Source organism: Candidatus Competibacter phosphatis (assembly GCF_012939995.1).
Classification (GTDB): Bacteria; Pseudomonadota; Gammaproteobacteria; order Competibacterales; family Competibacteraceae; genus Competibacter; species Competibacter phosphatis.
The window spans coordinates 1-47,089 of record NZ_SPMZ01000038.1 but is presented as its reverse complement, the minus strand read 5'-3'; the positions used below and the strand labels follow the sequence as shown (position 1 = coordinate 47,089).

Sequence of the window (47,089 nt, the reverse complement as noted above, 5' to 3'; positions counted from 1 at the left end):
GGCTCGCAATGCCGATCCTCGGCCGGTGAACTGGCGCTTCACCACCGCAGATGCACGCATCAAACTCAAACGCCTCTATCCGTCAATCCAGGTCGGGTGAGGTACTAGTGCTCCTTCGGCGGTTTCGTTCGGATAGGAGGTGGTCAGGTAGATAAATCGGCCGCTGCCGCGATGTTGTTCCAGCTTACCCACGCGTTGCTTGAGATTCATGCCGCGCTCCGCACCCGCGTAAGGATGTTGCAATCCGTTCGTGCCGCGTCCAATTCGACCGGCGATAACCCGTGCAACCGGTTTGCCAAATCCAACAAGCCGGGGTTGGAGCGGCAATCTCTTTCGACCAGCACCCAAGGTGCGGTTGCCAACCAACGCCCCAGCCGGACCGCCAACGGGTCGGAATCGTCGCGGGAACCGTGGTGATGCTCCAACTTTGCGATGCGCGTTACGAGGCTCGCGCCTGCTTGCCCTCCAGCGCCGCCACTCGCTTTTCGAGTTCGTCCAGTTCCACCAATTTCGCCAGATTTCCCAAGCCTTGCAGAATGGCGACGGCTTGATTGGCCGGTAGTTGCCCAGACGCCAGCGCCACCAGCACCGCCCGACCTTGTTCGGCCAGACCGCCACCGACCGGCAGGTTCAACGGGGCGGCTGCATCCACCGGGCGCAGCGCCGGCACGGTGCGTTCCAGAATCAGCTTGATGGCGCCGGTATCGCCGGCCTTGGCTTGCGCGACCAGTGCTTCCAGCACGTCAGGCAATTCCTTCGTCAGCGCCGCACGCAGCTTCTCGACCTTGCCGGTGCCCGGCTTGCGTCCGCTGGGATTGCCAGACTGACCTTGTGTCCAAGGCATTGCTAAACCTCTGCTTTTGCAATCTTGATGTGGTGGTCAGGACCGGCGATAGGTGCCTCTATGCCCATCAATACCGGCACAACCATTGATAGTTTTATTCTATTCCTCCAGCTAAGATACCGGAATGATTCAAGCCGTTGCTTGACACGATTCTTGGATTAGTCGGAACGCCCGAACTTTCATATCAAGACTCAGTTGCTGCCACCGTTGCCAATGGGTCATCGCGGTCCGGCTCGTCCATACCCTGAACTAACGCCAGATTGCGGGGATTGCCCAGTTCGTAGCGTTGGCCCACTGGAAAAAGATCGCCGTCCAAGCTGATCGGAATCCGGTCGCGAAAGGCGTGGATCACCGTGTCGAACATGGATTGTTCGAATTTGACGCTGACGTGGCGCGGTCGGTTGTCGATCAGCAGTCGTAGGGTGGCGCGACCGTCGAACTGGTCGGGTTCGCGATCTAGGCGGATCACCCAGGCAGTCAGCGCACAATCCAGGCGCGGTTCGTTGCGCCGGAACTCGCGGGCGGCTTCTCCAAGTAAGCGACCTGTTTCCCGGCTGAAGAAACGCCGGAAATTGGGGCGTCCTGCTGGCCGGACGCGCGCCCAACTGAGTTCAAGCCGAATGCCATGGCACTGTTGTGCCAGCCGCGCCACAGCTTCACAGAGGTTGGCGCTAATCCCTTGAGACACTCGGGTTTCGAATGCCGCGAAATCGTCGCTGGCGGCAGCGGCGTTGGCAGCCTGTTCCAGGGCGTCGAGAGCTTCGACTAGGCGATGGGTCACTTGCCGGGGAAAAGGCTCATCTTCCAACAGGGATTGTTGGGCATGACGGCGCAAGACTGGGGCCACCGGCGAGAGCAGAGTGATGACGTAGCTGCCGGTTTCAGACGGGCCGAGCCGGACCGTTTCCAGATATTGAACAGCTTCGGTCACTTTACCGGCGTGATAGGACGGCCGGGGTTGGACTGCCGCGCAAGCTGCCGCTAGTAGTAAATTTTCAGCCTCCTGATGCAGCAGGACGCCCTCTTGAATGGCAATCGTGCCGTCGGTCGCAGCGTGGGGAGCCGCCACGCGCAGCACGTCGGCGCCGGCGGCGAGCAAGTCGCGATAGATGAGCAGTTCGGAGCGACCCTCGACTTGCGCCAGGGTGTGCAACGCTTCGGCCATGCGCTCGGGGTAATCGGCCACGTCTTCCCTGCTCGGCAGCAAGATCTCCCAAGTGCGGTGGGCGGCGTCCTGTTGGGTGTGGACGGTGGCCTTGTTGCCGATCCGGCCAGCTTCAGTCCACTGCTGGCCGGCCAGGTAGGCGCGGACATCCAGGTGGGAAAGGTGCCGGAAGAGGGCTGGATCGCGGATTTGCACATTCATAACGCTTCCCCTCGTTCCGTTCGCGTCATCAGGGTGTGGAGCGCTTCACTGTCGAATCGCTGCTGGCGTGGCAGGTGGACGGTCACGGTGGTGGTATTTTCGGTATCGGGCTGACCCGCCAGCGACAGCCAGTAGCCGCAGTGGCGCAGGCAAAGTTGCTCTTCGGAATGATGGAGCCAGTTTTCTGGCTGCTCGGGTATCAGAACCACAATCAGCAGACGGGGAACGATCACGTCGGCTCGTAGATCGTCATAGTTCTTGATAGACAGCGGAAAAGCCAGGTGGTGATCCTGGAGCAGTTCCCGCGAACTGGCCTTGGCTTGGAACTCAATGCGGGGGCGTCGCCCGGCTTGTCCGATCAAAATGCCGTCCACGCTGTCGTCATCCACCACCGGTTCGCAAACTTGGTAACCGGCGCGAGCCGCGACGGCGCCGATATACGCCAACGAGAAACGGGCTTTGCGTTGGTTGATTTCCATGCGTGCTCCGATGCTGGCTACGATGCTGAGCCCGAACAAGTTGATGTTGTGATTTTGTCAGCGATTTGCCGCTGCACGTTGCGGCCTTGCTCGTCCGCTGCCACCGCCATCAGAAACAGGCAACGCCCACCCGATGAAATTTCCCACTGCCGGCCGACCTGGGCTTTCTCGCGGGAATCGTCGTTGGTTTTGTAGGGTTCGCCCTTGTATTCGACCGCCAGTATCCGTCCGTCGGCGAGTTCGGCCACGAAGTCCGGGTAAAAGTAATCGGTCGCCGTCGGCAGCCAGAACGAAAACCGCTCCTCTCGTTCCACATTGCGCACCCAAAGCTTGACTTGAGGATGGGCATCCAATGCCTGAGCGCACACAAACTCCTCGGAACGTTGGCCACTGGCGGTTTTCTCCCGCAAGTCGTGAATCATCGGATAGTAATGTTTGGCGAACCGGTAACGGCCGCTGTAGTACGGTGGGCGGGCAGGATAGCGGTGCGGGTGAAAGGTGAAGGCGTAGCGGAAACCCTCGTCGAGCCGCCCCGTGCTCATCCCCGGCAAGGCGGCTTGGAATCCCTTGGCGATGGCGATCTTCCGTAGGTGGTCGATTTCGCGGCGGATCGCTTCCGCCAGTTGCACCTTGGCGCGTAATAGCGCCGTGAGCGTGAATCCCCGGTCGCGCTGGAGATGGCCGACCAGGTTCACCAGATATTTGCGCAACTGCGCCGGGAGAATATTGCCCTCGGGTGGGTGCACTTCCCATTCCAGCCAGCGCACCAAATCCGGTTCCGTGGCGTTAGTGGATACCTCGTTTAAGTGCAGTTGCCGGCTGTCGGCGTAGCGCAGCAACACTTTTTCGCCGTCCATGTCGATCTCGAAGGCGTTGACCGTTTCCTGAACGTCGAAACCCGCCAGTTGCACCGGTTGGGCGAGCAAGTCGAACTCGCCCAATTCCATGAGCGTTTCCCGTTCCACCGGCTGCAATTCCCCGTCCCATTCGAGGCAGAGTTGCGGCAGCGGCGCGAACGGTTCGCCTCGGGCAGCGGGCGCGCGTAGCGCTGCTTGCCGGGCGTGGTGTTGTTCGATTTGTTCCTTGACCGCTGACTGATGCTGGCCGGTATAGGCCGAAAGCAGGTAATCCTCCACCGCTTCCGAAACCTCGCCGCGCACGATCACCGTCGCGCCGCCACTGGTCGGGTGGATTTCGATGACCGCTTGCAACTCGGTGGGCACGGGCAACGCCGGGACGGTGGGCACCGACAGCACGCAATCCGGTAGAAGGGGCCGGGTTTCGGCGGCAGCTTCATCGGGGAACAGGCTAGCGGAACCGGGGGTTACCGCTCCCGCCGCTTCGTATTTCTCGAAGCCCATGTTATGAACCATACGGTCGGTCAACTGGTTGGCCGCTTCGGAAAAACTCGTCGCGATGACGTGGGCGTAGGCGCGGTTCAGTTCCGGCGTGGCGCGGGCGCGGGCGTAGGGCATCCGCAACACTCGACCCAGCAGTTGTTCCACGTCCTTGGCCGAGCGCGACTCCTGCAAGGAGCACAGCACGTAGGCAAAGGAACAGTCCCAGCCTTCCTTGAGGGCTTCCACCGTGATGATGTAGCGGATGCGGCAGGCCGGATCGAACAGGTTGGCGCCGTCCAGTTCCTTTTGCGTGCCGGTCGCCACCGCGATTTCGTTCCGATCCAGTCCCGCGCCGTCCGGGCTGGTCAAATGCTTCAGCAAGACCTCCACCGTGACCTCGCCGCCCTTGGCTTGGGCCTGAAACAGCAATATCGGGCGGATGTAGTCCGTTTCCCGCTGGGCCAGCGTTTCCAGCCGCTGGCGGGTCAGAATGGCGTCGCGCACCGCGTCGCGCCAACCGGTCGGATGTTCGGCCAACACGATGGGCAGCTTGATCATGTCCTCGGTCTTCAACGCCTGGGCCGATACGGAATACAACACGTTGCTATTGCCGACCGGCGTGGCCGTCAGTTCGATCACGCAGGCGGGATTGAGGCGCTGAAGGGTTTTGAAGCTGGTATCGGTCTGGTTGTTGTGCGCCTCGTCCACGATGACGATGGGGTGGGTTAGGTGCAGGAAATTGGCGAGCGATGCCTTGACCTTGCCAAGATCGACGGCGGTCAGGTACGGCTGGCTTTCCAAATCGGCGGGTTTGACCGTGTCGAGATTGGCGGCTTGCTGGGGGGTCAACCCCTGAAAATGCGGTTCCAGTTGCTCATCGTAGGCGTAGACGGTGCGGTGCGTTTTCTTTTTGTCCCGCACGCGGAACGCCTGAATGGTCGCCACCAGCACAATGGTCTGCCGTCCTACGTCGTAGGGATTCACCGTGGCGAGTTGATCCAATTCGAGCACGCGCGCCGGTTGTGGAAGATCGTGTTCCAGCGCCTGGCGGTAGGGATGGCCGGCGGTGTTCAGCGCCGCTACGGTTTGGGTACGGATGGTGTCCGAAGGTGTCAACCACAGGACCACCGGCGCGTCGGTGTCGCGATAGGTCTTGCCAACTCGTGCCACGGCATGGGCAGCCAGTAGCGTTTTGCCGCCGCCGGTGGGCAGACGCAGGCAAACGCAGGGGATTTCATCGCCGAAGGCGTCCTTTCGATAGGGAAGTTGTTTGCCGGTGGGCGTGACCGACGGGGCGCATTCCCGCCAAGCCGTTTCGATTCCGACCACGCGCGCCCGTCTTAAAAAGCCTTCGAGAGCTTTCAAGGCTTTTTCTTGGTAATCCTTGAGAGCAAACATCAGCGTACCCGCACGTCGTAGGGAATTTGCTTGAATTCGATGTCTTCGGCGACAAGTCGCGCCGTGCCCAAGCGGGTCATTTCGCCGTAGATCACCTTGCGGCCAGAATGCGGATGCAGCGTCAGCAGTTGGGCCAGCACGGCGCCGGTCAGGACATTGCCGCCTTCCGGGCGGCGGTCGCCGAGAATGCCGTTGTAGAGCAGGTAATAGGCTTTGCCGGCATGTTCGCCGAGAAAGGGCGAATCGAAAGTCTGGTTCGCGGCCTGCCCAGTCTCGAAGTGCCAAAGATAGGCGGCCAGCGCGGCGAAGCGCACTGCCGGGTTGATGCCGCCATCGGCCAGAAACACCGGCTCGTCCAGCGTGTAGTAGCGAAACCCGCCGCCGCCTTGCCAGCCGACAGTTTGCGAAATGCCGCCCTGTTCCCCGGCAATCACTTTTTCCAAACGCGGGATGCAATGGGTTTCAGCGTGTTCGCCCATCTCGATGCCGATGTAGCGGCGGCCCATTTTGTGGGCTACGGCGGCAGTCGTGCCGGAACCAAGAAAGGAATCAAGTATCAAATCGCCTTTATTGGAACCGACCTCAAGAATCTTAGAAATTAGCCTTTCGGGTTTTGGCGTTAAAAAATCATCAGACAATGATGACGTTCCCAAGACTTCCCGCGCCTCTTTTCTGGCTGCATCCGTATGCCCTGCAAACTCATGCATCCAAAGTGTCTGTGGGACAACACCATCATTTTTAAGAAGGTGTTTGTACCTTTTGTAGGAAGGGGTTTTCCCTTTCCCATCCTTTCCCCAATAAATGAAGCCTTCAGCAACATGCCGTAAATGTTCTTCTTTAGAGTAAGCCCAAACTCTCGTTCTTGATGGCCATATTTCTTTACCTGTATTTGGTTGAATAATTTCGTAGTAAAGGTTTGGCCTTTCTTCAGCCGTCTTGCTGCATGTGTAGTTATCAGGTCTAAAAATTCCTCGTTCATCTTCAAAGCGGTATTGACGATCTTTTTTCATCTGTACGAGGTATCAGTTTGCGTTGCCAAACATTGCTTTTCCTAAACACAAGTATGTGGTCGTGCATTGGGGCAATACTTTTATGATCGTTGGCGACGGCATATTTTTTTCTGCCAAATTATATTCGCTACAAAATTACCTCTCCCAAAAACTTCATCCATGACAACCTTGAGATAATGCCCCTCGTTATCATCAATCGAAACCCAAATACTCCCCTCCTCGGCAAGTAACTCACGTAACAGCACGAGGCGCGGATACATCAGTGACAGCCATTGAGAATGTTCCAGCTTGTCATCGTAATGCTCGAACGCGGATTGAGTGTTGTAAGGCGGGTCGATGTAAATGCACTTGACCCGGCTCCGATAAAACGGCAGCAGCGCCTTCAGGGCCAGCAGGTTATCGCCCCGGATCAGCAGATTGTCGGCGCTGGCGTCCCCGTAGCCACGTTCGAAATGCAGCAGGTGATAAGGCACATCGGCGGTTTGGGCAATGGCCCGGGATTTGTTCGTCCATTCGAGATGGGGCATGGCGGGTGCGGGCAAGTTTCCAGTACGGTTCGAGCATTGTAGCTTGGATGGGAGGGGTTCCCAGCATTCCCTTTGAGCGGATCACGCCGCTCCGGCGGTCCTGCTACCTCCCAGGCGCGCTATACTGGAATTATCACCCCAATAGCAGGAACAACATGATCGGCACGGGACTTTACACCATTGGTGAAGTCGCCACCTTTACCCATATTCCGGCACCGCAGGTTGGTCGCTGGTTGCGCGGGTATCGGTCTGGCCACCGGACCTACCCGCCGCTGTGGTCGTCCGAACTGAGCGACAGCCCCTTGCCGCAGGCGTTCGGGTTCCACGATCTGCTGGAAGTGCGGGTGGTCCATGCCTTTCGCCGTCATGGCGTCAGCCTGCCCACGATTCGTAAAGCGTGCCAGCACGCCCGCGAGTATTTCGAACGGCCCTATCCCTTCACCTGTCAGCGGTTTTTGACCGATGGCCGCGCCGTGTTCGCGGAAATCCTGGAGCAGGATGGCGAGGCCGAAGATGCCAGGCTGCTGGACATGGCGCGGAAGCAGTACGTCTTCGAGAAGGTAGTACGCCCTTCGCTATACGCCGGTATCGAGTACGACACCTCTGGCAGCGCGCAACGCTGGTTTCCGGTGGACCGCAAGCAACGTATCGTGCTGGACCCCGCGCGCAACTTCGGCAAGCCGATTTTGACCGCATCCGGCGTACCGACGGAAGCGCTGTTCGCGGCCTATCGGGTGGAACAGGATAGTCGCCGGGTAGCGGCGATCTATGAGGTCCCGGTCGCCGATGTCGACGCGGCGATCCGTTACGAACAGCACCTGAACGAACAACGGTTGGCGGCTTGAAGTGTCTGGTCGATAACAACCTGCCGCCCGCGCTGGCCAAGGCGCTGGACGCGCTGTCGGCTAGCCAGTTTCCTGACTTGGAACAGGTCATCGCCTTGCGAGAAAATCCACCTACCCCCGAATCAATGTACCGATACCGGCGTCGGTGAACAGTTCCACCAGTACCGCATGCTCGATCCGGCCGTCGATGATATGCGCCGCCTTGACCCCGCCACGCACCGCTTCCAGCGCGCAGCCGATCTTCGGCAACATGCCGCCGTGGATGGTGCCGTCGTCGATCAGCGCCTGTACCTGCCGGGCGTCCAGGCCGGTCAGCAGTTTGCCTTCCTTCAGTACGCCGGTGGTATCGGTGAGCAGGATCAGTTTCTCGGCGTGCAGCACCTCGGCCATCTTGCCGGCGACCAGGTCGGCGTTGATGTTGTAGGACTGTCCATCCGGACCGACCCCGATCGGTGCGATCACCGGGATAAAATTGCCTTTGGCCAGCGTCTCGACGATGGATTTATCGATGCTGGCGACTTCGCCGACATGGCCGATGTCGACGATTTCCGGCGCTTCCAGATCGGGGCTCTTGCGGGTGATGGTCAGTTTACGAGCGTGAATCAGGTCGCCATCCTTGCCGGTCAGGCCCACCGCGCAACCACCGTGGCGATTGATGTTGTTGACGATTTCCTTGTTGACCAGTCCGCCCAGCACCATTTCCACCACATCCATGGTCTCGCTGTCGGTGACCCGCATTCCATCCACGAAGCGACTTTCCTTGCCGATGCGCTTGAGCAGTTCGCTGATCTGCGGGCCGCCGCCGTGCACCACCACCGGGTTGAAGCCGACCAACTTCATCAGCACGATGTCGCGAGCGAAGCTGTTTTTTCAGATGCTCGTTTTCCATGGCGTGGCCGCCGTACTTGATCACGAAGGTTTTGCCGGCGAAACGGCGGATGTAGGGCAGCGATTCGGTGAGAACGTGAGCCACTTGGGTGGCGGCCTGGGCATCTAAAGCCATGCGAAGATCAACCTCTGGAAACGATGGGAAACGGAGAAATCAGAAGGGTAGGGCCAAATCGGCTTGCAAGGCCAGCAGTTGCCGGCGGAACCGATCCTGAATGTCGGCCATGGCGATTGAGTCGTCCGCCTCGAAGCGCAGCGTCAGACTGGGCGTGGTGTTGGAGGCGCGCACCAGCCCCCAGCCGTGCGGGAATTCCACCCGCAGTCCGTCCAGGGTAATGATTCGCGCGTCCGGGCCGAAATCGGCTTGGGCCGCCAGTCGGGCCATGAACGCGAACGGCTCGCCTTCGGCCATGTCCAGCCGCAGATCCGGGGTATTCAGGCCGGTCGGGTAAGCGGCGAAGAATTCGGCGCTGGACACCGGCTGTTGGACTAGCAACCGTAGCAACCGGGCGGCGGCGTAGAACGCGTCGTCGAAGCCGAACCAATCATCGGCATGAACGAAGTGGCCGGCCAGTTCGCCACCCAGCAGCGCACCGGTTTCGCGCATCTTGGCCTTGATCAGCGAATGACCGGTCTTCCACAGGATCGCTTGGCCGCCAAGACGCTCGATCAGCCGGGTCAGGTGCAAGGAAGATTTGATATCGTAGACGATGGCCGCGCCGGGATGATGGGTCAGCACGTCCTCGGCCAGCGGCATCAACACATGATCCGGCCAGACGATCTCGCCGGCGTTGGTGACGACCCCCAGCCGGTCGGCGTCGCCGTCGAAGGCCAGGCCCAGATCGGCGCCGTGCGCCCGCACTGCGGTTTGCAGGTCGATCAGATTCTCCGGCACGCTGGGGTCGGGGTGGTGGTGCGGAAAGCGTCCATCCACCTCGCAGTACAGTTCCACCACTTCGCAACCGAGCGCGCGCAGCAGGGGCGGAGCGGTATAACTGGCGACTGCGTTACCGCAATCCACCACCACCTTGAGAGGTTTGGGCAGGCGCAGCGTGTCGCTGATCCGCCGGATGTAAGCGGCGCGAATGTCGGCGGACCCTTCGCGGCCATGGCCGTGACGCAGGTCGCCGGTTTCGATGCGGTGGCGCAGGTCGCGGATCACCTCGCCGTGCAGAGCGATCCTGTCGATGACGATTTTCAGACCGTTATACGGTGCTGGATTGTGGCTGCCGGTGACCATGACTCCGGCGTGGCTGGTGTCGAGGGTGTGGGTGGCATAGTACAGCAGCGGGGTCGAGACCATGCCCAGATCCAGCACATCCAGCCCAGCGGCGCGGATGCCGACCTTGAGCGCCTCGCACAGCACGGGGCTGGACAGCCGCCCGTCGCGACCGACGATCACCTGGGTTTCGCCGCGCTCGGCGGCGAGGCTGCCCACCGCCTGGCCGATGAGTCGCACCCCGTCGGGAGTCAGATCGCGGCCCACCACGCCACGGATGTCGTACTCCCGGAAGATGGTTTGGATCATGCGCGAGGATCAATGCCGCCCGGAATGGCCGAAACCGCCGGCGCCGCGCGTGCTGGGCGTGAATTCGGGGACGATGGCGAATTCGGCTCGCACCACCGGCACGATAATCAGTTGGGCGATGCGTTCGCCGATGTCGATGGTGAACGGGGCGTGGCCTCGATTCCAGCACGAGACCAACAGCTCGCCCTGATAATCGCTGTCGATCAGGCCGACCAGGTTGCCCAGCACGATACCGTGCTTGTGGCCGAGACCGGAACGCGGCAGCACCATCGCCGCCAGGCCGGGGTCGGCGATGTGCATGGCTAGGCCGGTGGGAATCAAATGGGTTTCGCTCGGATGGACCGTCAGCGGTTCCGTTAGGCAAGCGCGCAGATCCAATCCCGCCGAACCGGCGGTGGCGTAGGCGGGTAGAGGAATCTCCCGACCCAAACGGGGATCGAGGATTTTCAGTTCGATGTCGCGATGGCTCACAGTCAGACACTCCAGGGCTGTTGCCAAGCTAGCAGCTTAGCGCTCCCCTTTCCAGCAGCGATAACGCGCCGCGATCAGCGTGACCAGTTGTTGCCCCAGCAGAGTCTTCTCAGCCAGCGGCAACACCCGTTCCCCGCCTTCCCACAGCACATGTAATTCGTTCTGTTCGCTCCCGAAGCCGCTGCCTGCCACGCCGACCCGATTTGCGGCAATCAGGTCCAGATTCTTGCGACGGCGCTTGTCCTCGGCGTAGTGCAGCACGTCGTGAGTTTCGGCGGCGAAGCCAACCGTGAACGGCCGGTGCGAACGCAATGCGGCCACCTCCGCCAGAATATCGGGATTGCGCACCAGTTCCAGAGACAGCGTGTCATGGGTTTTCTTGATTTTCTGCTCCGCCGGGCTGGCGGCGCGATAATCGGCGACGGCGGCGGTGGCGATGAAAATGTCCGCTCGTTGGGCTCGCGCCATGACCGCCTCGTGCATTTCGATCGCACTATCCACGTCGATTCGTTCGACACTGGGCGGGGTTTTGAGATTGACCGGACCGCTGACCAGGATTACCCGCGCGCCCGCCATCGCCGCTGCCCCAGCTACGGCAAAACCCATTTTCCCGCTGCTGTGGTTGCTGATGAAGCGCACCGGATCGAGCGCCTCGCGGGTCGGGCCGGCGGTGATCAACACGGTCAGTCCTTGCAGGTCATGGGACGCGAGCGGCGCAGTCACCGGATTCGCGATGGACGGTTCCGGGTGGATTTCGGCCATGCCCTCCCGAGCACCGAGCAGTTCGACGACGTGACCACACAATTCCACCGCCTCCAACATCCGCCCGGCACCGATTTCACCACAAGCCTGTTCGCCGACTCCCGGTCCCCAGATGTGTACGCCGCGCCGCGCCAGCAGCCGGCAGTTGTCCTGGGTCGCGACGTTTTGCCACATCAGTCGGTTCATCGCCGGCGCCACCGCAATTGGCTGGTCGGTGGCCAGACACAGCGTGCTGAGCAAATCGTTGGCCATGCCGTGGGCCAGTCGGGCGAGGAAGTCGGCGGTGGCCGGCGCGATGAGAATCAGATCGGCCCAGCGCGCCAGTTCGATATGGCCCATGCCAGCTTCGGCGTGGGTGTCGAGCAAGTCGACCCGAACCGGCTGGCCGGATACCGCCTGAAAGGTCAGCGGGGCGACGAAAGCAGTGGCGGCGGGCGTCATGGCGACCTGTACCTCGGCACCCGCCTCGCGCAGCCGGCGGGTTAGGTCGGCGCTCTTGTAGGCGGCGATACCGCCGGTGACGCCCAGCAGAATGCGTTTCTTGGCCAGAGGTTGCAGCATGGCGAAACTCCGCGCGATGGGGGAAATCGCGGCAAGCTTAGCGCAGCTTGAACAGGTACAGAAGCAGGAGAGAGCAGGGTTGCTCAGACAAGCGGAGATAAAAAGGGCGTCCAACCACGCAACGTGCGACGATACATGGTTGGACGCCATAGTCCGCGACGGCGGCCCCCGTTAGCCGCCTGGAACCCGCGCTGGTGTCGAACCTGAAGAGGCCGACGAGCGCGAATCCACGACTATAGGGTTAGCAAACCGATTGCCAACTTTTATATCTTATTGTTTATAAAGTATAATAAATTATTCAATAATCCGGAAACGCGATTTTTTGGCCGGCATGAAAGGATAAGCCCGCTTCATGGCGGTGCTTTTGACGGGACGCGCGCCCGATTTCAGGGCAATACGCCGTTTTCGCGACGCAATCGGTGGCCATCAAGAAAGTGTCACAGTTTCTTGATTTGTTCGAATCGAGTGGCCATGCTTGGCGTTATCAATCGAAAAAAGAGTGTGCGGCGATGTCCATTCGCGATTGGCCCGACGAGGAGCGTCCACGGGAGAAGCTGCTGCGACGTGGAGCTGCCGCCTTGTCCGATGCCGAACTGCTGGCGATTTTTCTACGGATCGGCATACCGGGCCGCAGCGCGGTGGATCTGGCGCGGGACATGCTCAAGCAGCATGAAAGCTTGCGTAAGTTGTTGGAATTGGATCAGACGGGGTTCTGCGCGACGCCGGGGCTGGGACCGGCCAAGTACGTGCAGTTGCAGGCGGTGTTGGAACTGGCGCGGCGTTATCTGGAGGAGACCTTGCAGCGTGGCGATGCCATCCAGGGCGTGACCGACACCCGTCGGTATCTGCTGGCCCGCATGCGCCACCACCCGCACGAGGTGTTCGCCTGCCTGTTCCTGGATAACAAGAACCGGGTCATTCAATACGAGGAATTGTTTTTCGGCACCATCGACAGTTCCGCCGTACATCCTCGGCAGGTGGTGAAACGGGCATTGCACCATAACGCGGCGGCGGCGATCGTGGCACACAATCATCCATCCGGGATCGCCGAGCCCAGCCGTGCCGACGAAATGATCACCGTGCGCCTGAAGGAAGCGCTGGCCCTGGTCGATGTCCGTCTGCTCGATCACATCGTGATTGGCGACGGACAGATGGTCTCACTGGCCGAGCGGGGAGTGCTCTAGCAACTGGTCGCTTGGATGGCGCCGGCCGCTCTGTTCGCGTCGGGCGGGTCAGAAACCACGTGCTTCCCGGATGCGGTCGTAGGCGGCGGTCAATTCGCGGGTTTTTTCGGTGGCGCGCGCCAGCTCGGCCAGCGAGGCGTTGCGGCCCGCCAGTTTGTCGGGGTGATGCTGTTTGAGCAGGCGGCGGTAGGCCAGTTTGATCGCGTCGGGGCTGGCTTCGCGTTGTAGCCCCAGCACGGCATAGGCTTGGGTCAGCGAGCCGACGGCGGTGGTGGGACGCCGGTCGTGGGTTTGCCGGTGATCGTGCGTTTTGCCGCCGCCGTCCTGGTTCTGCCGCTGTGCCCAGCGCTGGGCGCGGAACAGGGCATGCAGCGCCTCGAACTGCAAGCGGTGAACGCCCAAGCGGTCGGTGATGTACAGCAGCCGGGCATGGGTGTGCGGGTGCAGATCGTCGTCGGCATAAGCAACGTTCAGCAACAGTTCCAGCAGTGGTTGCAGAAACGCTGGACGGCCGCGGCAGGCGCGCTGGAACGCTTTTAACATCGCATCCAAGTCGAAGTCGGGTTGTTTGCCGGCGGTAAAATCGTTGATGGCGGCCTGACGCTGGCCGGCGTTGAGCCGCAGGCGATCCATGATGGCGCGGGCCGTGGCGATTTCCCGATCCGAAACCCGGCCGTCCGCCTTGGCGATGTGACCCATGAGCTGGAACGCGGTCGAGTGGAAAGTGTCCTGGATGTGTTCCTGAGAGTTACCGCGTTCGGGGGGGACGGTTGCGCGCTTGCCCTGCGATTGAGCCTGATCGAAATTATGGCCGACCGCCGCGCCTAGCAGCGCGCCCACCGGCCCGCCCATCATGAAGCCGAATGTTCCACCGAATAATTTGCCAAACACCTTGAACTCAAATGCCTCTTCGAATGCGCGGGGTTGAGATGGCACGGGTTGCAGTGAGATTCCCGTGCCTACATCTAATGCGTGAGATAGGTTTCGTCGTCGTAGGTTTTCAACCAGTCGGGCCGCAGCCCGATCAGCGCGGTGATCACCATGCCGTTGAGCATACCCTCCGGGAACAGGTAAAGCGGCACGAACGGCAGATAATCGCTACTGATGCGGGCGAAGGAATAAACCTCGGTCGTGACCAGCAAAAATACCAGGGTCAGTACCACCACGCCGGCGGCCAGCATGGCGTTGAAGAAACCGCACAGGAAAATATAAACGAAGAGGTGGTGGGGGAGGTAGCGGTGAACCAGATAATAAATCCCATAACTGGTCGAGACCGGCAGTACACCCAACAGTAGGGCATTGGTGGCCAGCGCCGACCAGTCGCCGCTGGTCGCCGTTACCGCCACCGTGATCAGGCTGACGCCGATCGTGCCCAGCGACCAGCCGAACATCAGGGTGTACACGGTCACGCCCAGGAAGTGGAAACCGAGCGCCGGTCGCACGCCAATCTCGAAGATCCATATCAGGAACAACGCCACCGAAGCGCCCATGAAGACATGTTGCAACCGGCTGTTCGCCAGGAACAGCCGCCACGGCGCCGACCGCAGGGCCTGCAAGCCGACCAGCAGCCAGATGAAGTTGGCGAAGAACAGCAGGTCGGCGGGGAGTAAATCGTTATTGATGTGCATGGCGGCAGCATACCTTGACGGAGAGTCGGGTGGCCTTGCGAAACGTCAGTTGGGCGAACGCGGGTGGATCATCGCATTTTCCGTCGCCGGCCGGGCGGTTACAATGCGCCGCGCCGATTCTTTCCCCAGCCGCAGGAGTTGCATGGTCATGTCCGCTGTCGCCGCCTCGCCCGATCTTCACAGTTTGCCGCTGATCTATCGCGGCAAGGTCCGCGATCTGTACGCAGCCGACGACCGGCACCTGCTGATGGTGGCCAGCGACCGGCTTTCCGCTTTTGACGTGATTTTGCCCACCCGGATTCCCGGCAAGGGCGCGGTGCTGACGGCGGTATCCAATTTTTGGTTCGACCGCACCCGCCACATCGTTCCCAATCATTTGCAACTGGCCAGCCTGACGCTGGAGCAGGCACTACCCGATCCGACCGAACGAGCGGCGGTCGCGGGCCGGGCGGTGGTGGCGCGGCGGCTGAAGGGTTTGCCGGTCGAAGCCATCGTGCGTGGCTATCTGATCGGTTCGGGCTGGAAGGATTATCAGCGCGACGGTCGGGTATGCGGTATCCCGCTGCCGACGGGATTACGCTTGGCGGAGCGGCTGCCGGAACCGCTGTTCACTCCATCCACCAAGGCACCATTGGGCACACATGATGAGAATGTGAGCTTTGATCACGTCGTCGGTCAAATCGGCGCGGACTTGGCGGAACGGGTACGGGCGATCAGCCTACAACTGTACCGGGAAGCAGCGGACTACGCTCTGGCGCGCGGCATCATCATCGCCGACACCAAGTTCGAATTCGGCCTGGACGAGAGCGGGCAACTGGTGCTGATGGACGAAGCGCTGACCCCGGATTCCTCGCGGTTCTGGCCGGCGGATCAGTACCAACCCGGCGTCAACCCACCCAGCTTCGACAAACAGTTCGTGCGCGACTATCTGGAGACGCTGGATTGGGACAAGCAGCCGCCGGGACCGGAACTGCCGCCGGAGATCGTCGCGCGCACCGTCGCCAAATACCGCGAAGCGCTGGAGCGGTTGACGGAGCCGGCGTGAGCGATGCGTCCCGCGCCCACAAGCGGGCAAGGATATGGGCGTGAGATCGTGCCCCCTTTGGCAACAAGAGGTTGATTGTGGGGGACGAAGCGGTTCAAGCGGCGTCCAGCCGCCGGGCTGGTGCCGGGCGATAGAGTTCGTCCAGCGGCACCGAGCGGCCGGGACCGACCACAATTCGACAGTGCTCACGCCGTAGTTGCCGGGGATTCGCCGCACCGCAGGCGTGGGCGATGATTTCCACCTCACGGCGCAAGTTCTCCGCGTAATGCCGTACTCGTTCGGCCTTGTCCGTCGGGTCCAGCCCGCGTTGCAACCGGGGATTGTGAGTCGTGATCCCGGCCGGGCAGGTGTTCTTGTCGCACTGCATGGACTGAATGCAGCCCAGCGCGAACAGGAAACCGCGCGCCGAATTCACGAAATCGGCACCCACGCACAGCGCCCAAGCCACTTCGCCGGGATTGATCAGCTTGCCGGAAGCGATGACCCGGACCCGCTCGCGCAAACCGTATTCGCTCAGCTTGTCCACCACCAGGGGTAGGCTTTCCTGGATCGGCAAGCCCACGTAATCGAGCAAGCTCATCGGTGCCGCGCCGGTGCCACCGTCGGCGCTGTCCACGGTGACGAAATCGGGCGCGCTGGCCGGTCCTCGACGGAGGATCGTCTGGCACAGGTCGTCGAACCAGCGCGGATCGCCGATGACCAGCTTGAAGCCGGTGGGCTTGCCGGTGATGGCGCGAACCCGAGCGACGAAATCCAGTAGCGCCGCCGCGTCGGCGATGTCGGGATGACGATTGGGACTGCGTGAATCCCGGCCGACTGGAATACCGCGAATGGTGGCGATTTCCGGCGTGACCTTGATCGCGGGCAGGATGCCACCCTTGCCCGGTTTCGCCCCTTGGCTCAGCTTGATCTCGAACAGGCGCACCTGAGAATGGGCGGCCACCGCACGCAGTTTATCGTCGTCCAGAGCACCTCCCTGGTCGCACACTCCGTATTTCGCGGTGCCGATCTGGAACACCAGGTCGGCGCCGCCGTCCAGATGATACGGGGACAAACCACCCTCACCAGTATTGAGCCAGCAACCGGCTTGTCGCGCTCCTTTTGACAGCGCGCTTACCGCTGGTTGGGAAATCGCGCCGTAGCTCATGGCGGAGATGTTGAAAAAGCTGGATGCCGCATACGGCTGGGGGCAATCCGGGCCGATGGTCAGCGGCTCGACTGCTGTGGGTTCGGTGTCGAGTGCCGGAAACGCCGCGTTGGTGAACAACACGGTACCCGGCGGTCGCAGGTCGCGGGTGGAACCGAACGGCTGTGTGTTGTCCAGATTCTTCGCCGCGCGATAGACCCAGGCGCGTTGTGCCCGATTGAACGGCATCTCCTCCCGATCCATGGCGGAAAAATACTGACGGAAGAATACGCCCAAATGTTCCAACCGGTAGCGCAATCGCCCGATTACCGGGAAATTGCGACGAATGGCATGTTGCGTCTGGGTGATATCGATGATGTAAAGCGTGACGACCAGTAGAACGCCAACGCCGATGGCGAAAACGAACAAAGCCGCCATCACGGCCAGAAACGTGGTGATAAAGCCGGGTAGGTCAAAGGTAACCATGGCAAATCTCCGGGTCGGCAAATCTGTGCCGCGACCGCCATTCTAGCGCGATGCCGATCCGGTGGCTGATACGAGTCCGTTCTTGGTGAGCGTCATCGCTTGGATGTAATCCGTGAAGAAATTCAGCCAACCAATACGGCTGTTCGCCATTTGCGCACCGAGTTGACCAAATAAATATGTCGGGCCGCTCGCAAATCGTCTGGGGTCAAAATGCGTTCCTGGATATGGCCGGCGGCCAGCAAGCAGTCGCGAAACGTGCCCGCCAATAGACCGCTGGTCACTGGTGGAGTGAATCGTTCGCCGTCCAGGTCCAGCACCAGATTCGCCATGCTGGTTTCGGTCAACTCGCCGCGTTCGTTCCAGAGAATCACTTCGTCGCAATCCGGTCGCGACGCGCGAGCAACGTCGTATATCTCGCGCCGGGTGGTTTTGTGATACAGCCAGACCACATGGGAATCGACGGGTGCCTGGGCCAGACCGATCCGCACCGGTGGCGGAGCTGTCTCCCGTGTCAGTGGGATCGCCTCCAGCGTGAACGCGCCGTTCTGGCCGAGCAGAAGCCGGATCTTGTGCGCCGCGTTCAAAGTCGTCGCCGATTCGCTCAGCCGGGTCGCGATGGCGGGTCGGTCGAATGGAACGCTAAAGTAGGTCGCGGTAGCCGCCAGCCGCGTCAGATGCGCTTCCGGCAGGAAATAGCCGCTATCCGGTTCCCATAGTAGCGATTCCAGCAACTGAAACGGCGGTTGCCGCGTGGCCAGCACGCGGGCCTTGAGCAGACATTCCGTGTACTCGTCGCCGGCATCGGAATCCCAGACCACGCCGCCGCCCACGCCGTAATTTGCCCTCCCTAGCTCCCGGTCGATCAGCGCCGTGCGGATGGCTACGTTGAAGCTCGCCTGCCGCCGCGGGCCGATCCAGCCGATGGCGCCGGTGTACACGCCGCGCGGCTGCGATTCCAGTTCCCGAATGATTTGCATGGTGCGTACCTTGGGGGCGCCGGTGATCGAGGCACAGGGAAACAGACTGCTCAGAATCTCCACCACCGAGACTTGGGTGCGGGCGGTGACGGTGGAGGTCATTTGCAACAGAGTGGGGTAACGTTCGACCGCGAACAAGCGGGGCACCGCCACGCTGCCGGTTTCGGCTATCCGGCCCAGATCGTTACGCAGCATATCCACGATCATCAGGTTTTCGGCCCGGTTTTTGACGGACTGCCGTAGATCGGCCATCCGCGCCTCGTCTTCCGCCAAGGTCCGCCCGCGCGCCGCCGTGCCCTTCATCGGTCGCGTTATCAAGCGCTCACCGTCCCGTTGAAAGAACAGTTCCGGCGAGGCCGAGCAGACCGCGAATCGACCGGTATCGATAAACGCGGCGTGCTCTCCCTGTTGCGCTGTCGCCAGATCGACGAAGAATGGCCACGGGTCGCCCGCGAACGTGGCCTGGAGTGGAAAGGTATGGTTGACCTGATAGCTGTGACCGTGAGCGAGGTAGTCCTTGATCCGGCGGACGACCGTTGCATGGGCGGCGCGGTCGAGGGTGGGTTGCCAGGGACCCACCGTGTAGGAAGCGGAGGACGGCGAATCAGTCGATGGCGCCGTCCAATCGTCGAGGCTGTCCACGCGTTCATACAGCCCGAACCAAAGCAGCGGCAGCTCCGACAGCGGAGCATGGACAGCTAGGCCATACGCGGCGGCGGCTTCGTAGGTGATGAAGCCGGCGGCGGTCAGGCCGTGTTGGTCGATGGCCGTTTCGACCGCTTGCAACGCCGGGACGACTTCATCCGGCCGCATGGCGACCACCACCCGTGTCGGCGCGGTGAACCGCAGCCCACGCGGGCCATCCTGGATGAAGGCATCGCCGATCATGCCGTTTCCCGCCGCCAAGGGTGATTCAAGCCGCTTTTTCGGGCCGGTAGGCGCCATATTGTCCGTTGAAGGTCATCACCGCTTCACCACCGGAACGGATGATCACGTCGACCGCCCAGCGGGCCTTGCCGCGCTGACGGAGGCTTTGCAGGAATTTTTCGGTGGTGGCCAGGTCCGGCCGGGTACATTCCGTCAGGATGTCTTCCCGCAGCGGTTTCAGGAACTTCAAGGTGCTATCGGTGATCACGATCTCGGCGCTTTCGCCGTGCTGGTCCAGGGTGGAGCGGGTCAACGCCCAGCCGGTGAGCGCGGCGAGCGCCGCCATCGAACCGCCAAAGGCAATCCCTTTGTCGTTGATGTTCGGCGCCAGCGGCGCGGCGATCGCCAGCCCGGTTTCGTCGCAGCGTTCCAAGCGCGCCTGCATGGCCTGAAACAGCGGGACGTAACGGTTGAGATAGTCATTGATTTCCTGCAGGTAAGACATGGCCGATCCCCGTGTGTGGATGGAATAAAGGATTCGCAAGAAAAATACACCGCTATTTTCGCTTTTTTCGGATCGCCGTGGTCTCTTATACAGTTTCGCAATACCCAATAACCGGGAGATTCTCCATCATGCTCGACAAACCCGCCATCACCCAGCACCCCCATTGCCGACCTCATCGCCCGCCGCTGGAGCCCGCGCGCCATCGCCGCCGACCAGCCGGTCAGCCGCGAGCATCTGTTGGCGTTACTGGAAGCGGCGCGCTGGGCACCGTCCTGCTTCGGCGACGAACCGTGGCGTTATCTGGTCTGGGATCGGTTTCACGATGCCGCTGGTTGGCAAAGTGCGTTCGAATGTCTGGCCGAAGGCAATCGAGGCTGGGTCAAGAACGCACCGGTATTGCTGCTGTCGGTGGCAACGCCGAGATTCGGCCACAACGACGCACCGAACCGTTGGGCACAGCACGATACCGGCGCCGCCAACGAGAATCTCTGCTTGCAAGCCACGGCGCTGAGTTTGGTGGCGCACCAGATGGGTGGATTCGACGCCGACAAAGCCAAGGCAGCGTTCGCCATCCCCGCCGATCACACCTGCATGGCGATGATCGCGGTCGGTCATCCGGCGCCCGCCGACGGTCTACCGGACGCGTTGCGCGAACGGGAACTGGCACCCAGAACGCGCCAGCCGCTCGACCGGATCGCCTTTGCCGGCCGTTGGGACCAGGGCTTCCAGGCTTAGTAACCGTTGCCACATTTGGCGGTCGTACCCTCGTTGAGCCGATTCATGTAGAGTGCGCTCCCGTGTTCGGGAGATGATGGATAGCCGATGCCCATGACCCTGTCCGATCGGCGCTCCGCCCGGGGCGCCAGCCGTTATCTGCTTCGTTCCGTGCTGTTTCTGATCGCGCTGGCGGCGCTGGGGATATTTTTCCAGCGTCCGCTGGCCGCCGCCTTCATGACCAATCCTTATCTGAACGGCACCGTCGCGGCGGTCTTTCTGTTCGGGGTGTTCTACACCTTCAAGGCGCTGGCGGACACGCTGTGGGAAGTCCGCGCCGCCGAACGAGCCGCCACGATGGCCTTGAAAGCCCGCCGCCGGGAGTGGTCCCATGCCGAGGCCAGCGAGGCGTTGCTGGAGAATGTCGGTCGTGGAGTGGGCGATTTTCTGCGCAAGATCCATCGGGTCGTCAGCCACGGCGACGCCGCCGCGACCTTGCCGTATCTGTTGGATTCGCTGGCCACTCGGGGCGACGATCAGCGGGCGCTGGTGCGTTATCTGGTCGGGGCGCTGGTGCTGCTGGGTCTGATCGGCACCTTCTACGGCCTGTTGCTGACCATCGCCGGAGTGCGCGATGTGATCGGCGGTCTGTCCACCGAGAAGGCGGCCGACACCATGGCGTTGATCGCCAGCTTCAAGGATCGGCTGGCCGCGCCGCTGGGCGGCATGGGTACCTCGTTCTCGTCCTCGATGTTCGGCCTGCTGGCGGCGCTGGCGTTGAGCTTTCTGGAATTGCAACTGCTCCATGCCCAGAACCATCATCACGCTCAACTGGAAGCGTTGGTGGTCAGCGATCTGGTGCCTCTGTGGCAGCCGGTGGTTACGGTCACCGCCAGTACCGAAACCATTTCGCCACGCCATCTGGCGGCCTTGTTGCAAGCGACCACCGACCGGCTGGAGCGAGTGGCGGCGACCACCGAATATCTGGCCAATCGCGGCGAGGGCATCACTCGGGTCGCGGAGCAGATTGCTAGCCTGGGCGAACGGATCGAGTCTTTGCAAGTGGCCTTGCGGGACATCGAAAACGACCGCACCGCCGATTTGCGGCACGAATTGCGCACCATCGCCCGCCTGCTGGCACAGCAGCCAGGAACCATCGCGCATCGAGACGGGGACGCCCATGCCCCGCCGGCGTGATGCGCTCGGTGACATCAACATCTGGCCCGCCTTTACCGATGCGTTGGGCGGACTGGTGATGGTGCTGATCTTCCTGATCACGGTGTTCGTGGTCAGTGAAGTGCTGATCGGCCGCGAGATGATGGGTAAAGATACCGCCATCGGCCAGTTGCAACGGATCGTCGAGCATCTGGAAGGCTTGGCCGGCGACGCCGAACAGGAAGCGAAGCGGCTACGCGGACGAATCCAGGGTCTGGAAAGCACGGTCGGCGAACGGGACGCACTGTTGGCGCAATTGCGCAACGAACTGGCGGCGGTGCGCATGGCGCAGTCGGCGCTGAGCGTCGATAAAAGCAAGGCGGAACAGGCCGCCGTCGGCGCTCAGGAGTTGGCGGCGCTACTCAGCGCCCGGGCCGAACGCCTGGCCAACGAACTAGAGCGGCTCAACCAGACTCTGGCGGCCAACCAGGACGAACTGGCGCAACGCGACGCCGTCATCGTCCAGCAGAAGGGTCGGATCGAGGCGCTGGACAGTGCGCTCAAGAAGCGGTTGCTGGAGCGGGTCGAGGAATTGGAGAAATACGCCAGCGATTTCTTCGGCCGGCTGCGCGAGGTCTTCGCCGGCAACCCCGACATCAAGGTGGTGGGCGACCGCTTCGTGTTTCAGTCCGAAGTGTTGTTTCCCTCCGGCGAGGCCACGCTGTCGCCGGGGGGGGCGCGGCGACCTGGACAAATTCGCCATGGTCTACCAGCAATTGGCCGCCCGCCTGCCGCCGGATTTGCCGGTGATCATCGAAGTGCAGGGCCACACCGACCGGGTGCCGATTCGCGGTCGTTTTCCCTCCAACTGGGAGCTGTCCACCGCGCGCGCGCAGGAAGTGGTGAACTATCTGATCCAGCAGGGCATTCCACCACAGCGATTGGCGGCGGTCGGCATGGCGGAATATCACCCGATCGATCCGGCGGACAACCCGGAGGCGTATCGTCGCAACCGCCGCATCGAGTTGAAGATCACCAGCCGTTAAGGCGTAAAATAAGTAGGGTAAACTTCAAAATTCCTGTCCCCAAGCCGCGAGAGTAGCCCCCATGGATTTCAAGACGACCGACCTGTGCGATGAATTTTCCGATCGCCTGCAAATCGCCGAGCCAATTTTCGGCGATTACGGTGGCGAGGTGATGTTCTGTGGTCCCATCGTGACCCTGAAGGTGTTCGAGGATAATTCCCTGGTTCGCGCCGCGCTGGAAGAGCCGGGCGAAGGCCGGGTGCTGGTGGTGGACGGCGGCGGCTCGATGCGCTGCGCGCTATTGGGCGACCAGCTCGCCGAATTGGCCGAGGAGAACGACTGGGCCGGCGTGGTGGTGAACGGTGGCATCCGCGATTCCGCCGCCATCGCCGAAATCGGCATTGGTGTTAAGGCGTTGGGTGTGCATCCGCTCAAAAGCGTCAAGCGCGGCATCGGCGAGCGGGATATTCCGGTGCGCTTTGCCGGCGTGACTTTCCTGCCTAATCACTACCTCTACGCCGACGAGGATGGTTTGTTGGTGGCGGAAAAACCGCTGCTCTGAAGGTTGCCTGATTTGAGAGAAACGGAGGGGAGGGCCGGTTGGCTCTCCCCTCCGGCTTTTCAGGGGTCGGTGGTGCCGTGAAATTGCCGTGGGTGGGATGGGGCTTGGAAACGCCATTGTCGCGCCACCACCTCGACGATGATCGAGGTGATGGCGATGAGAGCGAGGGAAGAATTTAGTGCGCGGCCGCGCCTGCCGAGCCGAAGCCGGTTTGGGCACGAACGTATTGGTCCTCGAACGCCTCTTTCTCTTTCGCGGCCCGGGCGCTGCCATCGGTCACCGAACCCAGCCACGCCATGAAGAACGCCAGCGGCATCGAGAAGAGGGCTGGCTGCTCGTAGGGGAAGATCGGTTCCTTGTTGCCGAGCACGCTGACCCATACCGCCTTGGACAGCACGACGATCAACACCGCCGACACCAGGCCGGCAATGCTGCCCCAGATCGCGCCCCGCGTAGTCAGTCCCTTCCAGTACATCGACAGGATCAGCACCGGGAAATTGCACGAGGCGGCGACGCCAAAGGCCAGACCGACCATGAACGCCACGTTCTGCCGCTCGAACGCGATGCCGAGCAGGACGGCGAGGACGCCCAGGATTAATGAGGACGACTTGGATACCCGAACTTCCTCGGCCTCGGTCGCCTGGCCTTTGCGGATCACGTTGGCGTAGAGGTCGTGCGAGATCGCGGAAGCGCCCGCCAGCGCCAGGCCCGACACCACGGCGAGAATGGTGGCGAAAGCCACCGCCGATAGGAAGCCCAGCATCATGTTGCCGCCGACCGCGTGCGCCAGATGCATGGCCGGCATATTGTTGCCGCCGAGCAGTTTGCCGCCGAGTTGGCCGCCCTCGAAGTATTGCGGGTTGGTACCGACGATGGTGACCGCCGCCAAGCCCATGATCGCTACCACGGTGAAGAAGAAGCCGACGCAGAGGGTGGCGATGAACACGCTCTTGCGCGCTTCCTTGGCGTTGGGTACGGTGAAGAAGCGCATCAGAATATGCGGCAGACCGGCGGTGCCGAACATCAACCCGAGCGACAGCGAGACCGCTGTCACCGGATCGGCCAATAGGGAACCTGGTCCCATGAGCGCTATGCCTTTCTTGGAGTTGGCGACCGCCTGGCTGGCCAGCGTCTCGAAGTTGAAACCGAACTTAGCAAAGGCCAGCAACATCACCAGCGTGCCGCCGCCAAGCAGCAGGCAGGCCTTGATGATCTGCACCCAGGTGGTGGCGATCATGCCGCCGAAGGTCACGTAGACCACCATCAGCACCCCGACGATGACCACCGCGATCCAGTAATCCAGGCCGAACAGCAACTTGATGAGCTGGCCCGCGCCCACCATCTGCGCGATCAGATAGAACACCACCACGGTCAGCGAGCCGATGGCGGCGATGGTGCGAACCTGTCGCTGATCCAAACGGTATGACGTGATGTCGGCGAAGGTGAACTTGCCCAGGTTGCGCAGCCGCTCGGCCATGATGAACATGATGAACGGCCAGCCCACGTAGAAACAGATGCAGTAGATGTAACCATCGAAACCCTGAAAATAGGTCAGGCTGGTCAAACCGAGCAGGGTTGCCGCCGACATGTAATCGCCGGCGATGGCCAGACCGTTCTGGGTGCCGGTGATACCGCCGCCGGCCGAGTAATAATCGCTGGCCGTTTTGGTGCGCTGGGCCGCCCAGTAGGTGATGCCCAGGGTCATCATCACGAAGATGAAGAACATCACGATCGCGTGGATGTTCAGCGCCTGTTTCTCGGCGGTTCCGACATCCGGGGCGGCCATCGCCAGGCCCATCCAGCCCACCGCCAGCGCGGCGGTGGCAAACTTCAGCATTCCACGAGTCATTCGATGGCTCCCTTGATGATCTCTGAATTGATGTCATCGAATTCGCCATTGGCGCGGCGGATGTAGAGACCCGTCATCAACCAGAACAGCAAGATCATGCTCGCGCCGATGGGCCAGGCGATGGAGGCTTTACCCCCTTCCCAGATCGGTGTGGCCAGCAGCGTCGGATTGAAGGCCACGACCATGATGAAAACAAAGTAGATGCCGAGCACCAAGGCCGTCAGCAGCCACGCAAACCGGCTGCGCTTGGTCACCAGTTCGTCGAATTTCGGATTTTTTCGTATCCGTTCGTAAACGGCGGTTGACATTTTATTATTTCCTCTCTGTGGTGGATGAAAGTACCCGCGCCGCAAACCCCGGAGCGGGCTCAAGAAATGTATAAGCGCCGAACGGCCTTGTCTACAATGACCAAAAAATACGATAAAACCAGTGGCTTGATCGCCATTTCGCGCCATGTGGGCCGCGCTGTTCGCGGATGCCCGGGGCTGCAAGCTGCTACCATAAAAACAGTTCGGACCGGGCGCTTCCGGCCGTTGGCCCAGCGGCTGTGTCGCGCGTTGCGTCGAATCGATCCATCCGATAACCGCCCATATGAACGAAAACCTCAAGATCGCGCTCGCCCTCATCGCATTTCTGGCACTGGTGGCGGGTTTGGAAGCGATGGCGGGCTATGCCTTCTTCCACGCTCTGGAAGCCGAGGACCAGCAGCGGGTTCTCGCCATCCTGACCTCTAGGGCGGAACTGCTGTTGGAACTGGGGGTGCTGCGCATGGCGATCCTCGGCATCGCCTTCGGCGTCGCCTATCAGCTTTACGTCAAGGGTCCGCTGACAGTGGCGGAAGGGATACGCATCATGCTCAAGGCTCACTCCGGGCATCGGATCGAGCCGGCCGGCCCGCCCGAGGTCAGGCAACTGGCGCGGGCGGTGAACGATCTGGCCGAGCACAGCGAGGGTTTGGCGCGCGGTCTTGAAGCCGAGATCGCCCGTGCGACCGCATCGTTGGAAGAAGAAAAAAACCGCCTGGCGGCGTTGATGTCCGAACTGTCCCAGGGCGTGCTGGTCTGCAACATCGAGGGGCGAATCCTGCTCTATAACGAGCGGGCACGCCAAGTTTTCGGTGCTTCCGCCAACCCGCGCAACGGCGGTTCTTGCGCGCTGGTCGGTCTCGGTCGCTCCATTTTCGCCCTCGTCGACCGCAGCCTGCTGACCCATGCCCTGGAAGGCGTCCAGGCGCGGCTGGAGAAGGATCAACCCGATCCGAACGTCCAATTTGTGATCGGCACCCGTACCGGACAACTGGTTCGCGTGCAACTGGCGCCGGTTCTAACGGCTGGGTTACCTCATGCGGGTCAGGGGGCAGCGATCGGTGGGTTCGTGATGACCTTGGAAAACATCACTCGCGCCTTCGATCTGGACACCACCCGCGACATGTTGCTGCATTCGTTCACCGAAGGCAGCCGGGCGGCGCTGGCCAGCATCCGCGCGGCGGTGGAAACCCTGATTCACTATCCGGACTGCGAGCGCGCCCAGCACGACTGTTTCATCCAGATCATCGATGAGGAAACGCGCAAGTTGAGCGCCCGGCTCGATCGACTCACCGTCGATCATGCCGATTCCCTCAAAACGCGCTGGCCGCTGGAAGAGATGCTGGGCCTCGATGTGATCGCCACCGCCCGGCGCCGGATCGAAAACCGATTGGGCGTGCCGACCCATGTGGAAGCCGCCGACGACTCCCTCTGGCTCAGGGTCGACAGCTATACCTTGGTACAGGCGCTCGCCTCTTTGGCCGGCCGTTTACGCGACGGCTGCGGGGTGGGCGAGCTGTGCTTCCATCTCGCGCGGCATGGACGGATCGCCGAGCTCGATCTGGCTTGGCCGGGGCCCGCGCTGCCGCAGCAGGCTTTGTACGACTGGGAGATGGCTCCGATGAGCGCTGGCGGCGAAGACAGCCCGTTGACCCTGCGCGACGTGCTGGAGCGGCACGGCGCCGAAATCGTGTATATGGCCGGACAGAATTCGCAGTGGTCGCGATTCCGCTTTTTGTTGCCCATGGCCAAGCCAGTGCGCCACTCGCACGGCATTTCCATCCGCCATGGCGAGAGCCGCCCGGAGTTCTACGATTTCGATCTGTTCCATCAAGCCGGCCAAACGCCCGAACTCGACGGCCTGCGGTTGGCGGATCTGGCCTTTACGGTGTTCGATACCGAGACGACCGGCCTGGACCCGGCGGCCGGCGATGAGATCATCGCCATCGGCGCGGTGCGCATCGTAAACAATCGGCTGCTCCGCAATGAAACCTACGAACAATTGGTCGATCCGCGGCGGCCGATCGCTTCGATGTCGCAGACGGTTCACGGCATTTCGCACGACATGCTGCGCGGCCAGCCCGTGATCGATGAAGTCCTGCCCCAGTTTTACGAATACTGCGCCGATACGGTGCTGGTGGGTCACAATGCCGCCTTCGACCTGCGGTTCCTGCAAATGAAGGAAGCACGCACCGGTCTCCGGTTTACCCAGCCGGTGCTGGATACCCTGCTGCTGTCCGAGGTGTTGCATCCGAATCAGGAGTCGCATGCGCTCGAAGCGGTTGCCGGGCGGCTGGGCGTCACCGTGGTGGCCCGTCATACCGCCCTGGGCGACGCCCTGGTGACGGGCGAAATTTTTCTGCGCATGATCCCGCTGCTGGCGGCCCATGGGATCCACACTTTGCGCGACGCCCGCGAGGCCGCCGAGAAAATCCATGTCAAGGTCGAGTACTGAGCGCGCAACGCCTCGGTCTCGCCAGGTCCCTCTCCGATAACCCAGAGTACACCGTTCGCCATCATGACCCTTGTCGCCACTCTCGCCCGCGAACTCGCCGTTCGGGAAAGCCAGATCGAAGCCGCCGTCAACTTGCTGGATGGCGGCGCCACCGTGCCTTTCGTCGCCCGCTACCGCAAGGAAGCCACCGGCGGGCTGGACGATACTCAACTACGCCTGCTGGAAGAACGGCTCGGCTACCTGCGCGAGTTGGAGGATCGACGCGGCGTCATCCTCGCCAGCATCCGCGAACAGGGGCAGTTGAGCGCCGATCTGGAAGCCGCTCTCCTCGCTGCCGATACCAAGACTCGGCTGGAAGATCTTTATCTACCTTATAAACCCAAGCGCCGCACCAAGGCGCAGATTGCCCGCGAGGCCGGACTGACCCCGTTGGCGCATGGCCTGCTGGCCGATCCCACGCAGACGCCCGAACAAGTCGCCGCCGGTTTCGTGGATGCCGAGCGTGGCGTGGCCGATGTAAAGGCGGCGCTGGACGGGGCGCGACAGATTCTGATGGAAGAGTTTGCCGAGAACGCCGAATTGCTGGCGGAGTTGCGCGAGTATCTGTGGGACAACGCGGTGCTGCACTCGCAACTGATCGAGGGTAAGGCCGAGGAAGGGGCCAAGTTTCGCGACTACTTCGACTACCGGGAAGCGCTCCGGCAGGTTCCTTCCCATCGCGCCCTGGCGTTGTTCCGGGGCCGCAATGAAGGGGTATTGCAGATGACGCTGGAAATCGGCGATCCCGAAGCCCCCGGACCCGATCCCGGCGAGCGGCGGGTCGCCGTCCGGTTCGGCATTCGCGACGAGGATCGCCCCGCCGATGGCTGGTTGCGAGAAACCGCGCGTTGGGCCTGGAAGGTCAAGTTGTTGTCGCATCTGGAGACCGAATTGAAGCAGCGTATGCGCGAAGCCGCCGAGGAGGAGGCGATCCGGGTGTTCGCCAGTAATTTGCGCGATCTGCTGCTGGCCGCGCCGGCCGGGGCCCGACCGACCTTGGGGCTGGATCCCGGACTGCGCACCGGCGTCAAGGTGGCGGTGGTGGACGTTACCGGCAAGTTGGTGGATACCGCGACCATTTATCCCCATGCCCCGCGCAAGCAGTGGGACGAAAGCCTGCACGCGCTGGCCGAACTGTGTCGCCGACATCATGTGGAGTTGCTCAGTATCGGCAACGGCACCGCCTCGCGCGAAACCGACCGGCTGGCGACCGAGTTGATGCAGCGCCATCCCGAGCTGCGCCTGCAAAAGCTGGTGGTGTCGGAAGCCGGCGCTTCGGTCTATTCCGCTTCGGAGCTGGCGGCACGGGAGTTTCCCGAGGTGGATGTGTCCTTGCGCGGGGCGGTGTCCATCGCCCGCCGCCTGCAAGACCCGTTGGCGGAGCTGGTCAAGATCGAACCGAAAGCCATTGGCGTTGGCCAGTATCAACACGATGTCGGACAAACCCGGTTGGCGCGGACCCTGGATGCGGTGGTCGAGGATTGCGTCAACGCGGTCGGGGTGGACGTGAATACCGCTTCGGCGCCGTTGTTGGCGCGGGTGGCCGGGTTGAACGCGACGCTGGCCCGCAACATCGTCGAGCATCGCGACGCCAATGGTCCGTTCCGACGGCGGGAACAGTTGCTGAACATTTCCCGCCTGGGCGAGAAAACCTTCGAGCAGGCGGCCGGATTCCTGCGCATTCTCAATGGCGACAATCCACTGGATCGTTCCGCCGTCCACCCGGAAGCCTATCCGCTGGTCGAGCGCATCCTCGCCGGCAGCGGGCGTGGCTTGCACGAGGTGCTGGGTAATGCCGCCTTTCTCAAGACACTGGAACCGACCCGCTTCACCGACGAACGATTTGGCGTGCCGACCGTGCGCGACATTCTGGCGGAACTGGAAAAGCCGGGGCGCGATCCCCGGCCCGAATTCAAGACCGCCGCGTTTCAGGAAGGCGTGGAGAAACTGGCCGATTTACAGCCGGGGATGGTGCTGGAAGGGGTGGTGACCAATGTCGCCAACTTCGGCGCGTTCATCGATATCGGCGTGCATCAGGACGGATTGGCGCACGTATCGGCGCTGGCGGATCGCTTTGTGAAAGATCCGCGCGAGGTGGTCAAGGTCGGTCAGGTGGTGAAGGTCAAGGTGCTGGAGGTGGACCTGGAACGACGGCGCATCGCCCTGACCCTGCGCCTGAGTCAAGCGCTGGCCGGCGAGCAGGAGCGCCCAGCGCCCGCCGTCGCGCCGCCCGCCGTCCGCGAGCGGCACCGGCCGCGCAAGGATCGCTCCGGCGGTCGCGACCGTCAGGAACCACCACCGGAAAATCGTCCGGGGGCCTTGGCCGATGCGTTTGCCCGGGCGCGACGGGACAAGTGACGCCGGCCGCGAACCGCCGAAGCGGTGCGGCTGGCGCTCAGTCTTCCCGGTCGGCGAGCAGGTCGTTCTCGTCGCTGAACTCTTCGTCCTTGTCGTAGCCCAGGTCGTCCGGCTCGATTTCATCGTAGGGGCCGGACCAGTCTTCCGGCGCTTCGATGGTCTCCAACGGCAGCTCGTACCAGGCATCCAGATCCATCTCTTCCAACTCGCCGTCGAAGTATTGAATTTCGACCGTCTGGGCGTCTTCGTCCAGGGCGACGACCTCGAAATCGTTGCCGGTGTCTTCGTTGCGGTACCAATTGCCGATGATGGGATCAACATCGCTCATAACCGGTCTCCTGCTGAAATCGGGAAGTGGGCGGGCCGCCGGCGGGGACTGGCGTTGTCATATCCTGGTAGCGACCAGCGATCGTTTATTATCCATTTAATTCTTAACGATGAACCACCCGCAATTCAACCGTGAAATCGTGGAAATTCGCGATGATCGCATCCACGGCGCCAGCGAACTGGCTCGCCGTTGCCTGGCGATCCTGGCGGAGGCGGCGAAGACGCTGCCGGCCGCCGATTGTGACGAATTTCGGCAACGCTTACTGACCTTGGCCGCCGAACTGGCGGTAATCCGACCAAGCATGGCACCGATCGGCAACCTGCTGCGGCGTTGGCAAGAGCGGATCGGTACCGCCAACGGGGATCTGGAGCTGCTCCGCCGGCTGGCCGCCGAGCACGCGGCGGCGCTGATCGCCCTGTCGCGCCAAGCCGTGACCGACTGCGCCGCCCACGCGGCCCGGTGGTTCGGTCCCGGTCGTACCTTGATGACCCACAGTCTCAGCTCGACGGTGCTCGAAACCTGTCGCTTGCTCAGGAACCAGGACTTGCGAATGATCGTCACCGAATCGCGGCCACTGACCGAGGGACGGCGGATGGTGGAGCGGCTCTCGGCCTGGAACGTACCGACGACTTACATCACCGACGCCCAGATGGGCTTGTTTGTTGCCCGCGCCGATGGCGTGCTGGTCGGCGCCGACAGTCTGCTGGCCGACGGTTCGGCAATCAATAAGGTGGGGACTGCTTTGCTGGCGCTGGCGGCACGCGAATGCGGCGTGCCCTTCCACGTCTGCTGCGAGAGTTTCAAACAGCGCGCCGAAAATGAGTCGCCGCCGGAACTGGAGGAGATGGCGTCCGCCGAACTGGAAGTGCCGGCCTGGCCCGGTGTCAGCGTGCGCAATGTGTATTTTGACATCACCCCGGCGCAGCTGATCGATGTCTGGATCAGCGAAACGGGCGTGCGCCAGGCCGTCGCGGCCCCATGGAAAAACCCGGCCGTCTCGGCGAGACGGCCGGGTTCGGAGTGACTACGGGATCGTTGTCGTGATCCCAGCGGGTCGTTACTTCACCGCGCGGTTATCGACCAGATCGGTGACCACGTTCGGATCGGCCAGGGTCGAGGTATCGCCCAGCGCATCGACTTCGTTGGCGGCGATCTTGCGCAGAATGCGGCGCATGATCTTGCCGGAGCGGGTCTTGGGCAGGCCGGGCGCCCACTGGAGCGCGTCCGGCGAGGCGATCGGACCGATTTCCTTGCGGACGTGGGCGATCAGTTCCTTGCGCAGCGCCTCGGTCGGTTCGACGCCCATCTTGAGGGTGACGTAGGCATAGATACCCTGACCCTTGATGTCGTGCGGGAAGCCGACCACCGCCGCTTCGGCGACCGCCGGATGCAGCACCAGCGCCGATTCGACCTCGGCGGTGCCCATGCGGTGACCGGAAACGTTGATGACATCGTCCACCCGGCCAGTGATCCAGTAGTAGCCGTCCTCGTCGCGGCGCGCGCCGTCGCCGGTGAAGTACAGACCCTTGTACATCGAAAAATAGGTTTCGATGAACCGCGGGTGATCGCCGTACACGGTGCGCATCATCCCCGGCCATGGCCGAGTGATGACCAGGTTGCCGTCGGTGGCGCCTTCCAGGAACTGACCCTCGGCATCCACCAGGGCTGGGGTTACGCCGAAGAACGGCCGAGTGGCGGAACCGGGCTTCAGCGGGGTGGCGCCCGGCAGCGGGGTGATCAGGATGCCGCCGGTTTCGGTCTGCCACCAGGTGTCGACGATCGGGCAGCGGCTGTCGCCGACGTTGTGATAGTACCACTCCCAGGCTTCGGGGTTGATCGGCTCGCCCACGGAACCCAGTAGGCGCAGCGATTTGCGCGAGGTCGCCTTGACCGGGCCTTCGCCCTCGCGCATCAGCGAGCGGATGGCGGTCGGCGCGGTGTAAAAGATGTTGACCTGGTGCTTGTCGACCACCTGCCAGAACCGACCGGCATCCGGGAAGGTCGGAATGCCTTCGAACATGATGGTGGTGGCGCCGTTGGCCAGGGGACCGTAGACGATGTAGGAATGGCCGGTGACCCAGCCCACGTCGGCGGTGCACCAGTAGATGTCACCATCGTGATAGTCGAAGATATATTTGTGGGTGGCCGCGGCGTGCAGCAGGTAGCCGCCGGTGGTGTGCAGCACGCCCTTGGGCTTGCCGGTGGAGCCGGAGGTGTACAGGATGAACAGCGGGTCTTCGGCGTCCATCTGCTCCGGGGGGCAGTCGGCGGACGCGGTGGCCATCACATCGTGATACCACACGTCGCGGCCTTCGACCCAGGAGATATTGCCGCCGGTGCGCTTGACCACCACCATCTTCTGGACGCTGGGCGTGCTCTGCAACGCTTTGTCCGCGTTGGCTTTCATCGGCACTTGGCGTCCGCCGCGCAGACCTTCGTCGGAAGTGACGACCACATTGCATTCGGCGTCGATGATGCGGTCCTTCAGCGAATCCGGCGAGAAGCCGCCGAACACGATGGAATGGACAGCGCCGATGCGGGTGCAAGCCAGCATGGCGACCGCGGTTTCGGGAATCATCGGCATGTAAATGCAGACCCGATCGCCTTTCTTGACGCCCAGGCCCTTCAGGGCATTGGCGAACTTGCAGACATCTTCGTGCAGTTGCTTGTAGGTGATCTTCTTGTCTTCGTTGGGGCTGTCGCCCTCCCAGATGACGGCGATTTGGTCGCCGCGGGTCGCCAGGTGGCGATCCAGGCAGTTATGGCTGACGTTGAGCTTGCCGCCCTCGAACCAACGAATATGTCCCTTGGTGAAATCCCAGTCCAGCACCTTATCCCAGGGCTTGTACCAGGAAAGAAACTGTTGGGCTTGTTCCGCCCAGAACCCTTCCGGATCGTCGACCGAGCGCTTGTACATTTCCAGGTATTGATCGTTGTTGATCCAAGCGTGCGCGGCGACTTCGGCGGGTACTGGATAGACCTTGGCTTCAGACATTATCGTGTTGCTCCTTTGGTGGGATGGGGTTGTGATATCAGCGGCGGGGGCGGAGGTCGGCGAGCGCCACGCCTGGTGCCGTTTGATTTTATCGCTCTAAGTCTAGAAGCTCGATTGCCTGAGTCAATCCATCCGGCGCGGGTTCGCGAGCGCGCCGAGGGTCCCAACGGCGCGCCGGTATCGGCGGCACCCGTTCCAGTCGCCAGTGGGTGCATGCCCAAGCCAGAATTGTCGCCGGTGGCGCTCCGCCCAGTTCGAAAGGTGGGTTTTGGCCGAGAAAACGCAGCGCGGCCATGAGGGCCAATCCCGGTTTGTCGAGATCGAGCGGTGCCGCTCCGGTTTGCTTGCCGAGCTTGTGGCCGCGCCGATCGACGGCGACCGGCAGGTGGGCGTAGGTGGGCGTGGGCAGGCCCAGCAGCGTTTGCAGGTAAATCTGTCGCGGGGTGGAATCCAGCAAGTCGCCGCCGCGCACGATCTGGGTGATCCCCTGAGCTGCGTCGTCCACCACGACCGCCAGTTGGTAGGCGAACAGACCATCGGCGCGACGGATCACGAAATCGCCCACCTCCCGCTCCAGATCTTGCTCGTAGGGGCCTTGCACAGCGTCTTGGAACGCCAGCGGCGTGTCGGTCACACGCAAGCGGATGGCGGCGGCGCGGCGCGGTTGGCGGATGCCGTCGCGGCAATGGCCGGGGTAAATCGGACCACCATCGCTAGCGTGGATGGAGAGGGTGGCCAATTCCCGCCGGGTGCAGGTGCAGGGATAGGCCAGTCCGGCTCGCGACAATCGCTCCAGTGCCGCCTCGTAGCCCTCTCGTCGCTGGCTCTGATACCACACCGGTCCGTCCCAGTGCAGACCATGGCGGTCCAGGGCGTGCAGAATGGCATCGGTGGCGCCCGGCACGCTGCGGGGCGTATCCAGGTCTTCGATGCGCAACAACCACTCTCCGCCGCAACGTCGCGCCTCCAGGAAACTGGCGAGCGCGGCGACCAGGGAGCCAAAATGGAGCGGTCCGGTCGGGGACGGCGCGAAACGGCCGCGCGCCGGGCCATTCCCTATCGACTGGGAGCCTGCGTCAAGCAACCGCCGCATGAGTGAAGTGCGAGGCCAACCGAGCGATGTCGCGCGGTTAACCCTGTTTCTCGCGGATTTCTTCCAGCATCTTGCAGTCGATACACAAGGTGGCGGTCGGACGAGCCTGCATGCGTGGCAGCCCGATCTCCACGCCGCAAGCCTCGCAATAGCCGTAATCGCCGCTTTCGATCTGAGCCAGCGCTTCGTTGATTTTCTTGAGCAGTTTGCGTTCCCGATCACGGGTGCGCAGTTCCAGGCTGAATTCCTCTTCCTGAGTGGCGCGGTCGTTGGGATCGGGAAACGCGGAAGACTCGTCCCGCATGTGGTTGACCGTGCGGCTCACCTCATCCAGCAGACTTTGTTTCCAGTCTTGGAGAACTTGGCGAAAGTAAGTCCGTTGAGCGTCGCCCATATAGGCCTCGCCTTCGGCGGGCTGGTAGGACACGGGCGCTCCCTGCGCGATCGGATTGGTAGCGACCATCGCGATTCCCTCCTGAATGGAACCAGACCGGCGCGGCGGAAACAGCCGTTATCGATCTCCGCCACGATGCTGGCACCGGCGACTCGCGATGCCATCGCTTGAAAATGTACAGCAGCCTTGTTGTCATGGCAAAAGTTATGACGGAAATGGCCATTGCCGGCCGCCGAGCGCGAGGTGATCGGAATTCGATCGGGTTGGCGAGGAATGAATTGGAACAAGCAATTGCGGGTTTATCCGCGTCCGTGCCATCGTTATAATCGCCTTGCCCTTAAAACCACCCACATCTCCGGATAATTACCATGCTTTCCGCCCGGCGCATCCCGTCGTTCGCCGCCATGAGTATGGTTGTATCATTGACGGGCCGACCAGGAAAATGGTTGAGGCCGAAATAGAATGATTGGAACAACCGACGCGGTTGCACGCGATGGTGTCCTGCCCGACGTCTTCCCTGTTTCCGGTACGGCCAAAGTGCCGCCACGGCTCGGCGGGGACGCACCGCGCGGCCCGCCCGTCCATCCACTGCGCTCCAGGAAAAACCGCCCCGATCGGATGTTGTTGGGGTCCTTACAATACCCGGGAGTTAACGACCATCAATGAGCACACTTATCGAGCAGTTTCGCCAAAGTTCACCCCTGTTCGGTGGTAACGCGGCGTTCATCGAGGAACTGTACGAAAGTTTTCTGAGCGATCCGGAATCGGTCAGCGAAAACTGGCGGCAGTATTTCCGCAACTTGCAGTCGCAGACCCAGGGCGCCCGTGACGTCGCGCACGGCCCGATCCGCGATTCTTTCGCTCACCTGGCGTTGCAGCCGCAAGCCGGCGTGGGGCGCGCGCGGGCCTTCAGTCCCGTCGCCGCCGAAAAGCAGGCTTCGGTGTTGCGCATCATCAACGCCTATCGCACTCGTGGCCACAAAGCCGCCGATCTCGACCCGCTGCGCCTGCGCGACCGGCCGCCGGTGCCGGAGCTGGATCCCGGCTACCACGGTCTGAGCGAGGCCGATATGGACTCGTTGTTCAATACCGGCTCGCTGGTGGCGTCCTCGCAGTGGTCGCTGCGCGAGATTCTCGACCTGATCCGCGATGTCTATGTCGGTACCATCGGTTCCGAATACATGCATATCAACGACACCGCCGAGAAACGCTGGATTCAGAAGCGGCTGGAGGGGCAGCGCGCCCGGCTCGATCTCGATGCCGGGCAGCGTCGGGAATTGTTGCGCTGGCTGGTGGCCGCCGAGGGACTGGAGCGTTACCTGCACACCCGCTACGTCGGCCAGAAGCGCTTCTCGCTGGAAGGCGGCGAAAGCCTGATTCCGATGATGGACGAGATCATCCAATTGGCTGGCTCCCAAGGTGTGCGGGAGATCGTGATCGGCATGGCCCATCGCGGTCGCCTCAACGTACTGGTCAACATCATCGGCAAGGCCCCCAGCGAGCTGTTCGAGGAGTTCGAAGGCAAGCGGCGCGTGGCCGAGAGCAGCACCGGCGACGTCAAGTACCACATGGGGTTCTCCTCGGATGTCGAAACGCCCGGCGGCACGGTGCATTTGGCGCTGGCTTTCAACCCCTCGCACCTGGAAATCGCCAATCCAGTGGTCGAAGGCTCGGTGCGCGCCCGCATGGAGCGCCGTCGCCCGCCCGGCGCGGAGTTTCCGCCCCTGAATGCCGTGATGCCATTGCTGATCCACGGCGACGCCGCTTTCGCCGGCCAGGGCGTCAATATGGAAACGCTCCAATTCTCGCAGGTGCGCGGCTACCGTACCGGCGGCACCGTGCACATCGTCGTCAACAACCAGATCGGGTTTACCACCAGCAATCCGCTGGATACCCGCTCGGCGCTGTACTGCACCGATGTGGCCAAGATGGTGCAGGCACCGATCTTTCATGTGAACGGCGACGATCCCGAGGCGGTGCTGTTCGTTACCCGGTTGGCGCTCGAATACCGGATGACCTTCAACAAGGATGTGGTCATCGACATGATCTGCTACCGCCGGCTCGGTCACAACGAGGCCGACGAGCCGGCCGCCACCCAGCCGATGATGTACAAGAAGATCCGGGCGCGCAAAACCACGGCCACCTTGTACGCCGAGAAATTGATTGCCGAAGGCGTGATCGCCGAGGCTGAATTTCACGACATGCAGACCAAGTACCGCGACGATCTCGACGCCGGCCAGCAGGTGTCGCGGCCGACGCAGCCCCATGTCAAGGGACCGCATTCCGTCGATTGGTCGGCGTTCAAGAACGAGGATTGGAGCCTTCCGGTCGACACCACCGTGCCGCTGGAGACCCTCCGCGAACTGTCCGAGCAGTTGCTGAAGGTGCCCGAAGGGTTCGAGATGCACCCGCGCGTGGCCAAGATCATGGACGACCGCCGCAAGATGGCCGCTGGCGCCCTGCCGCTGGACTGGGGCTTCGCCGAAAATCTGGCCTACGCCACCTTGCTCAAGCAAGGCTATCAGGTCCGCATTTCCGGTCAGGACTGCGGTCGCGGCACCTTTTTCCATCGCCACTCGGTCCTGCATAACCAGAAGGATGGCAGCAGCTACACGCCGTTGGCCAACCTGTATTCGGGTCAGCCGACCTTTTTCGTGATCGATTCCATCCTGTCCGAGGAAGCGGTGCTGGGTTTCGAATACGGCTATACCACCGCCGAACCCAACGGATTGGTGATCTGGGAAGGGCAGTTCGGCGATTTCGCCAACGGCGCGCAGGTGGTGATCGATCAGTTCATCTCTTCCGGTCAGACCAAGTGGGGCCGGTTGTGCGGGCTGGTGATGCTGCTGCCGCATGGTTTCGAAGGCCAAGGACCCGAACACTCTTCGGCCCGGCTGGAGCGCTATCTGCAATTGTGCGCCGAGAACAACATCCAGGTGGTGGTGCCGTCGACGCCGGCCCAGTGTTTCCACATGTTGCGCCGGCAAATACTGCGCCCGTTTCGCAAGCCGCTGATCGTGATGAGCCCCAAGAGCCTGTTGCGGCACCGAATGGCGGTGAACAGCCTGGAGGATCTGACCGAGGGTTGTTTCCAGGAGATCATCGGCGAGATCGATCCGCACGATCCTCAGCAGATTACCCGGCTGGTGTTCTGCGGCGGCAAGGTTTATTACGATTTGCTGGAAGCGCGCCGCGAGCGGAAGCTGGAGCATGTCGCCATCATCCGCATCGAGCAACTCTATCCGTTTCCGCAGGCGCTCTACGGTCAGCAACTGGAGCGTTATCCCAATGTCACCGACATCGTCTGGTGTCAGGAAGAGCCCAAGAACCAAGGCGCCTGGTATCAAAGCCTGCATCACTTGGAGCGGGGTGTGCAGCCGCACCAGACGCTCCATTATGCTGGTCGCGAACCCTCGGCGTCGCCGGCGGTGGGTTACTACAGCGTCCATGTCGAACAGCAGCAAACACTCGTCAATCAGGCCCTGGGCCAGTAACCACCATGGCTTAGGCTAAAAAACCCGGAACTCAAGGGAAACAAATACAATGACCATAGAAGTGAAAGTCCCCGCTCTTCCTGAATCCGTCTCCGACGGCACTTTGGTCAACTGGAAGAAACAGCCAGGTCAAGCGGTGCGGCGAGGCGAAAACCTCGTGGATCTGGAGACCGATAAGGTCGTGCTGGACATTCCCGCCCCGGCGGACGGTGTGCTCGGGCAGATTCTACGACAGGAAGGTGACATCGTGACCACCGGCGACGTGATCGCCATGCTGGAGGAAGGGGCTGTCCAGTCCGCGGCCGAAGCCCCCGCCGCCCCTGCTCCGGCCGAGCGCTCCCGCCGCCGCCCCGGCGCTCGCGGCCACAGCGGCAGTGGACCTGGAAGGTCTGAGCCCGGCGGTGCGTCGCCTGGCCGCCGAGAATGGCCTGGATGTCAGTAAGATTTCGGGTAGTGGGCGCGGCGGGCGTGTGACCAAGGCCGACGTGCTGGCCTACATCGAGGCGCAGCAGCAAGGTCGTTCGACTCCCGCCCTCGCGCCGGTTGCCGCGCCGGTTGCCGCGCCGGTTGCCGCGCCGGCCGCGCCGCTGCCGCCCGATACCCTCGGTCGCCTGGAACAGCGCGTGCCGATGACCCGGTTGCGTGCCCGCATCGCCGAGCGACTGCTGATGGCCAAGAACAGCACCGCCATGTTGACGACGTTCAACGAAATCAACATGAAGCCGGTGATGGATCTGCGCAACCGCTACAAGGATCAGTTCGAGAAGACTCACAATGTCCGCTTGGGCTTCATGGGCTTCTTCGTCAAGGCGGTGATCGAAGCGCTCAAGCGCTATCCGGCGGTAAACGGTTCGATCGACGGTAACGATGTCGTTTACCACGGCTACTACGATATCGGCATCGCGGTATCTTCGCCGCGCGGGCTGGTGGTGCCGATCCTGCGCGACGCCGACCAGATGAGCCTGGCCGATATCGAGAAGGCGATCGGCGAGTTCGGTCAGAAAGCGAAAGAGGGAACCTTGACCGTCGAGGATATGACCGGCGGCACCTTCACCATCACCAACGGCGGTGTGTTCGGCTCGCTGATGTCCACGCCGATCCTCAACCCGCCGCAGAGCGGCATTCTCGGCATGCACGCCACCAAGGATCGGCCGGTGGCGGAGAACGGTCAAGTCGTGATTCGGCCGATGATGTACGTGGCCCACTCCTATGATCACCGCATCATCGACGGGCGCGAAGCCGTGACTTTCCTGGTCACCGTCAAGGAGTGCATCGAGGACCCGGCCCGCCTGGTCCTGAACGTCTGACATGGGAGAAGGACAGGAATCGAGGTCGGTGCGTGGCCTTAGGCGCATCCTTTTTTCCTGTCCTCCATTCCCGATTTCCTTAATTCCCTGTTCGCTGATAGGTACAAGCAATGGCAAAGACTTACGATGTGGTCGTCATCGGAGGCGGTCCCGCCGGCTATGTGGCGGCGATCCGCTGCGCGCAGCTCGGTCTGGAGACCGCCTGCGTGGAGCAGTGGATTAATTTCAAGGGCGATCCCGCTCTGGGCGGCACCTGCCTGAACGTGGGCTGCATCCCGTCCAAGACCTTGCTCGAATCCTCCGAACAGTACCATCACCTCAAGGAAGGTATCGATAGCCACGGTATCCATGTCGAAGGGGTCAAGCTGGATCTCGACCGGATGATGGCGCGCAAGGAAGACATCGTGCTGCAACTTACCAATGGCATCGGCGCCTTGTTCAAGGCCAACGGTGTCGAATGGTTGCAGGGTCACGGCAAGCTGTTGGCCGACCGGCAGGTGGAAATCACCCACCGCGACGGTTCGAGCGACGTGGTGAGCGCCGACAACGTGATTATTGCCACCGGTTCCGTGCCGATCGATATCGGTGCCGCTCCGGTGGACAATGCCGAAGGTCTCATCGTGGATTCGACCGGCGCCTTGGATTTCCGCCAGGTACCCGAAACCCTGGGCGTGATCGGTGCCGGCGTGATCGGTCTGGAACTGGGTAGCGTGTGGAACCGCCTGGGCGCCAAGGTCGTCATGCTGGAAGCGGTCGAGGATTTTCTGGCCTTGGCCGACCAGCAGATCGCCCGTGACGCGCTGCGTCAATTCAAGAAGCAAGGTCTGGATATCCGGCTCGGGACCCGTGTCATCGCCACCGAGAAGACCGGAGACGGCGTCAAGGTCCATTTCAAGGACAAGGACGGTGACCATGAGATCGTGTTCGAGAAACTGCTGGTATCGGTGGGCCGGCGACCGAATACCGACGATGTCGCCGCCCCCGAGTCGGATCTGCTGTTCGGCGAGCGGGGTTTCATCCATGTCGACGAGCACTGCGAGACCAACCTGCCGGGCGTCTACGCCATCGGCGACGTGGTGCGCGGGCCGATGCTGGCCCATAAGGGTTCGGAAGAAGGCGTCATGGTGGCCGAGATCATCGCCGGCCAGCACGGCCACCTGAACTACGACGCCATTCCCTGGGTGATCTACACCGATCCAGAGATTGCCTGGGTCGGCAAGACCGAGCAGGCGCTCAAGACCGAAGGCATCCCCTATAAAATCGGTACGTTTCCGTTCAGCGCCAACGGCCGCGCCAAGGCAATGGATGCCGCCGTCGGCATGGTCAAGATGCTGGCCCATGCGGAAACCGATGCGCTGCTGGGCTGCCATATCATCGGTCCCTACGCCTCCGAGTTGATCCAGGAAACGGTGCTGGCGATGGAATTCAATGCCAGCAGCGAGGATCTGGCCCGGACCATCCATGGCCATCCAACCCTGTACGAGGCGATGCACGAGGCAGCGCTGTCCGTCCATGGCCGCGCCCTGCACAAAATCAATACTTGAGTTTCTGCGGAAGTTGGACAAAGGGCGCGGGTATCGCGCCCTTTTTTTGTTGCGTCGCAAAAGCTGCGGCGGCTTCTTCGGGCCAGCCCAGCGGTTGATCCGATAGGGTTTTGTTTTTCTTGCAGGAGGGATGCTGTTAAGATTTACAACAATCCGTATTTTTTTTGACAACAGACAGGGCTGAATTGGAGAGCGGATCACATGTTAACCGATAAAAAACGCCTTGCCCGTAGCGGTGGTGACGGGCGCCAACCGCGGACTGGGTCTGGAAACGGCCCGACAACTGGCCCGGCGCGGCTTCCGCGTGCTGCTCACCAGCCGCAATGCGGGCAAGGGCGAGATGGCCCTGGAGAAATTGTTGGCCGAGGGGCTGGACGTGCTGTTCCAGCCGTTGGACGTCACGTCGGAAAACAGCGTCGCCGAACTGGGCGCATTCATACACAGCCGATGCGGCCGAGTGGACGTACTGGTCAATAATGCCGGGGTTTTTCTCGATAGCCACGGTTCGGAGGATTCGGGCAGCGCCAGTGTATTCAATGCCAGCCTGGACACCTTGACGGCGACGCTGCGAACCAACCTGTATGGCCCATTGCTCCTGGCTCAGGAATTGGTGCCGCTGATGAAGCAGCAACATCATGGCCGTATCGTCAATATCTCCAGCGGGATGGGGCAATTGAGCGAGATGGAAGGCAAATCGCCGGCCTACCGGATTTCCAAGACCGCGTTGAACGCGCTGACGCGCATCCTGGCGGCCGAGACCCAGGGTCATAACATTCTGGTCAATTCGGTCTGTCCGGGTTGGGTGCGCACCGAAATGGGTGGCCCCAATGCCGAACGGACGGTGGAGGAGGGTGCCACCGGCATCGTCTGGGCCGCCACCCTACCGGACGATGGGCCGAGCGGCGGTTTCTTCCGCGACGGTCAGCCGATTCCCTGGTAGACCGACGCTGGCGCGGTTTTAGGGAGCGGCGCTCTCCCACATCGTCAATACGCTTTCCAGTTCCGCCAGATGGCCGATTTCCGCTTCCGCTCGCGGACCACCGGGCCATTCCCGATGGATGCGATTGACCCAGACCGTGCGGAAACCGGCTTGCGTCGCGCCGAAGACATCGTGTTCCGGGTCATCGCCGACATGGACGATCTGCTCGGGTTGTGCCGCCAGCCGTTGGCGGGCCAGTTCGAACATCAACGGTTCCGGTTTGGCCGCGCCCACATCGATGGCGTTGAGCGAGAAGGCAAAGACGTCATGCAAGCCGATCAAGCGCAGATCGGCGTTGCCGTTGGATAGGGAGGCCAGCGTATAGCGTCGGGCCAGCCGCTCCAGGGTCGGCCGTACGTCCGCGAACGGCTCCACCGCGTTGCGGGCAATGAAGAACACTTCGAACGCGCTGTCCACGTCGAACTCCCGATAACCGACCCGCCGCGCCGCCAGATTCAAGGCCGCCTTGCGCAACCAGGTGCGGTCATGGGCCATGTTCGGACGAGCGGCGATCACCTCGGCCGATAAGTCCCGCAGCTCCAGCGGAGTGAATTGCTCGGCCATGCGCGGGTAGCGCGCCGCCAGCCAGTCGTGCAGCAACTGCTCGGCGCGTTCGACCACCGGCCAGATATCCCAGAGCGTGTCGTCCAGATCGAAAGTGATGGCTTTGATCATCGATCGGTCGTTTCTCCCCTAGTGGCGGAGAGATCGGAGTGAGAGGCGATACGCTGGAAGCCGCGTTCCAGATCGCGCTGGATGTCCGCGACCGTCTCCAGGCCCACCGAAATGCGCACCAGCCCCTCGCAAATACCGGCGGTTTCACGCTCTTGCGGAGTCAGTCGGCCGTGAGTGGTGGTGGCGGGATGGGTGATGGTGGTTTTGGCATCGCCCAGGTTGGCGGTGATGGAGATCATCTGGGTGGCGTCGATCAGCGCCCAAGCGGCTTCTCGACCGCCGTGCAGTTCGAAGGAAACGATGCCGCCAAAGCCGCTCTGTTGTCGCTTTGCCAGTTCGTGCTGCGGGTGCGAGGGCAGGCCGGGATAATAAACCCGCTCCACCGCCGGTTGAGCCTCCAGCCAGCGGGCCAAGTGCAGCGCGCTCTCGCTGTGGGCGCGCATCCGCAGAGACAAGGTTTCCAATCCCTTGAGGAATACCCAGGCGTTGAACGGGCTCAGAGTGGGACCGGCGGTGCGCAGGAATCCGTAAATATCGACACCGACTCGCTGCCGGTCGCCCACCACGGCGCCACCGACGCAACGGCCTTGACCGTCCAGATACTTGGTGGCGGAATGAATGACCAGATCGGCGCCCAGTGGGAAGGGTTGTTGCAGGGCGGGGGTACAGAAACAATTGTCCACCACCAGCAGGCAGCCGTGCGCGTGGGCGAGATCGGCCAGCGCTCGGATATCGGCCAACTCCATCAGCGGATTGGACGGGGTTTCCAGGTAGAACAACCGGGTTTCCGGGCGGATCGCGGCTTCCCAGGCGGCGAGATTGGACAAGGGGACGTAGCTGGTGGCGATGCCGAACTTGCTCAGGTAGTTGGTGAACAGCGAAATCGTACTGCCGAAAATGCTGTTGGCCGAGACGATGTGGTCGCCGCTCTTCAGCAGCGCCATGCAGGTCGCCAGGATCGCCGCCATCCCCGACGAGGTGGCGATGCAGGTTTCGCCGCCTTCCAGCGCTGCCAGCCGCTCCTGGAACACGCGCACGGTTGGGTTGGTGAAGCGGGAGTAGATGTTGCCCGCGACCGTGCCGCTGAAGCGGGCGGCGGCTTCGGCGGCATTGGCGAACACGAAACTGGAAGTGGCGAAAATCGGTTCGGCGTGTTCGCCTTCGAAGGTACGCTGCTGGCCGGCGCGCACCGCCAGGCTGGCGAAACCGAGTTCGGGAATATCGTCGATGGGCATGTCCAAACATCTCCGCGGTAAATAGGGGTTGCAAAGTCGCTGCGGAGTGTCCTGGCGCCGCCGGCGGCGCGCGGGCATGAAAAAACCCGCGCGGTGGGAGACCCAGGCAGGTTCAACCCGCTTTAGCGAAATTTGTTAAGCGCCCGCAAGCTGAACATTCAAATCGGCGCTGGAAAGCAAGCTTAGAAGGTCAGCGCCCTGCTGTCAAAAATACCGAGCGCCGTGCTCAGGCATCGTTGTGCAGGTCGATGAAAGCATTTTCGGCGGCTTCATGGGTGGCCTTGACGCTGTCGGAACGCTCGCGGGCCAGACAATCCAGATAGGCCCGATCGATGTCGCCGGTCACGTACTCGCCGGTAAAGCAGGAAGCGTCGAAAGCCTTGAGCGCGCGGTTGCCGCGCCGCACTGCTTCTTCCAGGTCGGACAAATCCTGAAAAATCAGATGATCGGCGCCGATGGCGCGCGCTACTTCTTCTTCGGAACGACCATGGGCGATCAGCTCGTAAGCGGCCGGCATGTCGATGCCATAGACGTTGGGATAGCGCACCGGCGGCGCCGCTGAGGCGAAATACACCTTGCGGGCGCCGGCCTCCCGAGCCATGCAGATAATCTGTTCGGAGGTGGTGCCGCGGACGATGGAATCGTCCACCAGCAGCACGTTCTTGCCGCGAAATTCCAGGTCGATCGCGTTCAGCTTCTGCCGCACCGATTTCTTGCGGATTTTCTGGCCGGGCATGATGAAGGTGCGGGCGATGTAACGGTTCTTGATGAAGCCTTCCCGATACTTGATGCCCAGGATCGAAGCCATTTGCAGGGCGGCGGTGCGGCTGGTGTCGGGAATCGGAATCACTACGTCGATATCTTGATCCGGCCAGACCCGCAGGATTTTTTCGGCCAAGTATTCGCCCATCCGCAGCCGGGCCTTATGCACCGAGACCTGATCCATGATCGAGTCGGGTCGGGCCAGGTAGACGAATTCGAAGATGCAGGGGGAATAGCTTGGGTGGTCAGCGCACTGGCGAGCGTGCATGCGCCCATCGAGGTCGAACAGCACCGCCTCGCCCGGCGCCACGTCGCGGATGCGCTGAAAATCCAGCGCGTCCAGCGCCACGCTTTCGGAGGCGACCATGTACTCCATGCCATCCTCGGTCTCGCGCCGGCCGAACACCAGCGGCCGGATACCGTAGGGGTCGCGGAAGGCCACCAGGCCGAAGCCGACGATCAGCGCCACGGCGGCGTAGGCGCCCCGCACCCGCCGGTGCACCGCCGCCACCGCCGCGAAGATATCCTCGGCATCGATCGACAGCTTGCTGCGCTGCTGCAATTCGTGGGCGAATACGTTGAGCAGGATTTCCGAGTCGGAATTGGTGTTGATGTGGCGCAGGTCGGAGCGGAACAATTCGTCCTTGAGCTGGATGGCGTTGGTCAGGTTGCCGTTATGGGCCAAGGTGATACCGAACGGCGAGTTGACGTAGAACGGTTGTGCCTCGGCGGAATCGGAACTGCCGGCGGTTGGATAGCGGACATGGCCGATCCCGATATTGCCGGGTAGGTTGCGCATGTGGCGGGTGCGGACCACATCGCGGATCAGGCCGTTGTCCTTGCGCAGGAACAAGCGGCCGAGGTCGCAGGTGACGATGCCCGCCGCATCCTGGCCACGATGCTGCAATACGGTGAGGCCGTCGAACAGGCTTTGGTTGACCGGGCTACGTCCCGCGATACCGATAATTCCGCACATCTGTCACCACCCGCGCGTGCTGGACGGCTACCGCCGTCATTTGGGAACGATTTCGGGAAAGCGAAAATTCTGGGCCAGCTCCGGCGGCAGGAAATCCCGCAACCAGAGGGCGGTTTCCTGGAAGTGACGTAGCAGCAGCGATTGTTGCCACCAGGGATCCTTGGGTAGCGGCGTCAATCCCGCCGCCAATACCAGCACGGTGACGACGGCCGCGCCTCGCGCCAGACCGAAGCTCATGCCCAAGACCCGGTCAGTGCCGGTCAGTCCGGTATAGTGGACCAGGTAGGACGCGAGGATGCCGATCAGCCCGCCGATCAGCAGCGTGATGAGGAACAGGCCACCAAAGGCGGCCGCGGCGCGCAGCGACGGTACATCCAGGTAGGGCGTAAGATGCGTGGCGGCTTGTTCGGCGAACAGGAAGGAGATGGCGAAGGCGGCGATCCAGGTGGCCAGCGAGATTACTTCGCGCAACAGGCCGCGCCAAAATCCGACCAGCATGGAAAGGGTGATGATGGCGATGATCAGGTAATCCGCCCAGTTCATGGGTTGCGGTATCCCGCTCCGGAACATTCGTGCGCATGGGTCATGAGGGGAGGGTCGCTTACGGCCTCAGGGACTTGCATCTTAGCAAAAACGCGCGTGGGCTGAAACGTGGCGGCGATCGACGGGATTCAACGCCAGATGCGCACCAGGTACAGCGGCCGGCCGTTGGCCGTGGTCTGTTCGACCGCCGCTCGGATATTGCGGCTCCGGTAGCGGTCGCGCACAACATAGGCATTGTCCTGCAACGCGAAACTGGCTACCACGGTACCGCTGCTGGCTGGCGGGGTTGGCGGGCTCGAAGTCGCCGCCGGGGCTCGAGATTTGGCGACCAGCTCGATTTGGGGCGGGGCGGTGGGCGGTTTGGCTCGGGCAGCCTTGGCCTGAGCCTGAGCCTGAGCCTGAGCCTGAGCCTGGGCTTGACGGCGGGCTTCTTCGGCGCGAGCGGCCTCCCGGCGGTCGGCGGCG

The 47,089-nt window shown here is 62.1% G+C and carries 37 protein-coding genes, 4 pseudogenes and 1 riboswitch; of the genes and pseudogenes, 14 read left to right on the top strand and 27 right to left on the bottom strand.

Annotated features, from left to right (window positions below):
* Nucleotides 1-75: 75 nt before the first annotated feature.
* The 6 genes and pseudogenes from E4P82_RS22865 to E4P82_RS13570 form a co-directional block, all read right to left on the bottom strand.
* Entirely contained in the window at nucleotides 76-210 is a 135-nt protein-coding gene (locus tag E4P82_RS22865) for a hypothetical protein (protein ID WP_281383695.1), read from the bottom strand.
* 229 nt (nucleotides 211-439) lie between these two features.
* Complete coding sequence (locus E4P82_RS13590; protein ID WP_169249391.1) at nucleotides 440-844, bottom strand: DUF5681 domain-containing protein; 405 nt, start codon at nucleotides 842-844, stop codon at nucleotides 440-442.
* A gap of 184 nt (nucleotides 845-1,028) precedes the next feature.
* Nucleotides 1,029-2,210 carry a hypothetical protein gene (locus E4P82_RS13585; protein WP_169249390.1) on the bottom strand — a complete coding sequence of 394 codons (1,182 nt, stop codon included), beginning with the start codon at nucleotides 2,208-2,210 and terminating at the stop codon, nucleotides 1,029-1,031.
* Entirely contained in the window at nucleotides 2,207-2,689 is a 483-nt protein-coding gene (locus E4P82_RS13580) for a DUF4365 domain-containing protein (RefSeq protein ID WP_169249389.1), read from the bottom strand. Before E4P82_RS13580 ends, E4P82_RS13585 begins: the two co-directional genes overlap by 4 nt.
* Before the next feature lie 17 nt (nucleotides 2,690-2,706).
* Nucleotides 2,707-5,427 (bottom strand): DEAD/DEAH box helicase, encoded by a 2,721-nt coding sequence (locus tag E4P82_RS13575; protein ID WP_169249388.1) that lies wholly within the window; start codon nucleotides 5,425-5,427, stop codon nucleotides 2,707-2,709.
* Nucleotides 5,427-6,964: pseudogene (locus E4P82_RS13570) on the bottom strand (site-specific DNA-methyltransferase). Before E4P82_RS13570 ends, E4P82_RS13575 begins: the two are co-directional and overlap by 1 nt.
* A 155-nt stretch (nucleotides 6,965-7,119) precedes the next feature.
* Here E4P82_RS13570 and E4P82_RS13560 point away from each other — a divergent pair.
* Nucleotides 7,120-7,809, top strand: a complete 690-nt coding sequence (locus tag E4P82_RS13560) for a MerR family transcriptional regulator (RefSeq protein ID WP_169249386.1) — start codon at nucleotides 7,120-7,122, stop codon at nucleotides 7,807-7,809.
* A 111-nt stretch (nucleotides 7,810-7,920) separates the two neighbouring features.
* Here E4P82_RS13560 and argB read toward each other — a convergent pair.
* The 4 genes and pseudogenes from argB to coaBC all read right to left on the bottom strand — a co-directional run bounded on the left by argB (nucleotide 7,921) and on the right by coaBC (nucleotide 12,019).
* A pseudogene (gene argB, locus E4P82_RS13555) lies at nucleotides 7,921-8,812 on the bottom strand (acetylglutamate kinase).
* A gap of 39 nt (nucleotides 8,813-8,851) precedes the next feature.
* Complete coding sequence (locus E4P82_RS13550; RefSeq protein WP_169249385.1) at nucleotides 8,852-10,225, bottom strand: phosphomannomutase/phosphoglucomutase; 1,374 nt, start codon at nucleotides 10,223-10,225, stop codon at nucleotides 8,852-8,854.
* Between the two features lie 9 nt (nucleotides 10,226-10,234).
* The gene (dut, locus tag E4P82_RS13545; protein WP_169249384.1) at nucleotides 10,235-10,696 is read right to left on the bottom strand and encodes a dUTP diphosphatase; all 462 of its coding nucleotides are present in this window, start codon (nucleotides 10,694-10,696) and stop codon (nucleotides 10,235-10,237) included.
* Nucleotides 10,697-10,732: 36 nt separating this feature from the next.
* A complete protein-coding gene (coaBC, locus tag E4P82_RS13540) occupies nucleotides 10,733-12,019 on the bottom strand; it encodes a bifunctional phosphopantothenoylcysteine decarboxylase/phosphopantothenate--cysteine ligase CoaBC (protein WP_211203149.1) in 1,287 nt (428 codons plus the stop codon).
* 509 nt (nucleotides 12,020-12,528) lie between these two features.
* On the opposite strand from coaBC, the gene radC reads away from it, so the two are divergent.
* A complete protein-coding gene (gene radC / locus E4P82_RS13535) occupies nucleotides 12,529-13,203 on the top strand; it encodes a RadC family protein (RefSeq protein ID WP_169249383.1) in 675 nt (224 codons plus the stop codon).
* A 48-nt stretch (nucleotides 13,204-13,251) separates the two neighbouring features.
* Here the strand turns inward: radC and djlA are convergent, their stop codons facing one another.
* Together djlA and E4P82_RS13525 are read right to left on the bottom strand one after the other, a co-directional pair.
* A complete protein-coding gene (djlA, locus tag E4P82_RS13530) occupies nucleotides 13,252-14,094 on the bottom strand; it encodes a co-chaperone DjlA (RefSeq protein ID WP_169249382.1) in 843 nt (280 codons plus the stop codon).
* A gap of 74 nt (nucleotides 14,095-14,168) precedes the next feature.
* Nucleotides 14,169-14,831, bottom strand: a complete 663-nt coding sequence (locus E4P82_RS13525) for an energy-coupling factor ABC transporter permease (protein ID WP_169249381.1) — start codon at nucleotides 14,829-14,831, stop codon at nucleotides 14,169-14,171.
* A gap of 148 nt (nucleotides 14,832-14,979) precedes the next feature.
* Between E4P82_RS13525 and E4P82_RS13520 the strand changes: the two genes are divergently transcribed.
* Nucleotides 14,980-15,876 carry a phosphoribosylaminoimidazolesuccinocarboxamide synthase gene (locus E4P82_RS13520; protein ID WP_169249380.1) on the top strand — a complete coding sequence of 299 codons (897 nt, stop codon included), beginning with the start codon at nucleotides 14,980-14,982 and terminating at the stop codon, nucleotides 15,874-15,876.
* 94 nt (nucleotides 15,877-15,970) lie between these two features.
* Here the strand turns inward: E4P82_RS13520 and E4P82_RS13515 are convergent, their stop codons facing one another.
* The 3 genes from E4P82_RS13515 to E4P82_RS13505 all read right to left on the bottom strand — a co-directional run bounded on the left by E4P82_RS13515 (nucleotide 15,971) and on the right by E4P82_RS13505 (nucleotide 19,837).
* Entirely contained in the window at nucleotides 15,971-17,488 is a 1,518-nt protein-coding gene (locus E4P82_RS13515) for an FMN-binding glutamate synthase family protein (RefSeq protein ID WP_169249379.1), read from the bottom strand.
* 122 nt (nucleotides 17,489-17,610) lie between these two features.
* Nucleotides 17,611-19,353, bottom strand: coding sequence for an aminodeoxychorismate synthase component I (pabB, locus tag E4P82_RS13510; protein WP_169249378.1), 1,743 nt, complete (start codon nucleotides 19,351-19,353; stop codon nucleotides 17,611-17,613).
* A gap of 25 nt (nucleotides 19,354-19,378) precedes the next feature.
* A complete protein-coding gene (locus E4P82_RS13505) occupies nucleotides 19,379-19,837 on the bottom strand; it encodes a YiiD C-terminal domain-containing protein (protein ID WP_169249377.1) in 459 nt (152 codons plus the stop codon).
* Nucleotides 19,838-19,999: 162 nt separating this feature from the next.
* Between E4P82_RS13505 and E4P82_RS13500 the strand changes: the two genes are divergently transcribed.
* Both E4P82_RS13500 and E4P82_RS13495 read left to right on the top strand, forming a co-directional pair.
* Nucleotides 20,000-20,572 (top strand): nitroreductase family protein, encoded by a 573-nt coding sequence (locus E4P82_RS13500; protein WP_169249393.1) that lies wholly within the window; start codon nucleotides 20,000-20,002, stop codon nucleotides 20,570-20,572.
* 93 nt (nucleotides 20,573-20,665) lie between these two features.
* A complete protein-coding gene (locus E4P82_RS13495) occupies nucleotides 20,666-21,748 on the top strand; it encodes a hypothetical protein (protein WP_169249376.1) in 1,083 nt (360 codons plus the stop codon).
* Nucleotides 21,749-22,160: 412 nt separating this feature from the next.
* On the opposite strand, the gene E4P82_RS23725 is transcribed toward E4P82_RS13495, so the two are convergent.
* Nucleotides 22,161-22,469: a hypothetical protein gene (locus E4P82_RS23725; RefSeq protein WP_169249375.1), complete on the bottom strand. Its 309-nt coding sequence runs from the start codon at nucleotides 22,467-22,469 to the stop codon at nucleotides 22,161-22,163.
* Here E4P82_RS23725 and E4P82_RS23720 point away from each other — a divergent pair.
* Both E4P82_RS23720 and rraA read left to right on the top strand, forming a co-directional pair.
* Entirely contained in the window at nucleotides 22,468-22,752 is a 285-nt protein-coding gene (locus E4P82_RS23720) for an OmpA family protein (protein WP_169249374.1), read from the top strand. The genes E4P82_RS23725 and E4P82_RS23720 overlap by 2 nt on opposite strands.
* Before the next feature lie 61 nt (nucleotides 22,753-22,813).
* Entirely contained in the window at nucleotides 22,814-23,293 is a 480-nt protein-coding gene (gene rraA, locus E4P82_RS13480; protein ID WP_169249373.1) for a ribonuclease E activity regulator RraA, read from the top strand.
* Nucleotides 23,294-23,468: 175 nt separating this feature from the next.
* Here the strand turns inward: rraA and E4P82_RS13475 are convergent, their stop codons facing one another.
* Entirely contained in the window at nucleotides 23,469-25,130 is a 1,662-nt protein-coding gene (locus E4P82_RS13475) for a cation acetate symporter (RefSeq protein WP_246327581.1), read from the bottom strand.
* 8 nt (nucleotides 25,131-25,138) lie between these two features.
* Nucleotides 25,139-25,450, bottom strand: coding sequence for a DUF485 domain-containing protein (locus E4P82_RS13470; RefSeq protein WP_169249371.1), 312 nt, complete (start codon nucleotides 25,448-25,450; stop codon nucleotides 25,139-25,141).
* A gap of 283 nt (nucleotides 25,451-25,733) precedes the next feature.
* On the opposite strand from E4P82_RS13470, the gene E4P82_RS13465 reads away from it, so the two are divergent.
* A complete protein-coding gene (locus E4P82_RS13465; protein ID WP_169249370.1) occupies nucleotides 25,734-27,902 on the top strand; it encodes a 3'-5' exonuclease in 2,169 nt (722 codons plus the stop codon).
* Between the two features lie 63 nt (nucleotides 27,903-27,965).
* Nucleotides 27,966-30,299, top strand: coding sequence for a Tex family protein (locus tag E4P82_RS13460; RefSeq protein ID WP_169249369.1), 2,334 nt, complete (start codon nucleotides 27,966-27,968; stop codon nucleotides 30,297-30,299).
* A 37-nt stretch (nucleotides 30,300-30,336) separates the two neighbouring features.
* On the opposite strand, the gene E4P82_RS13455 is transcribed toward E4P82_RS13460, so the two are convergent.
* Entirely contained in the window at nucleotides 30,337-30,627 is a 291-nt protein-coding gene (locus E4P82_RS13455; RefSeq protein ID WP_169249368.1) for a DUF6763 family protein, read from the bottom strand.
* A 109-nt stretch (nucleotides 30,628-30,736) separates the two neighbouring features.
* Between E4P82_RS13455 and E4P82_RS13450 the strand changes: the two genes are divergently transcribed.
* Nucleotides 30,737-31,651: an eIF2B alpha/beta/delta subunit family protein gene (locus E4P82_RS13450; protein ID WP_169249367.1), complete on the top strand. Its 915-nt coding sequence runs from the start codon at nucleotides 30,737-30,739 to the stop codon at nucleotides 31,649-31,651.
* Nucleotides 31,652-31,684: 33 nt separating this feature from the next.
* Here the strand turns inward: E4P82_RS13450 and acs are convergent, their stop codons facing one another.
* The 3 genes from acs to dksA form a co-directional block, all read right to left on the bottom strand.
* Nucleotides 31,685-33,622, bottom strand: coding sequence for an acetate--CoA ligase (acs, locus tag E4P82_RS13445; RefSeq protein WP_169249366.1), 1,938 nt, complete (start codon nucleotides 33,620-33,622; stop codon nucleotides 31,685-31,687).
* 88 nt (nucleotides 33,623-33,710) lie between these two features.
* Nucleotides 33,711-34,715 (bottom strand): tRNA glutamyl-Q(34) synthetase GluQRS, encoded by a 1,005-nt coding sequence (gene gluQRS / locus E4P82_RS13440; protein WP_169249365.1) that lies wholly within the window; start codon nucleotides 34,713-34,715, stop codon nucleotides 33,711-33,713.
* Nucleotides 34,716-34,752: 37 nt separating this feature from the next.
* A complete protein-coding gene (gene dksA, locus E4P82_RS13435) occupies nucleotides 34,753-35,178 on the bottom strand; it encodes an RNA polymerase-binding protein DksA (RefSeq protein WP_169249364.1) in 426 nt (141 codons plus the stop codon).
* Nucleotides 35,179-35,771: 593 nt separating this feature from the next.
* Here dksA and E4P82_RS13430 point away from each other — a divergent pair.
* The 4 genes and pseudogenes from E4P82_RS13430 (at nucleotide 35,772) to E4P82_RS13415 (ending at nucleotide 42,394) form a co-directional block, all read left to right on the top strand.
* Nucleotides 35,772-38,603, top strand: a complete 2,832-nt coding sequence (locus E4P82_RS13430; protein ID WP_169249363.1) for a 2-oxoglutarate dehydrogenase E1 component — start codon at nucleotides 35,772-35,774, stop codon at nucleotides 38,601-38,603.
* Between the two features lie 49 nt (nucleotides 38,604-38,652).
* Nucleotides 38,653-39,910: pseudogene (odhB, locus tag E4P82_RS13425) on the top strand (2-oxoglutarate dehydrogenase complex dihydrolipoyllysine-residue succinyltransferase).
* A 110-nt stretch (nucleotides 39,911-40,020) separates the two neighbouring features.
* Entirely contained in the window at nucleotides 40,021-41,454 is a 1,434-nt protein-coding gene (gene lpdA, locus E4P82_RS13420; protein ID WP_169249362.1) for a dihydrolipoyl dehydrogenase, read from the top strand.
* A 223-nt stretch (nucleotides 41,455-41,677) separates the two neighbouring features.
* On the top strand, nucleotides 41,678-42,394 hold the full coding sequence (locus E4P82_RS13415) for an SDR family oxidoreductase (protein ID WP_211203148.1): 717 nt from the start codon (nucleotides 41,678-41,680) through the stop codon (nucleotides 42,392-42,394).
* 18 nt (nucleotides 42,395-42,412) lie between these two features.
* Here the strand turns inward: E4P82_RS13415 and E4P82_RS13410 are convergent, their stop codons facing one another.
* The 5 genes and pseudogenes from E4P82_RS13410 to E4P82_RS13390 all read right to left on the bottom strand — a co-directional run.
* Entirely contained in the window at nucleotides 42,413-43,108 is a 696-nt protein-coding gene (locus tag E4P82_RS13410) for an HAD family hydrolase (RefSeq protein WP_169249361.1), read from the bottom strand.
* Nucleotides 43,105-44,343 (bottom strand): O-succinylhomoserine sulfhydrylase, encoded by a 1,239-nt coding sequence (locus E4P82_RS13405; protein ID WP_169249360.1) that lies wholly within the window; start codon nucleotides 44,341-44,343, stop codon nucleotides 43,105-43,107. Before E4P82_RS13405 ends, E4P82_RS13410 begins: the two co-directional genes overlap by 4 nt.
* Nucleotides 44,344-44,448: 105 nt before the next feature.
* A riboswitch (SAM riboswitch) is annotated at nucleotides 44,449-44,523 on the bottom strand.
* Between the two features lie 46 nt (nucleotides 44,524-44,569).
* Nucleotides 44,570-46,081, bottom strand: coding sequence for an amidophosphoribosyltransferase (gene purF / locus E4P82_RS13400; RefSeq protein ID WP_169249359.1), 1,512 nt, complete (start codon nucleotides 46,079-46,081; stop codon nucleotides 44,570-44,572).
* 36 nt (nucleotides 46,082-46,117) lie between these two features.
* A complete protein-coding gene (locus tag E4P82_RS13395; protein WP_169249358.1) occupies nucleotides 46,118-46,624 on the bottom strand; it encodes a CvpA family protein in 507 nt (168 codons plus the stop codon).
* Between the two features lie 128 nt (nucleotides 46,625-46,752).
* Nucleotides 46,753-47,089 (bottom strand): annotated as a pseudogene (locus tag E4P82_RS13390) (SPOR domain-containing protein); the annotation flags it as partial.

Bases quoted from the DNA above. Each gene is read 5' to 3' on its own strand.
- E4P82_RS13495 (WP_169249376.1), top strand. From the start codon at position 20,666: ATGACCCTGTCCGATCGGCGCTCCGCCCGGGGCGCCAGCCGTTATCTG.
- E4P82_RS23720 (WP_169249374.1), top strand. From the start codon at position 22,468: ATGGTCTACCAGCAATTGGCCGCCCGCCTGCCGCCGGATTTGCCGGTG.
- E4P82_RS13460 (WP_169249369.1), top strand. From the start codon at position 27,966: ATGACCCTTGTCGCCACTCTCGCCCGCGAACTCGCCGTTCGGGAAAGC.
- radC (WP_169249383.1), top strand. From the start codon at position 12,529: ATGTCCATTCGCGATTGGCCCGACGAGGAGCGTCCACGGGAGAAGCTG.
- E4P82_RS13590 (WP_169249391.1), bottom strand. From the start codon at position 844: ATGCCTTGGACACAAGGTCAGTCTGGCAATCCCAGCGGACGCAAGCCG.
- coaBC (WP_211203149.1), bottom strand. From the start codon at position 12,019: ATGCTGCAACCTCTGGCCAAGAAACGCATTCTGCTGGGCGTCACCGGC.
- E4P82_RS13505 (WP_169249377.1), bottom strand. From the start codon at position 19,837: ATGTCTTACCTGCAGGAAATCAATGACTATCTCAACCGTTACGTCCCG.
- E4P82_RS13520 (WP_169249380.1), top strand. From the start codon at position 14,980: ATGTCCGCTGTCGCCGCCTCGCCCGATCTTCACAGTTTGCCGCTGATC.
- E4P82_RS13430 (WP_169249363.1), top strand. From the start codon at position 35,772: ATGAGCACACTTATCGAGCAGTTTCGCCAAAGTTCACCCCTGTTCGGT.
- dksA (WP_169249364.1), bottom strand. From the start codon at position 35,178: ATGGTCGCTACCAATCCGATCGCGCAGGGAGCGCCCGTGTCCTACCAG.
- E4P82_RS13585 (WP_169249390.1), bottom strand. From the start codon at position 2,210: ATGAATGTGCAAATCCGCGATCCAGCCCTCTTCCGGCACCTTTCCCAC.
- gluQRS (WP_169249365.1), bottom strand. From the start codon at position 34,715: ATGCGGCGGTTGCTTGACGCAGGCTCCCAGTCGATAGGGAATGGCCCG.
- E4P82_RS13550 (WP_169249385.1), bottom strand. From the start codon at position 10,225: ATGATCCAAACCATCTTCCGGGAGTACGACATCCGTGGCGTGGTGGGC.
- E4P82_RS13475 (WP_246327581.1), bottom strand. From the start codon at position 25,130: ATGCTGAAGTTTGCCACCGCCGCGCTGGCGGTGGGCTGGATGGGCCTG.
- rraA (WP_169249373.1), top strand. From the start codon at position 22,814: ATGGATTTCAAGACGACCGACCTGTGCGATGAATTTTCCGATCGCCTG.
- E4P82_RS13580 (WP_169249389.1), bottom strand. From the start codon at position 2,689: ATGGAAATCAACCAACGCAAAGCCCGTTTCTCGTTGGCGTATATCGGC.
- E4P82_RS13410 (WP_169249361.1), bottom strand. From the start codon at position 43,108: ATGATCAAAGCCATCACTTTCGATCTGGACGACACGCTCTGGGATATC.
- E4P82_RS13465 (WP_169249370.1), top strand. From the start codon at position 25,734: ATGAACGAAAACCTCAAGATCGCGCTCGCCCTCATCGCATTTCTGGCA.
- E4P82_RS13455 (WP_169249368.1), bottom strand. From the start codon at position 30,627: ATGAGCGATGTTGATCCCATCATCGGCAATTGGTACCGCAACGAAGAC.
- E4P82_RS13560 (WP_169249386.1), top strand. From the start codon at position 7,120: ATGATCGGCACGGGACTTTACACCATTGGTGAAGTCGCCACCTTTACC.
- lpdA (WP_169249362.1), top strand. From the start codon at position 40,021: ATGGCAAAGACTTACGATGTGGTCGTCATCGGAGGCGGTCCCGCCGGC.
- E4P82_RS13405 (WP_169249360.1), bottom strand. From the start codon at position 44,343: ATGCCCATCGACGATATTCCCGAACTCGGTTTCGCCAGCCTGGCGGTG.
- E4P82_RS13525 (WP_169249381.1), bottom strand. From the start codon at position 14,831: ATGCACATCAATAACGATTTACTCCCCGCCGACCTGCTGTTCTTCGCC.
- E4P82_RS13395 (WP_169249358.1), bottom strand. From the start codon at position 46,624: ATGAACTGGGCGGATTACCTGATCATCGCCATCATCACCCTTTCCATG.
- E4P82_RS13575 (WP_169249388.1), bottom strand. From the start codon at position 5,427: ATGTTTGCTCTCAAGGATTACCAAGAAAAAGCCTTGAAAGCTCTCGAA.
- E4P82_RS23725 (WP_169249375.1), bottom strand. From the start codon at position 22,469: ATGGCGAATTTGTCCAGGTCGCCGCGCCCCCCCCGGCGACAGCGTGGC.
- purF (WP_169249359.1), bottom strand. From the start codon at position 46,081: ATGTGCGGAATTATCGGTATCGCGGGACGTAGCCCGGTCAACCAAAGC.
- E4P82_RS13515 (WP_169249379.1), bottom strand. From the start codon at position 17,488: ATGGTTACCTTTGACCTACCCGGCTTTATCACCACGTTTCTGGCCGTG.
- E4P82_RS13450 (WP_169249367.1), top strand. From the start codon at position 30,737: ATGAACCACCCGCAATTCAACCGTGAAATCGTGGAAATTCGCGATGAT.
- E4P82_RS13470 (WP_169249371.1), bottom strand. From the start codon at position 25,450: ATGTCAACCGCCGTTTACGAACGGATACGAAAAAATCCGAAATTCGAC.
- acs (WP_169249366.1), bottom strand. From the start codon at position 33,622: ATGTCTGAAGCCAAGGTCTATCCAGTACCCGCCGAAGTCGCCGCGCAC.
- pabB (WP_169249378.1), bottom strand. From the start codon at position 19,353: ATGATCGGCGATGCCTTCATCCAGGATGGCCCGCGTGGGCTGCGGTTC.
- E4P82_RS22865 (WP_281383695.1), bottom strand. From the start codon at position 210: ATGAATCTCAAGCAACGCGTGGGTAAGCTGGAACAACATCGCGGCAGC.